The 46,459-nt window shown below is 67.3% G+C and carries 45 protein-coding genes and 4 tRNA genes; 27 read left to right on the top strand and 22 right to left on the bottom strand.

Annotation, left to right across the window (positions count from 1 at the left end; genetic code table 11):
• From ABE546_RS16335 to ahpC, 5 genes are all read right to left on the bottom strand, one after another.
• Positions 1-186, bottom strand: a 186-nt coding sequence (locus ABE546_RS16335) for a transaldolase family protein (protein ID WP_346464502.1), incomplete at its 3' end; no start/stop codon positions are given.
• Positions 187-238: 52 nt separating this feature from the next.
• Positions 239-646, bottom strand: coding sequence for a nucleoside diphosphate kinase regulator (gene rnk, locus ABE546_RS16340; RefSeq protein ID WP_313212183.1), 408 nt, complete (start codon positions 644-646; stop codon positions 239-241).
• Between the two features lie 137 nt (positions 647-783).
• On the bottom strand, positions 784-1,740 hold the full coding sequence (gene oxyR / locus ABE546_RS16345) for a DNA-binding transcriptional regulator OxyR (RefSeq protein ID WP_346464503.1): 957 nt from the start codon (positions 1,738-1,740) through the stop codon (positions 784-786).
• A gap of 91 nt (positions 1,741-1,831) precedes the next feature.
• The gene (ahpF, locus tag ABE546_RS16350; RefSeq protein WP_346464504.1) at positions 1,832-3,424 is read right to left on the bottom strand and encodes an alkyl hydroperoxide reductase subunit F; all 1,593 of its coding nucleotides are present in this window, start codon (positions 3,422-3,424) and stop codon (positions 1,832-1,834) included.
• Positions 3,425-3,575: 151 nt separating this feature from the next.
• Complete coding sequence (gene ahpC, locus ABE546_RS16355) at positions 3,576-4,139, bottom strand: alkyl hydroperoxide reductase subunit C (RefSeq protein WP_121044636.1); 564 nt, start codon at positions 4,137-4,139, stop codon at positions 3,576-3,578.
• 427 nt (positions 4,140-4,566) lie between these two features.
• On the opposite strand from ahpC, the gene prmC reads away from it, so the two are divergent.
• Positions 4,567-5,415 (top strand): peptide chain release factor N(5)-glutamine methyltransferase, encoded by an 849-nt coding sequence (gene prmC, locus ABE546_RS16360; protein WP_346464517.1) that lies wholly within the window; start codon positions 4,567-4,569, stop codon positions 5,413-5,415.
• 102 nt (positions 5,416-5,517) lie between these two features.
• Positions 5,518-6,462 carry a prolyl aminopeptidase gene (gene pip, locus ABE546_RS16365; RefSeq protein ID WP_313212186.1) on the top strand — a complete coding sequence of 315 codons (945 nt, stop codon included), beginning with the start codon at positions 5,518-5,520 and terminating at the stop codon, positions 6,460-6,462.
• Between the two features lie 89 nt (positions 6,463-6,551).
• Here pip and ABE546_RS16370 read toward each other — a convergent pair whose 3' ends face one another.
• Positions 6,552-7,439: a LysR family transcriptional regulator gene (locus tag ABE546_RS16370; RefSeq protein ID WP_346464505.1), complete on the bottom strand. Its 888-nt coding sequence runs from the start codon at positions 7,437-7,439 to the stop codon at positions 6,552-6,554.
• 110 nt (positions 7,440-7,549) lie between these two features.
• Here ABE546_RS16370 and ABE546_RS16375 point away from each other — a divergent pair, with 110 nt between their 5' ends.
• A complete protein-coding gene (locus ABE546_RS16375; protein WP_346464506.1) occupies positions 7,550-8,995 on the top strand; it encodes an MFS transporter in 1,446 nt (481 codons plus the stop codon).
• Positions 8,996-8,999: 4 nt separating this feature from the next.
• Entirely contained in the window at positions 9,000-9,665 is a 666-nt protein-coding gene (locus tag ABE546_RS16380; RefSeq protein ID WP_346464507.1) for a hypothetical protein, read from the top strand.
• Between the two features lie 53 nt (positions 9,666-9,718).
• Here ABE546_RS16380 and ABE546_RS16385 read toward each other — a convergent pair whose 3' ends face one another.
• Genes ABE546_RS16385 through ABE546_RS16400 form a run of 4 tightly spaced genes read right to left on the bottom strand, consistent with a single transcriptional unit; the run spans position 9,719 to position 12,611 of the window.
• Positions 9,719-10,528 (bottom strand): N-formylglutamate amidohydrolase, encoded by an 810-nt coding sequence (locus ABE546_RS16385; RefSeq protein WP_346464508.1) that lies wholly within the window; start codon positions 10,526-10,528, stop codon positions 9,719-9,721.
• Complete coding sequence (locus ABE546_RS16390; protein ID WP_313212192.1) at positions 10,521-11,072, bottom strand: NUDIX hydrolase; 552 nt, start codon at positions 11,070-11,072, stop codon at positions 10,521-10,523. Before ABE546_RS16390 ends, ABE546_RS16385 begins: the two co-directional genes overlap by 8 nt.
• Positions 11,069-12,034, bottom strand: coding sequence for a 5'-3' exonuclease H3TH domain-containing protein (locus ABE546_RS16395; protein ID WP_346464509.1), 966 nt, complete (start codon positions 12,032-12,034; stop codon positions 11,069-11,071). The genes ABE546_RS16390 and ABE546_RS16395 overlap by 4 nt, the downstream gene beginning before the upstream one ends.
• Before the next feature lies 1 nt (position 12,035).
• Entirely contained in the window at positions 12,036-12,611 is a 576-nt protein-coding gene (locus ABE546_RS16400) for a nitroreductase (protein WP_313212195.1), read from the bottom strand.
• Positions 12,612-12,942: 331 nt separating this feature from the next.
• Between ABE546_RS16400 and ABE546_RS16405 the strand changes: the two genes are divergently transcribed.
• Both ABE546_RS16405 and ABE546_RS16410 read left to right on the top strand, forming a co-directional pair.
• On the top strand, positions 12,943-15,261 hold the full coding sequence (locus tag ABE546_RS16405; protein WP_346464510.1) for a DUF1631 domain-containing protein: 2,319 nt from the start codon (positions 12,943-12,945) through the stop codon (positions 15,259-15,261).
• A gap of 71 nt (positions 15,262-15,332) precedes the next feature.
• A complete protein-coding gene (locus ABE546_RS16410; RefSeq protein ID WP_313212197.1) occupies positions 15,333-16,415 on the top strand; it encodes an NAD(P) transhydrogenase subunit alpha in 1,083 nt (360 codons plus the stop codon).
• Positions 16,416-16,466: 51 nt separating this feature from the next.
• On the opposite strand, the gene ABE546_RS16415 is transcribed toward ABE546_RS16410, so the two are convergent.
• The 3 genes from ABE546_RS16415 to ABE546_RS16425 are packed head-to-tail and all read right to left on the bottom strand — an operon-like array spanning position 16,467 to position 17,805.
• A complete protein-coding gene (locus ABE546_RS16415) occupies positions 16,467-16,898 on the bottom strand; it encodes a DUF3106 domain-containing protein (RefSeq protein ID WP_346464511.1) in 432 nt (143 codons plus the stop codon).
• Positions 16,898-17,209, bottom strand: a complete 312-nt coding sequence (locus ABE546_RS16420; protein ID WP_313219141.1) for a hypothetical protein — start codon at positions 17,207-17,209, stop codon at positions 16,898-16,900. The genes ABE546_RS16415 and ABE546_RS16420 overlap by 1 nt, the downstream gene beginning before the upstream one ends.
• A 20-nt stretch (positions 17,210-17,229) precedes the next feature.
• Entirely contained in the window at positions 17,230-17,805 is a 576-nt protein-coding gene (locus ABE546_RS16425; protein WP_313212200.1) for an RNA polymerase sigma factor, read from the bottom strand.
• A gap of 130 nt (positions 17,806-17,935) precedes the next feature.
• On the opposite strand from ABE546_RS16425, the gene ABE546_RS16430 reads away from it, so the two are divergent.
• Both ABE546_RS16430 and ABE546_RS16435 read left to right on the top strand, forming a co-directional pair.
• The gene (locus ABE546_RS16430) at positions 17,936-18,244 is read left to right on the top strand and encodes an NAD(P) transhydrogenase subunit alpha (RefSeq protein WP_136003750.1); all 309 of its coding nucleotides are present in this window, start codon (positions 17,936-17,938) and stop codon (positions 18,242-18,244) included.
• Positions 18,241-19,695 carry an NAD(P)(+) transhydrogenase (Re/Si-specific) subunit beta gene (locus ABE546_RS16435; protein ID WP_314404313.1) on the top strand — a complete coding sequence of 485 codons (1,455 nt, stop codon included), beginning with the start codon at positions 18,241-18,243 and terminating at the stop codon, positions 19,693-19,695. Before ABE546_RS16430 ends, ABE546_RS16435 begins: the two co-directional genes overlap by 4 nt.
• A gap of 321 nt (positions 19,696-20,016) precedes the next feature.
• Here the strand turns inward: ABE546_RS16435 and ABE546_RS16440 are convergent, their stop codons facing one another.
• Entirely contained in the window at positions 20,017-20,436 is a 420-nt protein-coding gene (locus ABE546_RS16440) for a hypothetical protein (protein WP_121044590.1), read from the bottom strand.
• A gap of 118 nt (positions 20,437-20,554) precedes the next feature.
• Between ABE546_RS16440 and sufT the strand changes: the two genes are divergently transcribed.
• The 3 genes from sufT to ABE546_RS16455 all read left to right on the top strand — a co-directional run bounded on the left by sufT (position 20,555) and on the right by ABE546_RS16455 (position 24,518).
• Positions 20,555-21,106: a putative Fe-S cluster assembly protein SufT gene (gene sufT / locus ABE546_RS16445; protein WP_313212203.1), complete on the top strand. Its 552-nt coding sequence runs from the start codon at positions 20,555-20,557 to the stop codon at positions 21,104-21,106.
• A gap of 57 nt (positions 21,107-21,163) precedes the next feature.
• Positions 21,164-22,261: a branched-chain amino acid aminotransferase gene (locus tag ABE546_RS16450; RefSeq protein ID WP_313212204.1), complete on the top strand. Its 1,098-nt coding sequence runs from the start codon at positions 21,164-21,166 to the stop codon at positions 22,259-22,261.
• Positions 22,262-22,772: 511 nt separating this feature from the next.
• Complete coding sequence (locus tag ABE546_RS16455) at positions 22,773-24,518, top strand: S8 family peptidase (RefSeq protein WP_346464512.1); 1,746 nt, start codon at positions 22,773-22,775, stop codon at positions 24,516-24,518.
• A gap of 66 nt (positions 24,519-24,584) precedes the next feature.
• On the opposite strand, the gene ABE546_RS16460 is transcribed toward ABE546_RS16455, so the two are convergent.
• The 3 genes from ABE546_RS16460 to wrbA all read right to left on the bottom strand — a co-directional run bounded on the left by ABE546_RS16460 (position 24,585) and on the right by wrbA (position 26,108).
• Positions 24,585-25,070, bottom strand: a complete 486-nt coding sequence (locus tag ABE546_RS16460; protein ID WP_121044584.1) for an asparaginase domain-containing protein — start codon at positions 25,068-25,070, stop codon at positions 24,585-24,587.
• Between the two features lie 103 nt (positions 25,071-25,173).
• Positions 25,174-25,521, bottom strand: coding sequence for a DUF2069 domain-containing protein (locus ABE546_RS16465; RefSeq protein WP_313217304.1), 348 nt, complete (start codon positions 25,519-25,521; stop codon positions 25,174-25,176).
• Positions 25,518-26,108 (bottom strand): NAD(P)H:quinone oxidoreductase, encoded by a 591-nt coding sequence (wrbA, locus tag ABE546_RS16470; RefSeq protein WP_313212208.1) that lies wholly within the window; start codon positions 26,106-26,108, stop codon positions 25,518-25,520. The genes ABE546_RS16465 and wrbA overlap by 4 nt, the downstream gene beginning before the upstream one ends.
• Positions 26,109-26,240: 132 nt before the next feature.
• On the opposite strand from wrbA, the gene ABE546_RS16475 reads away from it, so the two are divergent.
• Positions 26,241-27,515 carry a YihY family inner membrane protein gene (locus ABE546_RS16475; RefSeq protein WP_313212209.1) on the top strand — a complete coding sequence of 425 codons (1,275 nt, stop codon included), beginning with the start codon at positions 26,241-26,243 and terminating at the stop codon, positions 27,513-27,515.
• Positions 27,512-28,075 carry a TlpA disulfide reductase family protein gene (locus tag ABE546_RS16480; protein WP_313212210.1) on the top strand — a complete coding sequence of 188 codons (564 nt, stop codon included), beginning with the start codon at positions 27,512-27,514 and terminating at the stop codon, positions 28,073-28,075. The genes ABE546_RS16475 and ABE546_RS16480 overlap by 4 nt, the downstream gene beginning before the upstream one ends.
• A gap of 114 nt (positions 28,076-28,189) precedes the next feature.
• Here the strand turns inward: ABE546_RS16480 and ppk2 are convergent, their stop codons facing one another.
• From ppk2 to hemA, 4 genes are read right to left on the bottom strand one after another with little or no spacing between them, the layout of a single operon-like run.
• Positions 28,190-28,969, bottom strand: a complete 780-nt coding sequence (gene ppk2 / locus ABE546_RS16485; protein WP_121044572.1) for a polyphosphate kinase 2 — start codon at positions 28,967-28,969, stop codon at positions 28,190-28,192.
• A 51-nt stretch (positions 28,970-29,020) separates the two neighbouring features.
• On the bottom strand, positions 29,021-30,730 hold the full coding sequence (locus tag ABE546_RS16490; RefSeq protein ID WP_346464513.1) for a tetratricopeptide repeat protein: 1,710 nt from the start codon (positions 30,728-30,730) through the stop codon (positions 29,021-29,023).
• A gap of 25 nt (positions 30,731-30,755) precedes the next feature.
• A complete protein-coding gene (prfA, locus tag ABE546_RS16495; protein ID WP_313212213.1) occupies positions 30,756-31,841 on the bottom strand; it encodes a peptide chain release factor 1 in 1,086 nt (361 codons plus the stop codon).
• Positions 31,819-33,117, bottom strand: a complete 1,299-nt coding sequence (gene hemA, locus ABE546_RS16500; protein WP_313212214.1) for a glutamyl-tRNA reductase — start codon at positions 33,115-33,117, stop codon at positions 31,819-31,821. The genes prfA and hemA overlap by 23 nt, the downstream gene beginning before the upstream one ends.
• A 65-nt stretch (positions 33,118-33,182) precedes the next feature.
• Between hemA and ABE546_RS16505 the strand changes: the two genes are divergently transcribed.
• The 8 genes from ABE546_RS16505 to ychF all read left to right on the top strand — a co-directional run bounded on the left by ABE546_RS16505 (position 33,183) and on the right by ychF (position 40,105).
• On the top strand, positions 33,183-34,871 hold the full coding sequence (locus tag ABE546_RS16505; protein WP_346464514.1) for a tetratricopeptide repeat protein: 1,689 nt from the start codon (positions 33,183-33,185) through the stop codon (positions 34,869-34,871).
• A complete protein-coding gene (gene lolB, locus ABE546_RS16510) occupies positions 34,868-35,527 on the top strand; it encodes a lipoprotein insertase outer membrane protein LolB (RefSeq protein ID WP_313212216.1) in 660 nt (219 codons plus the stop codon). The genes ABE546_RS16505 and lolB overlap by 4 nt, the downstream gene beginning before the upstream one ends.
• Positions 35,524-36,393: a 4-(cytidine 5'-diphospho)-2-C-methyl-D-erythritol kinase gene (ispE, locus tag ABE546_RS16515; RefSeq protein WP_346464515.1), complete on the top strand. Its 870-nt coding sequence runs from the start codon at positions 35,524-35,526 to the stop codon at positions 36,391-36,393. Before lolB ends, ispE begins: the two co-directional genes overlap by 4 nt.
• Before the next feature lie 9 nt (positions 36,394-36,402).
• A tRNA-Gln gene (locus ABE546_RS16520) sits at positions 36,403-36,479 on the top strand.
• A 136-nt stretch (positions 36,480-36,615) separates the two neighbouring features.
• A complete protein-coding gene (locus ABE546_RS16525) occupies positions 36,616-37,575 on the top strand; it encodes a ribose-phosphate diphosphokinase (protein WP_026070235.1) in 960 nt (319 codons plus the stop codon).
• 111 nt (positions 37,576-37,686) lie between these two features.
• On the top strand, positions 37,687-38,301 hold the full coding sequence (locus ABE546_RS16530) for a 50S ribosomal protein L25/general stress protein Ctc (protein WP_102789571.1): 615 nt from the start codon (positions 37,687-37,689) through the stop codon (positions 38,299-38,301).
• Between the two features lie 81 nt (positions 38,302-38,382).
• On the top strand, positions 38,383-38,961 hold the full coding sequence (gene pth / locus ABE546_RS16535) for an aminoacyl-tRNA hydrolase (RefSeq protein WP_313217308.1): 579 nt from the start codon (positions 38,383-38,385) through the stop codon (positions 38,959-38,961).
• Between the two features lie 52 nt (positions 38,962-39,013).
• The gene (gene ychF, locus ABE546_RS16540; protein ID WP_088434937.1) at positions 39,014-40,105 is read left to right on the top strand and encodes a redox-regulated ATPase YchF; all 1,092 of its coding nucleotides are present in this window, start codon (positions 39,014-39,016) and stop codon (positions 40,103-40,105) included.
• A gap of 551 nt (positions 40,106-40,656) precedes the next feature.
• On the opposite strand, the gene ABE546_RS16545 is transcribed toward ychF, so the two are convergent.
• Complete coding sequence (locus ABE546_RS16545; RefSeq protein ID WP_313217309.1) at positions 40,657-43,404, bottom strand: TonB-dependent receptor; 2,748 nt, start codon at positions 43,402-43,404, stop codon at positions 40,657-40,659.
• Positions 43,405-43,572: 168 nt separating this feature from the next.
• On the opposite strand from ABE546_RS16545, the gene ABE546_RS16550 reads away from it, so the two are divergent.
• From ABE546_RS16550 to ABE546_RS16575, 6 genes are all read left to right on the top strand, one after another.
• Positions 43,573-44,589, top strand: coding sequence for a cyanophycinase (locus tag ABE546_RS16550; RefSeq protein WP_313209719.1), 1,017 nt, complete (start codon positions 43,573-43,575; stop codon positions 44,587-44,589).
• Positions 44,590-44,700: 111 nt separating this feature from the next.
• Complete coding sequence (locus tag ABE546_RS16555) at positions 44,701-45,714, top strand: isoaspartyl peptidase/L-asparaginase (protein ID WP_313209717.1); 1,014 nt, start codon at positions 44,701-44,703, stop codon at positions 45,712-45,714.
• Positions 45,715-45,852: 138 nt separating this feature from the next.
• A tRNA-Tyr gene (locus ABE546_RS16560) sits at positions 45,853-45,938 on the top strand.
• Between the two features lie 28 nt (positions 45,939-45,966).
• A tRNA-Gly gene (locus tag ABE546_RS16565) sits at positions 45,967-46,040 on the top strand.
• A 47-nt stretch (positions 46,041-46,087) separates the two neighbouring features.
• Positions 46,088-46,163, top strand: a tRNA-Thr gene (locus ABE546_RS16570).
• Between the two features lie 41 nt (positions 46,164-46,204).
• Positions 46,205-46,459, top strand: a 255-nt coding sequence (locus ABE546_RS16575) for a GTP-binding protein (protein ID WP_346464516.1), incomplete at its 3' end; no start/stop codon positions are given.

Below are 46,459 nucleotides of genomic sequence, written 5' to 3' on the forward strand. Positions count from 1 at the left end.
CCAGGCCAGCGCGCTCTCGATGAGATCGGCGTATACCGGCAGGTCCAGCGCTTTCTTCACCAGGGTGGGGTTGGTCGTGCAGTCGACCGGCTTCAAGCGCTTGATCGCCTCATAGTCGCCGGTATCGGCAACCACCACGGACAGATCACGCAGCTGGGAGAGTTTGGACAGCGAAACGGTGCTCATTGCAACTCCTGGGACGAAACGGTGGAACCTGCGCGGATCGCAGCAGGCAGGATCAGGCGTGGGTCTGGTGATGGACGGCGGTCACCCGCAGGCGCAGCTTGCGCCCGCCCGGTGCCACCCAATCCATGGTCTGGCCGATCGACAGGCCAAGCAGGGCGGTGCCCACCGGTGCCAGGATGGATACCTTGCCCTGTTCAACATCGGCTTCACGCGGATAGACCAGCGTCAGAACGTGCTTCTCGTTCTGCAGCTCATCTTCGCACTCCACGCGCGAATGCATCATGACGGTGCCCTCGGGAACCTGGTCCGGCGCCACAACGGTCGCCCGGTTGAGTTCTTCAGCCAGGGCGATCCCGGCGGGGGTCTGGCTGACGGCGGGAGACTCGAGCATGGCGTCCAGGCGGTCCATGTCGTGACTTGAAACGATGATCGAAGGGGGCAGTCCGCTGGAAGTGGACATGGTGTAGCTCCTTGCGTTTGTGGAAGACCCATGCAAAAGGCGGCGCCTGCTGGCACCGCCTCGTCCTATTGTGCTGACAATCGTAGACGGATGCGACCCGTCCGGGGGATCGGCCCCGCCGGACGGTTCAGTCCGGCTCAGCCTGCGCGGGCGCTGCGTGTCTCACCGTTGTCCGGGACATCGGTGGTCTCCAGCGCAAACAGGCCCTGGGGCAGTCGTTTGAACTGCTGGGCCAGCTGCTCCAGGAAGCCGGTCATCGCCGAACTGCGGCGCCAGGCCATCGCGATGCGGCGGCTGGGACGGTCATCGCCGCTGAAATCCAGCAGGCGGATGTTCTCCGAACGCGGCACCGGTGGTTTGACCGAGAGGGTTGGCAGCAGGGTGATGCCCACATCGGCGGCCACCATCTGCCGCAGCGTTTCCAGGCTGGTCGCGCGGAACTCCGACTTTTCGTTGGCGCCGAACAACCGGCAGACCGCCAACGCCTGGTCACGCAGGCAATGCCCGTCTTCGAGCAGCAGCAGCTTCTGCGAGGACAGCTCCTGCACATCCAGATGCTGGCGGCGCGCCAGCGGATGCTGCCCGGAGACTGCCAGCAGGAAGGGCTCCTCGAACAGGAACTCCGCGTGCAGCTGGTCATCGTCCAGCGGCAGCGCCAGCAACGCCGCATCCAGTTTGCCTTCGCGCAGGCGCGCCAGCAGCTCGTCGCTCTTTTCCTCCACCAACAGCAGCTCCAGCTGCGGGAAGCGTTCGCGGATGTTGGGGATCACATGCGGCAGCAGGTACGGGCCCAGCGTGGGGAAAATGCCCAGCCGCACCGTGCCGGCTTCCGGATCGCGGCTGCGCCGCGCGGCTTCCTTCATCTGCTCCACCTCGGCCACGATGATGCGGGCACGCGCGGCCGCTTCCACCCCGGCCGGGGTCAGCATGACCTTGCGCGGTGCGCGTTCCACCAGCGGCAGACCCAGCTCGTCCTCGAGCTTGCGGATCTGGGTGGACAGGGTGGGTTGGCTGACGAAGCAGGCGGCGGCCGCCTTGCCAAAATGGCGGTGGTCGGCCAGCGCCACCAGATACTTCAAATCACGTAGGTTCATTTCCTTGGACCTCTCACGGCAATGGACCGGGTGATGGCGTGGCTACCCAGCAGACAGACAAGGTTCCCGGCGAACCGGGAACCGAAACGTTTCAGGCAGCTTCGGCGACAGCGCCGCTGCTCTTGGGAACGGAGGTGCGGATCAGGTGATCAAAGGCGCTCAGTGCCGCAGTGGAACCGGCGCCCATCGCGATGACGATCTGCTTGTACGGAACGGTTGTGCAATCGCCTGCGGCGAAGACACCCGGCACGCTGGTCTGGCCGCGGTCATCGATCAGGATCTCGCCACGCGGTGACAGCGCCACCGTGTCCTTCAACCATTCGGTATTCGGCAGAAGACCGATCTGCACGAAGATGCCTTCCAGTTCCACCCGGTGCGAATCGCCACCGACGCGGTCCTGGTAGACCAGGCCCGTCACTTTCTGGCCATCGCCCAGCACTTCCTGGGTCAGGGCGCTGGTGATGATGGTGACGTTGCCCAGGCTGCGCAGCTTCTTCTGCAGTACTTCATCGGCCCGCAGTTTGTCATCAAATTCCAGAAGGGTCACATGCGTCACAAGACCCGCCAGATCGATCGCCGCTTCCACGCCGGAGTTGCCACCGCCGATCACCGCCACGCGCTTGCCCTTGAACAACGGACCATCGCAATGCGGGCAGTACGCCACGCCCTTGTTGCGGTACTGATCTTCGCCGGGCACGTTCATCTGGCGCCAGCGCGCACCGGTGGACAGGATCACCGAACGCGACTTCAGCGACGCGCCGTTCTCCAGTTTGATCTCGACCAGACCGTCATCGCCGGCGGGGACCAGCGCGGTGGCGCGCTGCAGGTTCATGATGTCCACCTCGTACTCGCGCACATGCTGTTCCAGCGCGGCGGCCAGCTTCGGACCTTCGGTCTCCTTGACGGAGATGAAGTTCTCGATCGCCATGGTGTCCAGCACCTGGCCACCGAAGCGTTCGGCCGCCACACCGGTGCGGATGCCCTTGCGTGCGGCATAGATCGCCGCGGCCGCGCCGGCCGGGCCACCGCCCACGACCAGCACATCGAAGGCCGCCTTGGCGCTGAGCTTCTCGGCATCGCGCTTGCTGCTGCCGGTGTCGAGCTTGGCCACGATCTGCTCCAGCGACATCCGACCCTGGTCGAACACCTCGCCGTTGAGGTACACGGTCGGCACCGACATGATCTGGCGCGCTTCGACCTCGGCCGGGAACAGGCCGCCGTCGATCGCGACGTGCTGGATGCGCGGGTTCAGCACCGCCGCCAGGTTCAGTGCCTGGACCACGTCCGGGCAGTTCTGGCAGGACAGCGAGAAATAGGTTTCGAAGCGGTATTCGCCCTCGAGATTGCGCACCTGCTCGATCAGCTCGGCGGTGGCCTTGGACGGGTGACCACCGACCTGCAGCAGGGCCAGCACCAGCGAGGTGAACTCATGGCCCATCGGCAGGCCGGCGAAGGCCAGGTGGATGTCCTGGCCCGGCGTGGTCAGCGCGAACGAGGGCGTGCGCTCGCTGCTGTCGCGACGCACGTCCAGGCGGACCTGCGTGGAGAGCGTGGTCAGCGTGTTCAGCAGCTCGAGCATTTCCTGCGACTTGGCGCCGTCATCCACGTGCGCCGTGATCTGGATCGGACGGGTGACACGTTCCAGATAGGTCTTCAGCTGGGACTGGAGGTTGGCATCCAACATCGAAAAACTCCTTGAATCAGGCAAGGGGGCAGCGTCGACGCACCCCGCGGGTGCATCTGCGCGACATGGGGGTGAACCGAAACCGGCGCGTGGGGCACCGGCTTGGGTTCACCCCCATCCCCGGCGGGCGGGGATGGGGGTGAGGAGCGGCTTAGATCTTGCCGACCAGGTCCAGCGACGGGGTCAGGGTCTTTTCGCCTTCCTTCCACTTCGCCGGGCACACCTGGTTCGGGTTGGCGGCGGTGAACTGGGCAGCCTTCAGCTTGCGCAGGGTCTCGGAGACGTCACGGGCGATCTCGTTGGAGTGGATCTCCAGCGTCTTGATCACGCCTTCCGGGTTGATGATGAAGGTGCCGCGCAGGGCCAGGCCTTCTTCCGGAATGTGCACGCCGAAGGCGTTGGTCAGCTGGTGGGTCGGATCGCCGACCAGCGGGAACTGGGCCTTGCCGACGGCCGGCGAGGTTTCGTGCCACACCTTGTGCGAGAAGTGCGTGTCGGTGGTGACGATGTAGACCTCGGCGCCAGCCTTCTGGAACTCGGCGTAATGATCGGCGGCGTCTTCAATCTCGGTCGGGCAGTTGAAGGTGAACGCGGCCGGCATGAAGATCAGCACGGACCAGTGACCCTTCAGGGTGCTGTCGGAGACCTTGATGAACTCGCCGTTCTGGTAGGCGTTGGCTTCGAACGGCTGGATCTGGGTGTTGATGAGCGACATCGTTGTTCCTCTTGGTGAAGGGGGTGGGTGAAGCGACCAACACAGGTTAGCGGCTCCATTCCCATAAGGACAATCCATTGATTGCATCTATACGATAGTCATAGACTATCAAATTGGTCTGATCCTGCGATGAAGGGTGAGGGCCAGATCCGTCAAAACCGTTGCAGCGCAATGACCAGCGCGCCGGGATGCGTGATCAGTGCAATAGCTTCTGCATATCCGTCGCGAGGGAAAGCTGAACGATCGCAGGCAACGCGGTGTCGATACGGCCCGATAGCAGCCAGAAATCGATAGTGCATTTGCATGCATATGTGATTTGCCATGCCTTGATTCAATCATGCTGCCGGTCGCGGACGGCCGTCGCGCGCACCCGGGGGGCAGGGGCCGGTGCACTACACTGCGCGCCCCGATGCTGCTCCGTCCCGCCATGACCGCCACCCCGCCACACGTCCGCCAGCTGCTCGCCGATGCCGCCACCCGACTGCCCGGCGCGGAAGGCCGGCACGAAGCGGAGCTGCTGTTGCTGCAGGTGCTGGAACGCGAGCGCAGCTGGCTGTTCGCGCATGCCACCGATCCGGTCGAGCCGGCGCAGGTGGCGGCGTTCGAGGCGCTGCTGGCCAAACGCCTGGCCGGTGAGCCGGTGGCGTACCTGCTGGGCCGCCGCGGCTTCTGGACCCTGGATCTGGAGGTCAGCCCCGCCACCCTGATCCCGCGCCCGGAGACCGAGCTGCTGGTCGAGCTGGCGCTGACACGGTTGCCCGAAGCTACCGCCTTGCGGGTCGCGGACCTTGGCACCGGCAGTGGCGCGATCGCGCTGGCGCTGGCCAGCGAACGCCCGCAGGCCCAGGTGGTCGCGACCGACCTCAGTGAGGCGGCCCTGGCGGTCGCGGCACGCAACGCGCAGCGCCACGCACTGGGCAACGTCAGCTTCCGGCAGGGCGCGTGGTACGCCCCGCTGACGGGTGAGCGCTTCGATCTGATCGCGACCAATCCACCGTACATCGCCAGCGACGACCCGCACCTGGCCCAGGGCGACCTGCGCTTTGAACCGGCCACCGCGCTGGCCTCCGGCCTTGATGGGCTGGACGACATCCGCCAGATCATCGACGGTGCGACAGCGCACCTGCTTCCCGGCGGCTGGCTGCTGATCGAACACGGCTGGGACCAGAGCGAGGCGATCTGCGCGCTGCTGCGGGACGCCGGTTTCCAGTCGGTCGCCACCGAGCACGATCTGGAACAGCGTGACCGGGTGAGCCTGGGCTGTCTGCCCGCCTGAGTGCGTGCCGGCCCTGATGCGACCCCGGGGCTAGAATGACCTGTCCACCGGGCCGCCGCGCAGCGTGATGCGGCGACTGTCATTCCACACGGAGTTCCTGTCATGCGTACGCTGTATCCCGCCATCACCCCTTACGACGTCGGCACCCTGAAGGTCGATGACCGCCACACGCTGTACTTCGAGCAGTGCGGCAATCCCGACGGCAAGCCGGTGGTGATGCTGCACGGTGGCCCGGGCGGCGGCTGCAGCGACAAAATGCGCCAGTTCCACGACCCGGCCAAGTACCGGATCATCCTGTTCGACCAGCGCGGTGCCGGCCGCTCCACGCCGCACGCGGACCTGGTCGACAACACTACCTGGGACCTGGTCGCCGATATCGAGAAACTGCGCGAGCACCTCAAGGTGGAGCGCTGGCAGGTGTTCGGCGGCAGCTGGGGCTCGACGCTGGCGCTGGCCTACGCGCAGACCCACCCGCAGCGCGTGACCGAGCTGGTGCTGCGCGGCATCTTCATGCTGCGCCGCTGGGAGCTGGAGTGGTTCTACCAGGAAGGCGCCAACCGTCTGTTCCCGGATGCGTGGGAACACTACCTCAAGCCGATCCCGGCCGTGGAGCGCCACGACCTGATCTCCGCCTTCCACCGCCGCCTGACCAGCGACGATGAAGCCACCCGCCTGGCCGCGGCCAAGGCGTGGAGCGTGTGGGAAGGGGCGACCAGCTTCCTGCACGTGGACGACGACTTCGTGAACAGCCACCAGGACCCGCAGTTCGCGCTGGCCTTTGCCCGCATCGAGAACCACTACTTCGTCAACGGCGGCTTCTTCGAGGTGGAAGAACAGCTGCTGCGCGACGCGCACCGCATCGCCGATATCCCGGGCGTGATCGTGCACGGCCGCTACGACGTGGTCTGCCCGCTGCAGAGCGCGTGGGAGCTGCACAAGGCGTGGCCGAACTCGACGCTGGAGATCAGCCCGGCCTCGGGCCACTCCGCCTTCGAAGCCGAGAACGTCGACGCGCTGGTGCGCGCGACGGATCGGTTCGCGGGTTGATGGAGGCGTGCCGACCAACGGTCGGCACCTACCGGCTCACCCCCTGACGTCGCGCGGTGGATCACGACCGTTGGTCGTGATGCGGCGGGTTACCAATCACCGCCCAACAACGCCTCCGCCAGCACCTGCAGCTTCGGCGAGGCCTGCCGTGAGGGTGGATAGACCAGCGACAGCACCCGGCTGCGGCCCTCGAAGGGCTGCAGCACCCGCTGCAGCCGCCCGTCGGCCAACGCATCGGCCACCGCGAAATCCATTACCTGCACGATGCCGATCCCGGCCAGCGCGCCTTCCACCAGCGGATCGCCGCTGTCGAACACCATCCGCGCCGGCGGCGTGAACTCGCGCAGCTGGCCCTCGGCCTCGCGGAACTGCCAATCCACCAGCCGCCCGCTGCGCAGATTGCGCACCGCCAGGCAGGCGTGATCGTGCAGCGCATCGACCGTGGCCGGTTCCCCGTGCTGCACGATGTAGGCGGGGGAGGCGACCGTGACCCAGTGCAACGGCCGCAGGGGCCGCGCCACCATGCGCACGTCGCTGATCGGCCCGGTGCGCAGTGCGGCATCGAAGCCTTCTTCGACCAGGTCGACCAGCCGGTCGTTGAGCACCAGCTCGAACTGCAGCTGCGGGTGCGCCGCCATCAACTGCCCGGCCAGCGGCACCAGTACCTTGCGCCCGAACATCGAGGGCGCCGTCAGTTTCAACACGCCCGAGGGCGTGGAGGGGCGATCGCCCAGCCGGCGCTCGGCATCCTCCAGCCCACTCAGCAGCGGCGCGCAGTGCTCGACGAACTGGCGGCCATCCGGGGTCAGGCTGACGTTGCGGGTGTTGCGGTGGAGCAGTCGCACCCCCAGCGCGCTCTCCAGCCGGCTGATCGCCCGCGACAGCCCGGACTGGCTGATGCCCAGCTGCCCGGCGGCGACGGTGAAGCTGCGTGCGTCGGCCACCTGCACCAGCATGTGCACGGCGTTGAGGTCCATGGATTTCTCCGATTCATGCGGATATGCATGACAGATATCGAAGTATCCGGGTTTATTTCTGCAGCGTCATCAATGAGACTGCCCACCTTCTTACGCAGTACCGAGTCGGCATGACCTCCCCCCTGTCCCCCGCTGGCGCGCCGGCGCCCGCATTTCCGCGCCTGGCCCTGACCTTGCTGGCCACCGCCCAGCTGATCATCGCGCTGGACTCCACGATCATCTTCGTGGCCCTGCACGAGATGGGCGCGCAGCTGCGCATCAATGCCCAGCAGCTGCAGTGGATCGTCAGCGGCTACACGGTGGCGTTCGGCGGGTGCCTGCTGCTTGGCGGCCGTGCGGCCGACCTGCTGGGTCGCCGCCGGGTCTATCGGCTGGGCATGGCGCTGTTCGCGCTGGCCTCGCTGGTCGGCGGGTTCAGCAACAGTGCGTGGTTGCTGATCGCGGCCCGCGCGGTGCAGGGCATCGGCGCGGCGTTGCTGTTCCCGGCCACGCTGGCGCTGATCAACACGATCTACGCCGAAGGTGCGCCGCGCAACCGCGCGCTGGCGATCTGGTCGATGGCCAGCGCCGGCGGCCTGGCCTTGGGCACGCTGCTCGGTGGCGTGCTGACCCAGAGCTTCGGCTGGGCCTCGGTCCTGCTGGTGATCGTGCCGTTCGCCGGCGGCTGCGCGCTGCTCGGCGGTTGGTGGCTGCCGCGCGATCCCGCGCCGCTGGCGGGCCGCTCGTTCGATCTGGCCGGCTGCCTCACCGTGACCCTCGGCGGCAGCCTGCTGGTGACCACCCTGGTGCAGGGTCCGGAGTGGGGCTGGCTGGCACCACGCACGCTGATCTGCCTGGTCGTGTCGGCAGTCATGCTGGCCGCCTTCGTGCAGATCGAACGCCGCAGCCGCGACCCGCTGATGCAGTTCGCGCTGCTGCGCCTGCGCAGTCTGCGTGCGGCGATGCTGCTGACGATGCTGTTCATGAGCAGCTACGGCGTGCAGTACTACTTCCTGGCGCTGTACTACCAGGATGGCTACGGCTGGAGCGCGCTGCAGGCGGGCCTGGCGTTCCTGCCACCGACCCTGGTGTGCACGTTTGGCATCCGTATCGCCGAGCGCATGCTCGCGCAGCGTTCGCCGCGCCAGGTGCTGACGGTGGGCATGCTGGCCGGCGCGATCGGCATCGCCGCGGTCGCCGTCGCGCTGCCGTATGGCGCGACCTATTGGGCGCTGCTGCCGGGCATCGTGGTGCTCAGCCTCGGCCAGGGCATCACCTGGACGGCGATGTGGATCGTGGCCGGGCAGGGCGTGCCGGCCGCGCAGCAGGGCGTGGCCTCGGGCATGGCTGCCACGGCGCAGCAGATTGGCGGCGCGCTGGGCCTGGCGTTGCTGGTGATGTTGGCCAATGCGGGTCGTGGCAGCACCGGCGCCAGCAGTGAGGCGGCGCTGCAGGGCATGATCCATGCGCAGTACGGTGCGGCGTTGTTCGCGCTGCTGGGTGTGGGCGTGGCGCTGTGGCTGCGGCCGCAGCACGATGCGGCGACGCCGGCACCGGTGTGCGCGAGTGAAGGATAAGGCGATGACCAATCTGCTCAGTCTGGGCCAGACGCTTGAGGCGATCGCGGGATGCAGCAACGATCGGGAGGTGTGGGACCGGTATGGCTGGGTCTATGCCACCGACGGCGACGAACGTGATGCCGTGTTCTGGTTGTCCGACCATGACGCTGAGCATGACGACGCCCGCGTGGAAGCATTCACCGCCCAGCATGCGCTGAGCACGTATCTGGAGGCCGCCACCTTCGCCGATGTGCTGGAGGTGCAGAAGCGCCAGCGTCCACTGTCCACACTGGATGACTACGCGCAGGCGCTGGCGTACTACAGCGAGTACGACGCGTTCGCGCAGGTGGCGGGCATCGATGAAGCCCTGGACCAGGCATCCGTGGAAGACCAGCAGGCCGCGCGTGTGCGCGGCGTCGGACCGGGGGTCTTCGCCACGTTCGATCTGGCGCTGGTGCAGTGCCCGGCATCGATGGTGAAGGACGCTGCCCGCATCGTTGCAGCGGTGCTGGATGTTCCGGTGGGCCAGGCGCTGGCATGGTGCCGCGCCTTGCCGATGGACCTCGGGCGTGACCTGGAACGCATGCGCGCCGCTGCCATTGCCGCGCCGTTCCAGGCCGCCGGCATCGCGCTGGAAATACGGGGATACCGCGCGTTTCCGTGGATGGATACGCCGACCTTGGCGTGACCTGCGGTTGCCGGCCAGCGGCCGGCACTACCAGTACCGGTTGACAGTACGCCCTACACAGGCGGCAAGGCGTCCAGCTGCGGCTGCAGTGCAGTAAAGATGCGGGCCAAGCGCTGCGCCCACGCCGACTGCCCGGCGGCATCGGCAATCAGGTCCTGGCGGATCTCCAGCTCCACGTGCACCAGCCCGCGGCCTTCGCCATGCACCGGCACGGCATAGTCGCTGGTGCTGCTGACCGCGTAGGGCTGGTTGTCGCCCACCACCAGGTCGCCTTCCTCGCGCAGCGCCTGCAGCAGCGCAAGCGCAAAACGCGTGTCCCGGTGGTAAAGCACGCCGGCATGCCAAGGCCGCACAGCGTCGTTCATCACCGGGGTGAAGCTGTGCATCATCACCAGCAACGTCGGCCGGGCCTGCGCCTGGCGCGTGTCCAGCTCGGCATCGATGCGTGCATGGTAGGGCGCATGGATCGCGTCGATGCGCTGCTGGCGCTGCAGCACGGACAGGCGCTGGTTGCCGGGAACCACGGTGAGATCGCTGACCGCCGGCATCAGCGTGGGCGAAGCCAGCGGCCGGTTGCAGTCGATCACCAGCCGCGAGTACGTCTGCGTGATCGCCCACGCATCGAGCAGGCGCGCCAGTTCCACGGTGACGCCGGCGATGCCGATGTCCCAACCGATGTGACGGTCCAGCTCGGCCTGCGGCAAGCCAAGGTCGGCCAGGGCCGCCGGCACCCGCTGGCCGGCGTGGTCGGCGATCAGCAGGTACGACGAGCGACCCTGCGCCTGATGCACGGTGAACGGTGCCGGGTCGGACGGCCCGAGCAGTGACGCACCCGTGTGCGGAGGGGCAAACGCATCAGCCACGCGGGGTGCCGTCCAGGTGGTGTTCGATCATCCACAGGCCAGCCCACAGCTTGGCGTCCAGCTCGTAACCCTGGCCCATTTTCTCGACCAGCCAGGCGGCGGCGCGGGCGCGCGGAATCTCGTGCACGGTGATGTCTTCGCTGGCATCGCCACCGCCCTCACCGACCTTGCGCAGGCCGGTGGCACGCACGAAGGCGATCTTTTCGCTGCTGGCCCCAGAGGAGGTCGGGCCGATCATCAGCACCTCGGCGTGGTCGGCGGTCCAGCCGGTTTCTTCCTCCAGCTCGCGCACGGCCGAGACCTCGATCGACTCGCCGGCATCGATGTCGCCAACCAGACCGGCCGGCATCTCGATGGTCCTGGCCTGCAGCGGGACGCGGAACTGTTCGACGAACAGCACCGTGTCGTCCGGGGTGACGGCGATGATGATCGCGGCCAGACCGCCGGCGTGGGTGCGCTCGCTGTACTCCCACGTGCCGCGCACGACCATGCGCTGGTACTTGCCTTCAAAAACGACCTTGGGGGCTTGCGTAGTGGGGCTCATGCGAACTCGCTGGCAATGGAAGAGGAATCGGACAGGCCGGCGGCGGTGAACAGGCGGCGCCGGGTCAACGGCCCGAACCGCAGTGCATCGCACAGGCCCTGCAGCATCTGTGCATCGGCCACGCCCCGGCTGAAATCGACGGCGGCACCGTCCAGCGGCGCATCCAGCGCGATGGTGGTCAGCTGGCGCCACAGCAGCGCATGCTCGCGCTGTTCGCGCAGCCGCACGGCCATCTGCGCCGCGCCGCGCAGGCGCAGGAAGGGCACTTCATCCAGACGCTCGTACAGCACGTCCAGGCTGCCGAAATGGGCCAGCAGCACCGCAGCGGATTTGGCGCCCACGCCGGTCACGCCGGGGATGTTGTCGACCGCATCACCGCACAGGGCCAGGTAATCGGCGATCTGGTGCGCATGCACGCCGTGGCGGGCTTTGACACCGGCCATGCCCCAGCGCTGATTGCGCGCGTAATCCCACTGTTCGTCATGCTCGAACAGCAGCTGCGAGAGGTCCTTGTCGGCGGAGATGATCACCCCGCGCATGCCGGCATCGCGGCGCGCGTGCAGGGCGCTGCCGATCAGGTCATCGGCCTCGTACTCGTGGTGGGCCAGCACCGCCAGGCCGAGCGCGGTGCACAGCGCCTTGCAGTGGGCGAACTGGCGGCGCAGCGCGTCCGGCGCGGGGTCGCGGTTGGCCTTGTAGGCCGCGTAGATCCGGTGCCGGAAGCAGCTGTCCAGGGCTTCATCGAAGGCGATGGCGATGTTGGCGGGGCGTTCGCGCTCGAGCAGGTCGAGCAGGAAGCGCGCGAAGCCGTGCACGGCATTGGTCGGCCAGCCCTGCTGATCCTGGAACTCATCGGGCATCGAATGCCACGCGCGGAACACGTACAGACTGGCGTCGACCAGGTACAGCGGCGCACGCAGCGGCGGGGGCCCCATGACGGGGCCGGCGGCAAGGGCGGACATCTCAGCCCTCCCAGTCCTGCAGCAGCGCGGCCGGATCCGGGCGCTCGCGTTCGGGAACCGCGGTCTTCGGCGTGCCGATATGGATGAAGCCGGCGATCTGCTCGCCCTCGGCCAGGCCCAGGTGGGCATGCACGGACGGGTCGAAGGCCATCCAGGCGGTCAGCCACTGGGCGCCGAAGCCGAGCGCCTGCGCGGCCTGCAGCAGGGCGAAGCAGACGCAGCCGGCGGTCATCAGCTGTTCGGCCTCGGGCACCTTGGGGTTCGGGCGCGGGCTGGCGATGACGGTGATGATCAGCGGGGCATGGGAGAAACGCTGGCGGTCCTTGTCCAGCTGGGCCGGCGACACCTGGGGATCGCGCTGGACGGCGCGCTCGGCGAGGAACGCACCCAGACTGTGACGCGCATCGCCGGTGATCCGCAGGAAGCGGTAGGGCACCAGCTTGCCGTGGTCGGGCACGCGTACGGCCGAGCTCAGCATCCGCATCAGGGTCGCCGGGTCGGGGCCGGGCTCGCCGAGTTGCTTGGCGGGGACCGAACGGCGGGCGTCCAGGGCATGCAGCGCGGGGGGGACGGACATGGGCTCTCGATCTGGCTTCACGGTGCCCCGATTATAGTCGCGACCGTTTGTGACACGGCCTTGGGCGATCTCGGTGCAATTTGCGACAAAACGTGATGAACATCACCTAATCAGCGGACTTCCTTCACGTGGCTGTACTCGCTTCCGGGGCCTGCTGCGCTTACGATACAAAGCCTGCCGGGCCACCGGTAACGAGGTTTAAAGTGTCGACTGTTTCACTGTCTCTGACCGGTCGGCCGGCCTACCATCCGAACGTGGGCGCATGGGGTGCGCCGGCGATCGTTGTTTCCATGTTGTACTCAGTGCCTGCGAGGGTGGGGAGCCTTTTCGCATGATTGCCACGCCCAATGTAGGGGGGCACCCGGGCCGTGACCCGGCGTTGTTGACGATGGCCCGTGAGGCCGTGCTGCCGGGGCTGGTCGAGTCGTTCTCGACGGTGCTGGCGCGCTTCGACGACGTGCTGTTCGACCGTGCCGGTACCGCCGGCGCGTCGCAGTTGCTGTTCCTGGATGGTATGCGCGAGCTGCGCCGCCGCCGGGACGACATCGTGGCCGGCTTCCGCGCCCACCTGGCCCAGGCCTGGGAGGCGCTGGAGCGGGGCGAGCCGCTGTCGGCCGAAGCCACCCTGGCCGGCCAGATCGAGGATGGCCTGAGCCTGGTGCCCGAACACGTGCTGGAGTCCCGGCTGGCGGTGCGCAATTTCGCCACCGTGCTGCTGCGTGACTTCAAGCCGGTACTGTCGCGTCTGGACCGCCGCCTGGGCATGATCGCCGGGGGGCTGGAACTGCAGGCCGATACCAATCCGATCAGCCCCGAGCACCTCGGTGTGGCGATCCACGAGGCCTTCGCCGATTGTGAACTGGCCCCGGAAGTGCGGCTGGTGCTCATCAAGTTGTGCGAGCGCGATCTGCAGCAGCCGATCGGCAAGCGTTACGAGTATCTGGATGAACAACTGGTCGCAGCGGGCGTGATGCCGCAGATGGCCGCGCGCCGGCCTGCCCCGCGCGCGCCATCGCCACCGCGCGAGGACCGCGATGCGTTCGAGGGTTTTGAGCCCGAGAGCAGCATGGGATCGGCGGGCGAAGAGGGCCAGGCACCGGCCTGGGCCCGCCGCTTCGCCGACCGCTGGGCCGAGAGCCGTGGCCGCCTCCAGGGCGGCGGGCATGCCGCGCACGAGGGACATGGCGAGGGCGGTGACAGCCCTGGGGGCAACCAGGGCATGCTGCTCGATGCCCTGCATGAACTGCTGCAGCAGACCCGCCATGTGCGCGAGGACGCCACCTCGGCGGCCAGCGTCGCGGTCGGCCAGCAGCGGCCGCTGAGCCAGCGCGAAATGATGTCGGTGCTGTCACTGCTGCAGGCCACGCCCAGCGCGACCCTGCGCGCGGCGATCGGTGAAGACGGTGAGTCGCTGGCGCAGCGCCTGAAGAGCGAAGTGCTGTCCGGCGCGACCCGGCTCGGGGTCGATCCCGCGCAGGCGCGGCTGGACCCGCAGGACGAGGATGCGATCGATCTGGTCGGCATGCTGTTCGACGTGATGCTCGATGAGCGGGACCTGGAGGGCCGCTCGCGCGAGCTGATCGGCCGGCTGGTGGTGCCCTTCGTCAAGGTCGCCATGCTCGACCGCCGCATGTTCGTGCAGAAGACCCACCCGGCGCGCAAGCTGCTCAATTCGCTGGCCGAGGCCTGCGAAGGCAACACCGGCGAGAGCCAGGCCGAGCGCGTGCTGATGGGCAAGGTCGAGGAGATCATCGAGCGCCTGGTGGCCGAGTTCAACGAGAACCTGGCCATCTTCCTGACCCTGGAAGAAGAATTCCGCGAGTTCCTGACCCAGCACCGGCGCCGGATCGAGATCGCCGAGCGCCGTGCCGCCGAGACCCAGCGCGGCCAGGAAAAGCTCGAAATGGCGCGCCAGCGGGCCAGCACCGAACTGGACCGGCGGATTGGCGACACCACCTTGCCGCAGGCGATCGGTGCATTCCTGCGCCAGCCGTGGCAGCACCACCTGACCCTGACCGTGCTGCGCGAAGGCGAAGACGGCGCCTCGGTCGGCGAGGCACTGAGCCTGGCCGATGGGATCCTGGATGAAGTGGCCGAGGCGCGCCGGCATATCGTCGGCAAGCCGTGGCTGCAGGCCTGGCACCCCGCGCTGCGCAAGGTATTCGCCAGCGTGGGTGTGCATGCCGACGCGGCGACCAGTGCCATCGATGCGCTGCACGACACCCTGCAGGGCATCGCCGAATCGCGCCCCGAACTCGAACGCGCGCTGCCCGAGCTGCCGCAGGTGGCGTTGCCTTCGCCGCCGGCGCAGGAATCGGCGGCGGTGGAGCTGGGCAGCAAGGTGGATGTCAGCGATTTCGACAATGCCGATGCCGACCGCTTCCGCGGCCTGGAGATCGGCAGCTGGCTGGATTTCGTCGACAAGGACGGCAAGGTGCAGGCGGGCAAGCTGTCCTGGGTCAGTCCGATTTCCCAGCGCCTGCTGTTCGTCAACCGGCGCGGCGTGCGGTTCTGCGTCGCCTCGCCGGAAGAACTGGCGGTGATGGTGCGCCTGGGTCGCCTGCGCGCGCATATCGACGATGGGGCCTTCGACAGTGCCATGCAGGGCGTGATCGATCGCCTGGATACCAAGAACGCCACCGTGCATTGACCCCGGGGGCCACCCTGGCCTGACGATCAGGTTACGATCAGCCCACAATCCGCTGATCGTCGGGGACAGGCATGGCTGTCGAGGTGTTGGTGGTAAAGGAACATGCGCCGGGAGAACGGCGCGTGGCGATGACGCCGGAAACGGCGCGCAAATTGATCGCGCTGGGGGCGAGCGTCGCATTCGAGCCCGGTGCCGGGGTGGCGGCGGGCTTCCCCGATGCGGTGTATCAGGACGTGGGCGCGCAGCCCGCCGATGACACCCGCCTGGCCCAGGCCGACCTCGTGCTGTGCGTGCAGCCCCCGTCCAATGACCGCCTTGCCCGGCTGAAAGCCGGTGCCAGCCTGATCGGCATGCTGCACCCGCAGGCCGACGCCGAGCGGGCGGGCCTGATCCAGTCGCGCGGCCTGCAGGCGTTTCCGCTGGAGCGCTTGCCGCGCACCACGCGGGCGCAATCGATGGACGTGCTCAGTTCGCAGGCCGGCATGGCCGGTTACAAAGCCACGTTGATCGCCGCCCAGCGTGCGCCGCGCTTCTTCCCGATGCTCACCACCGCCGCCGGCACGATCCGTCCGTCCAAGGTGCTGGTGGTCGGTGCGGGTGTGGCCGGCCTGCAGGCGATTGCTACCGCCCGCCGTCTCGGCGCGCAGGTGGAAGGCTTCGATGTGCGCCCGGAAACCCGCGAGCAGATCGAATCGCTGGGCGGCAAATTCCTGGATCTGGGCGTGAGCGCGGTCGGCGAAGGCGGCTATGCGCGGCCGTTGACCGATGAAGAGCGTGCCGAGCAGCAGCGCCGCCTTGGCGAGCACCTGCGCACGGTGGACGTCGTGATCTGTACCGCCGCGGTGCCCGGGCGGCCCGCGCCGAAAATCGTCAGTACCGCGATGGCGCGGGGGATGAAGCCGGGCAGCGTGATCGTCGATCTCGCCGCCGAAACCGGCGGCAACTGCGAAGCCACCCAGCCGGGCGAAGTAGTGGATCTGGACGGCGTGGTCATCGATGGCCCGCTCAACCTGGCCAGCCAGGGCGCGGTGCATGCCAGCGAGATGTACGCCCGCAACGTCTACAACTTCGTTGCGCTGTTCCTGAAAGACGGCGCGGTCAGCTTCGACTGGGACGACGAACTGCTCGCGAAAACCCGCTGGGTCGCCGCCTGAAACAACAGGGACGGAGGTAGTTAATCATCCCCTCCGTCCCCGTTAAGGCGCTTAGCGCTTCGGCGGCGGCGGCGGCGGCGGTGCGGGGTTGGCCTTGAGCCACGCCTTGCGTTCATCCGGGGTCATCCGTGCCCAGCGGTCGCGCAGCGCCTGCCGTTGCTCAGGGCTCATGCTACGCATCTGACCAAACAGTGCGCGCGCCTGTTCGCGTTGCTCCGGCGTCATGTTCTCGAAACGGTGGCGGCCCCGCTGCGCCTGCGCGCGTTGTTCCGGGGTCATGGTCAGCCAGCGCTGGCCGTGCTGGAGCATGCGCTCGCGTTGCGGCGCCGGCGCGTCGTTCCAGCGGTCACGCACGGGCGCGATCAACGCCTCACGCTGCTGCGGGCTGAGTGTGTCCCAGTCCGGCAGCGGGGCGGTCTGGGCCCAGCCGGCCGCACTCAGCGTCAGCAATACCAGCCCCAGGGACAGTCGCAGTTTCATCATCACTCCATTGCCAGGTCAGTACTGCCCAGCCACACATACAGATCGGGATTTTCGTCGAGAACGTCGCTGCCGTCATCGGCTGCACTCGCCACGACCGGTGCCGGCGGGGCGGTCGATTCGCCGAGGAGGAAACTGTAGCCCAACGCGAGCGCGACCACCGCCGAACAGGCGGTGGCCATCCACCAGGACGGCACATGCCGCTTGGCGGGCGAGGCGCCATGACGCGCGCTGCGCAACCGCGCCAGCGTGGCCGGCGAGAGCGTATCCAGCGCCTGCGCGTGCAGCTGCCGCAGGGCGGCATCGTCATGCATCGAAGGGGGCAGGGGGCGGTTCACAGGGCGATCTCCAAAGACTGCTGCAGCGCCTGGCGGGCGCGCGAAAGATGGGTTTTGACCGCGCCTTCGCTGCAGCCCATGGCCTTGGCCGTGGTGGCGCCGTCCAGGTCCTGCAGCACGCGCAGGGTGAAAGCCTCGCGCTGGCGCGCAGGCAACTCCCGCAGCGCCTGCACCAGTTGTGCGTACTGATCGCGCTGCTCATGGGCCTGGGCCGGGCCGGGCGCCTGGTCGGCCCAGTCGATGTCATGGTCGCCGCCGGCCTCGTCGCTGCTGCGCCAGAACTTCAGGCGGAAGCCACGGCGGCGCTGCAGATCCACGACGCGGCGGCGCAGGATGCTCCAGAACAGCGGGGCCCACTCGGCGGCAGGTTTGTCGCGGTAGCCGAGCATCTTCAACATGCTGTCCTGCACCGCATCCAGCGCGTCGTCGCGCTGGCGCAGGCCGGCCTCGGCGAAGCGGAACGCGCGCGGGCCGATGCCGGCCAGGAAGGCATCCAGCGACACCGGCAGCGCCACCTCGGCAGGCGCGGGCAGGTCGGCATCCGTCGACGGTAGGGGAGAGCTCACCAGCACAGGGTAGCGGTCCGGCAGGGGGATACCGTGAGAACGCCCCAGGGCGGCCGCGGTTGACCGGCCCGCCCGATTGGTTCAGCGCATGGTTATGATGCAGGGGACGGGATGACCGCCTGGGAGAGTGACTGCAATGAGCGACGGGTTCGTGGCGTTGTATATCTTCATGCTGGCCGCCATTGCCGGCCACGTGATCATTTCGCGGGTGCCGGTGATCCTGCATACCCCTTTGATGTCCGGCTCCAACTTCATCCACGGCATCGTGCTGATCGGCGCGATGGTGGTGCTGGGGCACGCGCAGACCCCACTGGAAAAGATCATCGGTTTCGTTGCCGTGGTGCTCGGCGCGGGCAACGCGGCCGGCGGCTACGTGGTGACCGAACGCATGCTCGACATGTTCAAGCCCAGCGCCAAGCGCGACGCCGGGGAGAAGGCGCCTTGAACGTGACCACCGCGCAACTGCTGCAGTGGCTGGTCCAGGTGAGCTATCTGGTGGCCGCGACCCTGTTCCTGCTCGGCCTGCAGCGCATGGCCTCGCCGATGACCGCGCGCAGCGGTATCCGCTGGGCCGGGCTGGGCATGTTGATCGCCACGGTGGCGACATTCTTCCTGCCTGAGCTGCACAACATCCCGCTGATCCTGGCGGCGGTGGCGATCGGCACCGGCGTGGCCTGGTGGTCGGCCAAGCGCGTGGCGATCACCGACATGCCGCAGATGGTGGCGCTCTACAACGGCATGGGCGGTGGCTCGGCGGCGGCGATCGGTGCGGTCGAACTGCTGCGCTTCTCGTTCCTGGCCAACCGCGATACCACCCATTGGAGCGAGCAGGCGCTGGCCGACCTCGCCGCGCGCCAGCCGTCGGCCACCGTGCTGGCGCTGGCGGTGATCGGTTCGGCGATCGGCGCGGTCTCGCTGTCCGGCTCGATCATCGCCTGGGCCAAGCTGGACGGCCGACTCGACCGGCGCGTTACTTTCCCCGGGCAGCAGGCGTTCAACCTGCTGGTTGCCCTGGCGATGGTGGTGCTGGGCGTCTGGGCCGCGGTCACCCTGAGCCCGGTGGCGATCATCAGCTTCTTCGTGGTCGCGCTGGCGCTGGGCGTGCTGATGACGCTGCCGATCGGCGGTGCCGACATGCCGGTGGTGATCTCGCTGTACAACGCGTTCACCGGTCTGGCGGTGGCCTTCGAGGGTTACGTGCTCGGCAACGAGGCCTTGATCATCGCCGGCATGATGGTCGGCGCGGCCGGCATCCTGCTCACACGCCTGATGGCCAAGGCGATGAACCGGCCGATCAGCGGTGTGCTGTTCTCCAACTTCGGCGGCGGCGGTGTCGCGCAGGAAATCAGCGGCGCGCAGAAGCCGATCGAGGCCAGCGACGTGGCCGCGATGCTGGCCTTCGCCGAGCGCGTGGTGATCGTGCCCGGCTACGGCATGGCCGTGGCCCAGGCGCAGCACAAGGTGTGGGAGTTGGCGCAGCGGTTGATCGATCGCGGCATCAAGGTGAAGTTCGCGATCCACCCGGTGGCCGGGCGCATGCCGGGGCACATGAACGTGCTGCTGGCCGAAGCGGGCGTGCCCTACGACCTGATCGCCGACATGGACGACATCAACCCGGAATTCCCGAACACCGACGTGGTGCTGGTGATCGGCGCCAACGACGTGGTCAATCCGGTGGCGCGCACCGACCCGGCCAGCCCGATCTACGGGATGCCGATCCTGGACGTGGTCAACGCCCGCAACGTGGTGGTGATCAAGCGCGGCAAGGGCACCGGCTTTGCCGGCATCGAAAATGCGCTGTTCTATGCCGACAACGCCCGGATGCTGTACGGCGATGGTGCCGGTGCGGCGAGCGCGCTGGTGAGCGAACTGAAGGCGCTCGACGGCGGGCATTGAGGCGCGGATGCAAGGGTCACGACCAACGGTCGTGACCTACCGGCGACCCCGGACCTACGGCGACCCCGGACCTGCGGCGACACCGGATCTACGGCGACTCCGGACCTGCGGCGACTCCGGACCTGCGGCGACACTGGACCTGCGGCGACACCGGACCTGCGGCGACACTGGACCTGCGGCGACACTGGACCTGCGGTAGTGCCGGCCGCTGGCCGGCTCAACGCGATGCCTGAATGCCAGCGCGTTGCCGTTCTGACGTCATGAGGAGCCGGCCAGCGGCCGGCACTACCGATGGCATGCGGCGGCGGGGTGCAGGGGGCGTTACCTCGCCACCCACCAGCCCACGACCAGCGCCACGCCCAGCCACAGCCATTCCACGGCGCCATTGGCCAGGCCGCTCAGGGTCCAGGCCAGATAGGGCCCCATGCGCAACGCTGATTCCCACGGGGTGAGCCCCATTGCGCCGCCGAGGTAGGCCGAGGCGATCCCCCAGTTGGCTGCCAGCGCCACCAGCACGGTGGCCAGCAGGGTCAGCACCACCCGGGCGGTACCGGCGCGCAGGGTCCCCAGACGCAGCATGAAGGCGATCTCCAACGCCGCCAGAACCGCCATCCAGCCGGCCTGGCGGCCGGTGAGCAGGGCGATGAACAACCAGGCCAGCACGGCCGTGACGACACCAAGCAGAAACAGCGGGGGCCAGAGCCAGTGGCGGCTCCGGACAGGCACGGACGTGGGCGACATGCAATCTTCCTGTAAGTCCCCACAGGATACCGGCTTGCGCGGTGACCGGCGCGTGGGCGGCCACTGGGCTAAAATGGTCGCCTTGCGGGAATTGGCCGCGACCCCCATATCGATCCACATGTATTCCCGTAGCAGTGAACCTGTCCACTTCGAACGCGACTGCGAGGCCGTCATGGTCCCGCAGGGCGAAACGGTCACGCTGCCCGCTGGCAGCTATGGCTATATCACCCAGGCCCTGGGTGGCAGCTATACCGTCTTTGTCGAAGGCAATCTGTTCCGCATCGCCGGCAAGGATGGCGATGCCATCGGCAAGGAGGCGCCCCCGGCGCTGGAGCTGCCCGCCGATGCCTCCGACGAGGAGGTCGAAAAACTGGTGTGGCAGCAGCTGCGCACCTGTTTCGATCCGGAAATCCCGTTCAACATCGTCGATCTGGGCCTGGTCTATGAAGTGGACCTCAAGCACCTGGACGACGGCCAGCGCGAGGTCGAGATCAAGATGACCCTGACCGCTCCCGGCTGCGGCATGGGCGAGATCCTCGTCGATGACGTGCGCAGCAAGCTGGAAATGATCCCGACGGTGGCCGAGGCCGACGTCGAGCTGGTGTTCGACCCGCCGTGGGGCCGCCACATGATGTCCGAGGCCGCCCGGCTCGAAACCGGCATGCTGTAACCGCCCATCGCCAGCCGGCGTCACGGCGTTCCCCGTAACCAGAACAGGAAATATCCGGTGTCCCAGTCTTCCGTGAGCTTCAACACCACCCGTTCCGCCCAGCCGCGCAGCAGCGAGGAGCGTGAGCGCATCCTGGCCGCCCCCGGTTTTGGTCTGCACTTCACCGATCACATGGTGGAAGTGCGTTGGGACAAGGACACCGGCTGGCACGATGCCGTGGTGCGCCCGTACGGCCCGCTGCAGCTGGACCCGGCCGCCGCGGTGCTGCATTACGGCCAGGAAATCTTCGAAGGCATCAAGGCCTACCGCCACGCCGACGGCTCGATCTGGACCTTCCGTCCGGAGGCCAACGGCCGCCGCCTGCAGCGTTCGGCCCAGCGCCTGGCGCTGCCGGAACTGCCGGTGGACATCTTCGTTGAATCGCTCAAGCAGATGATTGCGGTGGACGCGTCGTGGGTGCCGTCGGCCGACGAATCCAGCCTGTATTTCCGTCCCTTCATGATCGGCGATGAAGCCTTCCTCGGCGTGCGCGGCGCGCACAAGGCCGGCTACTACGTGATCGCCAGTCCGGCCGGCCCGTACTTCGCCAAGGGCGTGGCCCCGGTGTCGATCTGGCTGTCCACCGACTATGCACGCGCGGGCAAGGGCGGCACCGGCGCGGCCAAGTGCGGTGGCAACTACGCCGCCTCGCTGCTGCCGCAGCAGAAGGCGCAGGCACAGGGCTGCTCGCAGGTGCTGTTCCTGGATCCGGTCGAGGGCAAGTACCTGGAAGAACTGGGTGGCATGAACGTGTTCCTGGTCTACAAGGACGGCACCCTGGTGACCCCGTCGCTGTCGGGCAGCATCCTGGAAGGCATCACCCGCGAAAGCATCCTGCAGCTGGCGCGCGACCGCGGCATGAAGGTCGAAGAGCGCAAGGTCACCCTTGATGAGTGGAAGGACGGCGTGAGCTCCGGCGAGATCGTGGAAGCGTTCGCCTGCGGCACCGCTGCGGTGGTCACCCCGATCGGCCAGCTCAAGGGCGAAGGCTTCTCGGTGGGCGACATCAACGCCCCGGCCGGCGAAGTGACGATGTCGCTGCGCAAGGAGCTGACCGACATCCAGTACGGCCGCCTGCCGGACCGTCATGGCTGGCTGGTCCGCCTGGACGCCTGAGTCCTCCGGGTCTGAGCTGGAGCATTGAAACCCGCCTGGCGACAGGCGGGTTTTTTGTTGCCGGTTCGGCACCGCGCCGGTGGTGCTCCCCACGACCGGCGGCGCAGCGTTCGCAATCGGTACTGCCGGCCGCCGGCCATCAGCCGGCATGACTGTCCTGCGGTGGCACTGGCGTAAGCCATTGATGCGCAAGTGGTGTCCCGAATTTGTCGACGATGACAGCCATTTCAGACAATCCGTGGCGTAATCGGACCCCTCGAACGGGCGTCCGTTCCTTCACTTTCACAAACCCTCGACCCGGAAAGTCTCAGATCCGACATTTCATGTCACTGAAGTGCAGCTGAAACATTGTTGATCGGCCAGTCAGCCACTAGCGTCGTGATGGGCGGTTTGATTCAGGGGAACCGATCCACTCACCGGGCCGATCCGCGCCATCGATTGCAGCAGCCCCCGGATCGGACCTGGATTCTCAGCCGCGACGACGGCATTCACTGTCTGAAAGGGAAATCCGATGTCTCATGTCTCGCAACACCGTTTGCGTCAGCGTGCATTGGTTGTACTGGGCGCGTCCGTTCTGTCGACCCTGCTGCTGGCTACCCCGGCGTTCGCCGGCGATGTGCAGTTGAGCGGCCTGTCCTCGGCGCCGACCCATCAGCGCTTCATCGTGAAGTACAAGGACGGCAGCACCGGGGTCGCCACCCCGACCGCGCTGGCCAGCTCGCTCAAGGCCGCCGCCGCGGCGGTGCCGGCCGCACAGGGCCGCGCGCTGGGACTGCAGAAGCTGCGTCAGCTGGCGATCGGGCCGACCGTGGTCAAGGCCGACCGGCCGCTGGACCGCGCCGAGGCCGAGCTGCTGATGCGCCGCCTGGCCGCCGACCCGAGCGTGGAATACGTCGAGGTCGACCAGCTGATGCAGGCCACCCTGGTGCCCAACGACACGCGTTTCTCCGAGCAGTGGGGCTTCGGCACCAGTAATGCGTCGATCAACGTTCGCCCGGCCTGGGACAAGGCCACCGGCACCGGCGTGGTGGTCGCGGTGATCGATACCGGCATCACCAACCATCCCGATCTCAATGCGAACATCCTGCCCGGCTATGACTTCATCAGCGACGCGGCGATGGCGCGCGACGGCGGTGGCCGCGACAACAACCCCAACGACGAAGGCGACTGGTACGCCGCCAACGAATGCGGTTCGGGCATTCCGGCCTCCAACTCGAGCTGGCACGGCACCCACGTGGCCGGCACCGTCGCGGCGGTGACCAACAACAGCACCGGCGTGGCAGGCACGGCCTTCAATGCCAAGGTCGTCCCGGTACGCGTGCTCGGCAAGTGCGGTGGCTACACCTCCGACATCGCCGACGCGATCGTCTGGGCGTCCGGCGGCACTGTCAGCGGCGTCCCGGCCAATGCCAACCCCGCCGAAGTGATCAACATGTCGCTTGGCGGCGGTGGCAGCTGCTCCACCACCTACCAGACCGCGATCAATGGCGCCGTCTCGCGCGGCACCACCGTGGTGGTCGCCGCGGGCAACAGCAATACCAACGTCTCGTCCTCCGTGCCAGCCAACTGCGCCAACGTCATCGCCGTTGCGGCGACCACCTCGGCCGGTGCCCGCGCCAGCTTCTCCAACTACGGCACCGGCATCGACATCTCGGCGCCGGGGCAGGGCATCCTCTCCACCCTCAACAGCGGCACCACGGTTCCGGGCAGCGCATCGTATGCCTCCTACAACGGCACCTCGATGGCGGCCCCGCACGTGGCCGGCGTGGTCGCGCTGATCCAGTCCGTTGCCCCCACCGCGCTGAGCCCGGCCGCCATCGAAAGCCTGCTCAAGAGCACCGCACGGCCGTTGCCGGGCACCTGCTCCGGCGGCTGCGGCGCGGGCATCGTCGATGCCGATGCGGCGGTGACGGCGGCCCTGGGCGGGACCAACCCCAACCCGGGTACCGGCAACGTGCTGCAGAACAACGTTCCGGTCACGGGCCTTGGCGCCGCCAGCGGTGCTTCGCTGGCCTACACCGTGACCGTGCCGTCCGGCCGTAGCCAGCTGAAGGTCACCCTCGCCGGCGGCAGTGGCGATGCCGATCTCTACGTCCGCTCCGGCAGCGCGCCGACCGACACCGTCTACACCTGCCGCCCCTACCTCAGCGGCAACAATGAGACCTGCACGATCACCTCACCGGCGGCCGGCACCTGGCACGTGCGGGTGAAGGCCTACTCGACCTTCTCCGGGGTCACCCTCACCGCGCAGTACTGATCGCCTTCCCATCGCCCCAACGCAGAACGCCCCGGCATGCCGGGGCGTTCGTTCAATCAACACCGATTACGCAGCTTCGAACCGGTTGGCGGCCACGTTCTTGCGCACCTGTTCCGGATTCCAGATCCGGCCGTTCATCGCAATGTACACACCGCTCGGCAACGACTGCACCGCACCGATCGCACACCCGATGTTGAACTCCGCATCCGAGCCGCGGAAGCGCGCCGGGCTCAGCGCACCGGTCATCACGATCGTCTTGTCGGTGATCGACTTCAACACCTGGCCCGTCTGCACCATCGAATCGGTGCCGTGGGTGACCAGCACATGGCGCGTCGGCTGCGCGGCGATCGTCGCCCGGATCAACTCACGGTCATCGTCGGTGATGTGCAGCGAATCCTTGCGCAGGATCGGGATCACATTGAAACGGAAGGTCACGCCGAGCTCGCGCAGGATCATCCCGATCTGCGGATCACCGATCTGATAGTCCGACTTGTCGTCGAAGTAGATCTTGTCGATCGTGCCACCGGTGGTGATGATCAGTAGTTCTTCCATTGCAAGCATCCTGGGTACCAGACAGAAGGGCACGGAACCGCCGCGCCGACCCGTAGATGATACGGCCGCCGCCGGCCCGATGCAGGGCCGCGCCGCAACGACCTCAGTCGGCCGGCGTCCTGCGCCCGAAGCGGCGCCGCAGCCCTGGCGTGCTGGCCACCCCGATCACGGCCAGGGCCAGCCCCAGCTCGAGCCAGGCCCACAGCGCCACCTCTGGATGGCTCCAGGCGCTCATCACCCCGTGGCTGAACCAGAACAGCGCCAGCACCCCCGCCCAGAACGTCGCCTTGCCACGCCGCACCAGCACGCCCAGCGCCAGCAGCAGCGGCGGCAGCGTGAACACCAGCTGGGTGGCCAGCCAATGCTTGTCCTGCGCGAACCAGACCGCGAACAGCACCGCCAGCGCCACCAGCAGCAGGGCCAGCACGATCTCCTGGGCGCGCGTACTCACGCCAGCCGCCGTGCGATATCGGCGACCCGCCGCCCCAGCGCCCGCGCCAGGATGCTCTCGTCCTCGCTCGGCACCGGGTTGTCGTCCGCCCCGGCCACATGGCTGGCGCCATACGGCGTGCCGCCGGTGGTGGTGTGGCTCAGCGCCGGCTCCGTGAAGGGAATACCCACGATCAGGCAGCCGTGGTGCAGCAACGGCACCTGCATCGACAGCAGCGTCGATTCCTGCCCGCCGTGCAGCGAGGCCGTCGAGGTGAACACGCCCGCCGGCTTGCCGGCCAATGTCCCGTTGACCCATTCCGCGCCCAGGCTGTCCAGGAAGTGCTTCACCGGCGCGGCCATGTTGCCGAAGCGGGTCGGGCTGCCCAGCAGCAGCCCGGTGCATTCGGCCAGGTCGGCCACGCTCACATACGGTGCGCCATCCTCGGGCACCGGCGGCAGCGCGGTCTGCGTCACCGCCGCCACCGGGGGCACCGTGCGCAGCCGCGCGCTCATGCCGGGCACCTCGCCGATGCCGCGCGCAATCTGGCGGGCAAGCCGTGCCACTGAACCGCCACGGCTGTAGTACAGCACCAGGATCTCCGCCATTTCGCTTTCATCTCATTGCGTCCGATGCAGGCAGTATGGCAACGCAGCCCGCTCAGGGCGAGGTCCGTGCCCGGGCTGGGCACCGTGGCGGGCGTGCATGCCCCACACCCGTCATCGGGTACCCTTGCGCCGATGGAACCTCTCGATACGATCAACCTGTGGATCGAACGCGTCCGGGACCGTGCGCGCGCGATCAGCTTCGGCCGCTTCCTGTGGCGCCGTTTCCTGGATGACCGCCTGTTCCAGGCGGCCGCCTCGCTGGCCTACACCACCGTGTTCGCGCTGGTGCCGCTGGCCATCGTGGTGTTCGGGGTGCTCTCGGCGTTCCCGGTGTTCGACCGCTGGAGCGACACCCTCAGCGACTACGTGTTCTCCAACTTCGTGCCCAACGCCGCGCGCGCCGCCGAAGGCTACCTGCGACAGTTCTCGGCCAGCGCCGGGCAGCTGACCGCCGCCGGCTTCATCGCCCTGGTGGTGTCGCTGCTGATCACGCTCAACAGCGTGGAGGAAACCTTCAACCAGATCTGGCGGGTGAGTTCGACCCGGCCGAAGCTGACCCGCTTCCTGGTGTATTGGACGGTGCTCACCCTCGGCGCGATGCTGGCCGCCGCCTCGCTGGCGGTCTCGGCGCGGGTGTTCGCGCTGCCGCTGTTCGGTACCAGCGAAGGCCGCTGGCTGGCCAACGTCTCATTGACGGTCGCGCCGATCCTGATCGAGTTCGTCTGCATCATGCTGGTGTACCGCGTGGTGCCGCACCACACGGTCAAATGGCGGCATGCCGTCCCCGGCGCGATCCTGGCCGCGATCATGCTGGAGCTGGTGAAGTGGGGCATGGGCGCCTACCTGGGCAGCTTCCAGTCCTACCAGAAGCTCTACGGCACGGTCGCTTTCGTACCGATCCTGCTGCTGTGGATCTACCTGTGCTGGGTCTCGGTGCTGCTCGGCGCATCGCTTGCCTCCTCGATCGCCGCGTTCCGCTACCAGCCGGCCGACCTGCGCCTGCCGGTGGGGTATGAGATCTATGGCCTGCTGCGCCTGATCGGTCGCTTCCACCAGGCCCGCGCCGACGGCCGCAGCCTGGATGACGACGAGATCCTGCGGCTCGAGCCGATGCTGACCGATTCGCTGCTGCAGACGCTGCTCTGCGATCTGGAAGCAATCCGCGTGGTGCGCCGCGACGAGCAGGGCGAATGGCTGCTCGCGCGCGACCTGGACAAACTCACCCTGGCCGACCTGTACGAGACCACGCAGATGCGGATCCCGATCAAGGAAGCCTACCTGCCCTACCGCGACGACAGCCTGGGCACGGCCTCGGTGGCCGCGCTGGACACCTTGCGCCTGCCGCTGCGCGAACTGCTCAAACGCCGCGTCAGCGACATCTACTCGACCCCCGGAGACAAACCATGACCGCCAAGCCCCTGCTGCTGGCCCTGGGCCTGCTGACGCTGGCCGCCTGCAACAAGCCCGCCGCACAGAGCGAGGCCACTGCGCCCGCCGTCCCGGCCCCGATCAGCGAGCCCGCCGCGCCGCCGACCGAAGCCGTGCCGGCGACCGAACGCAGGACCGTCGAACAGCCGACGCTGAAAGCCAAGGCGCTGGACGGCACCGACTACGATCTGGCCGCTCACCGCGGCAAGTGGGTGGTGGTGAACTTCTGGGCGACCTGGTGCGCCCCATGCCGCAAGGAAATGCCCGAGCTCTCCGCGCTGCACGCGATGCGCAATGAAATCGAGGTGGTCGGGCTGGCCTTCGAGGACATCGAACCGGCCGAGATGAAGGCCTTCCTGGAGAAGCGTCCGGTCACCTATCCGATCGTGATCGTGGATACCTACAACCCGCCGGAAGACTTCGCGATCCCGCGCGGCCTGCCGATGACCTACCTGATCGCGCCGGATGGCAAGGTCGCCAAGGAGTTCCTCGGCCCGGTCACCGCGCATGACATTGAAGCGCGGATCAAGGAAGGCTGATCCTCACGGGCATGCCGGCGGATACCCGGCATGCCTGTGCCTCGCAGTGCCGGTAGATCCACGCCATGCGTGGATACAGCACGCAGCGCCGGTAGATCCACGCCATGCGTGGATCTACCCGACGACGAAGGGTTCAATCGGCTTCAAGACCCCGAAGTGCTCCTTGTGCAGCTTGCCCTTCAACGGCGGCAGCGCCAGCACCGGTTCGTCCACGCGGGTATCGGGCAGGCGATCGAGCAGGTTGCGGATCAGGCCCAGCCGCCCGCGTTTCTGGTCGTTGAAGTCCACCAGCGTCCACGGGGCATCATCGTTATGCGTCGCGCGCAGCATCGCTTCGCGGCTCTCGGTATAGGCGCTGTACTTGCTGCGTGATTTCAGGTCCACCGGCGACAGCTTCCAGCCCTTGAGCGGATCGAGGTGGCGCTCGGCAAAACGCTTTTCCTGTTGTGCCTGGTCCACGCTGAGCCAGTACTTGAACAGCACGATGCCATCATCGATCAGCAGCTTCTCGAACACCGGCGTCTGCGCCAGGAAGCTGCGGTACTGCGCCTCGGTGCAATAGCCCATCACATGCTCGACGCCGGCGCGGTTGTACCAGCTGCGGTCCATCAGCACGATCTCGCCCGCCGCCGGCAGGTGCGAGACATAGCGCTGGAAATACCACTGCGTGCTTTCGCGATCGGTCGGCTTGGGCAGCGCGACCACCTTGCACTGGCGCGGATTGAGATGCTCGGCGATCGCCTGGATCGCACCGCCCTTGCCCGCGGTGTCGCGGCCTTCGAACAGCACCAGCACGCGCTGCCCGGTGTGCTGCACCCAGCGCGCCATCGCCGCCAGTTCCAGTTGCATCGGTTCCAGCAGGGCCTGGTAGTCCTTGCGCTTGAGCTTGCCCATCGGCGTGCCTCGGTGATTCACAGGGAAGCCCGAGCCTAGCGCAGCCGATGCTCAGGCGATGTGTGGGCCCTGCCAGCCGCGTTCGCGTGCGAGCGTTTCGATCACCTCGGTGAGGTCGCGCGCGAAACCGGCCATGTCGAACAGGCCGCTGTCCTCGCGGCGTTGCGCCAGCGTGGCGCGCGCGGCCTGTATTGCAGCCGGGTCGTTGCCGAGCTGGATGGCGGTAGCCACGAACGCCGCGTCGTCGGCCACGTTGAACGCGTGCATGCCCAGGTGGTGGTTGAGGCTGCCGGCCACGCGTGAGGCGAACGTCGCGCCGGGGCTGGTCAGCACCGGGCAGCCGGCCCACAGCGCATCGGAGGCGGTGGTGTGGGCGTTGTACGGGTGCGTGTCCAGGAACAGGTCGGCGTGCTGGTAACGCGCCAGGTACTGCGGGTGCGGCAGGCGTGGCATGAACACCAGCCGCGCCGGATCCAGCTTCGCCTGGCGTGCCGCGCTGCGCAGCCGTGCATCGGCAGTGCCCGGCCCGGACAGCAGCCACAGCACGCTGCCGGGCACGCCGTGCAGCACCGCGAACAGCCGTTGCATGCTGCGCGGATTGAGCTTGTAGCTGTTGTTGAAACAGCACAGCACCACGCCCTGCGCGGGCAGGCCGCAGTCCTCGCGCGAGGGCACCGGTTCCAGCACGCGGGTGTTGTCCGAGGGCTGGAACGCGCGCGGCAGGTGCCGCACGTTCTCACTGAACGCCGGTGCCAGCACCTCGGGCAACACGAAGGCATCGGCCAGCACATGATCGATCCACGGCGCGCCGGAGGTGCCCGGGTAGGCCAGCCAGTTGACCTGTACCGGGGCCGGGCGCATTGCCAGCACCTGCGGGGTGCCGCCGCCGCCCCAGCCGCGCAGATCGAACAGCACATCGATCCCGGCCTCGCGGATGCGCCGGGCGATCACCTGATGCGGCTGCGCGCTGACATCGTGCAACGTGTGGGCGGCCTGCTGCAGACGCTGGCGGATGCTGCTGCCGTCGTCCGCGCTGAGCGCGAACAGATGCAGGTCCAGCATGTCCAGCGCGCGCAGCTGTTCGAACAGGGCGACGGTCAACAGGCCGGTGGGATGCGCGCCGAAGCCGTTGGAGAGGAAGCCGACCCGCAGCGTGCCGTGCGGGCACACCGTGGCCGGCGGCAACTGCGGGATGCCCTCGGCCAGCGCCGCCGCGCGCTGACGGGCGCAGGCCAGCTGCTCGGCGGCGCTGCCGTCTTCGCTGAGGAAGGCGAACGGCTCGACCACCGCCTGGCCCTGCGCGACGGCCTGGCGCACGAGCGACGACAATCGCTCCAGATCCCGCCAATCGCACAGCCGGCGCTGCCAGTTGAGCAGCTGCGCAGTGATGTAGGGCTCGCCCGGCAGCAGACGGTGCGCATGGCGATACGCATCCGCCGCCGCCTCCGGTTGCCCCGCGTCTTCCAGGGCGTGGCCGAGCCACAGGGTGATGCCGGGGTGCTGGGGCGCGCGATCCGCCGCCTGCCTCAGCAGTGTGGCGGCCTCGCCATGGCGGCCTTGCATCCAGCGTGCGCGGCCCAGCCGGGCCAGGGCCTCGGGATGGTCGCCGCGCAGCTGCAGCGCACGGGTGGCGGCCTGTTCGCCGGCGCGCACATCGCCGGCTTCCAGCTCCGCGTCGGCCAGCATCACCCACGCAATGAAATCGGCCGGTTGCCGCTGCACCGCCTGGCGCAGCTGCAGGCGCTGCGGATCGGCACTCATCGCGGCCGCGCCCGGGCGGACATGCTCAGTTGCCTTCCGCGAGCCGGGCCAGCTCGTCGGCCTGGTGTTCGTGGGTCAGCCGGCTCACCAGTGCATCAAGATCGCCGGTCAGGATGTTGGGCAGGTCGTACAGGGTCAGCCCTTCCACGCGGTGGTCGGTGATCCGTCCCTGCGGGAAGCTGTAGGTGCGGATGCGCTGGCTGCGGTCGCCGCTGCCGACCTGCAGCCGGCGGCTTTCGGCCTGCGCGGCGGCCTGCTTGCTGCGTTCGGCATCCAGCAGCTGCGCCTTGAGGCGCTTCATCGCCTTGTCGCGGTTGGCGTGCTGGCTGCGCTCGGTCTGGCATTCCACCACCACGCCGGTGGGCAGGTGGGTGATGCGGATCGCCGATTCGGTCTTGTTGACGTGCTGGCCACCGGCGCCGGAGGAGCGGTAGGTGTCCACGCGCAGGTCGGCCGGGTTGATCACCACGTCCTCGACGTCATCCGCCTCGGGAATGATCGCCACCGTCGCGGCCGAGGTATGGATGCGGCCCTGCGACTCGGTCGCCGGCACGCGCTGCACGCGGTGCGTGCCCGATTCGAACTTCAGCCGCGAGAACGCGCCACGGCCGACCACGCGCGCCACCACTTCCTTGTAGCCGCCATGTTCGCCCGGGTTGTCCGATTCGATCTCGACCTTCCAGCCCTGGCGCTCGGCATAGCGGGCGTACATGCGGAACAGATCGCCGGCGAAGATCGCCGCCTCGTCACCGCCGGTGCCCGCGCGGACTTCCAGGAACAGGTTGCCGTCATCGCGCGGATCGCGCGGCACCAGCAACAAGGCCAGTGCTTCGTCCAGCTGCTGCAGGCGCTGCTGCGCGGCGGTGATTTCCTCGTCGGCCAGCTCGCGCAGGTCAGGGTCCTCGCGCATCGCTTCGGCGGCGGCGAGATCGGCCTTGGCACGGGCTTCGTCGGCCAGCGCGTTGGCGACCGGCTCCAGCTGCGAAAACTCGCGCGAGAGCGCGCGGAAACGGTCGTTGTCGCCGACCACGGCCGGGTCGGACAACAGGCGTTCCAGTTCTTCGCGGCGCTCGGCCAGCGCTTCCAGCTTACGGCGCAGGGTCGGCGTCATCGTTCCTCGCTACATCGGTGCGCACGGCAGGGTGCTGGTAACCCGGCTTGGCCGGGAACAGGCGCTCGGCGGCGCGGGTGAGTTCAGTATCGCCGCTGAGCGCGGCCGCGCGCAGGGCGGCGGTCGGCGGGTGCAGCAGGCGGTTGGTCAGGCCATGCGCGAGCAGCTCGAGCACTTCCTCGGGTGGTTTGCCATGGGCCAGCTGCTGGCGGGCTTTCTCCAGCATCTCCACGCGGGTCGCTTCGCCATAGGCGCGCAGCTGCCGCAGCGGGGCCTGGTGCACGCTGGCCTGCAGGGTCTCCACGAAACGGGCGACCTGCAGCTCGATGATCGCTTCGGCCTCGGCCGCCGCTTCCCGGCGGCTGCGACGGTTGTCTTCGACCGCGCGCTCCAGATCATCCACGGTGTACAGGAAGGCGTCGGCCAGTTCGCCCACGCCGGCCTCGATATCACGCGGCACGGCCAGATCGAACAGCAGCATCGGCTTGTGCTTGCGGGTTTTCAGTGCGGCGGCCACGTGCGCGCGGGTGATCACCGGCTCACGCGCGGCGGTGGCCGAGAACACCACGTCGGCCTCGCCCAGATGACGGTCCAGCTCACTCAGGGGCAGGGCGACGCCGCCATGACGGCTGGCCAGCTCCTGCGCATGGGCGAGGGTGCGGTTGGCGATCAGCAGCCGACGCACGCGCCCTTCGCTGAGATGGCGCGCGGCCAGCTCGATGGTCTCGCCGGCGCCCACCAGCAGCACGGTGGAATCTTCCAGCCGCGCGAACGAGTTCTGCGCCAGGCGCACCGCGGTGGAGGCCACCGAGACCGGATTGGCGCCCACGCGCGTATCGGTGCGGGCGCGCTTGGCCACCGAGAAGGTCTGCTGGAACAACCGGTCCAGACGCTGGCCGAGCAGGCCGTGATCACGCGCCAGGGCCCAGGCATCCTTCACCTGGCCCAGGATCTGCGGCTCGCCCAGCACCATGGAATCCAGCCCGGTGGCCACCCGGAACAGGTGGCGCACCGCATCGGCGTCGGCGTGCTGGTAGAGGTACCCATGCAAGGTGCCGGCATGTGACTCCAGCCACTGCGCCAGCGCGTCACCGGATTCGGCCACCGCGTACAGCTCGGTGCGGTTGCACGTGGAGAGCAGGACCGCCTCGGCCACCTGTGGCGTATCGCGCAGCGACGCCAATGCCTGGGGCAGGGCGTCGCCGCCAAAGGAGGCGCGTTCGCGCAGTTCCACTGGCGCGGTCTGGTGATTCAGTCCGAGCACCCACAGGGTCATTGTTCAGTTGCTTGCGATAAGCTGCTGGCCATTCAAGTCGTCATTTTAAGGCTCAGATGCCCCCGATGCCCGCATTGATTCGCATCTCCAGCGTTCTGCTGCTGTCTTTGTTCACCGCCAACGCCCTGGCCGCCCCCCCGGCAGCCCCGGCCAAAGGCAAGAACAGCACGGCCGAGGCGGTCCCCCTGGCCCCGGTCATGGCGGGCGAATTCGCCCTGCAGGCAGGCAAACTGGGCGACGCCGCGCGCTGGTACCTGGAGGCGGCCGAGGCCAGTGAAGGCGATGCCGGCCTGGCCGAGCGCGCCTCCCGGATCGCCATGCTGGCCAACGATGACAAGCGCGCCGCCCGCGCGCTGGCCCTGTGGGAGCAGCGTGCGCCGCGCTCACTGGCCATGCGCAGCAGCACCGCCGCGCTGGACATGCGCCAGAACAAGGTGAAGGCCGCCCGCACCGAACTGCAGGCGCTGCTCAAGGACCCGGACCCCACCGCCTGGAAGTTCGCGATCGGCGCCCTGATCAGCGGCGGCAGCGACCCCAAGGTCCCGGCCCAGGTGCTGGGCGAGCTGGTGGATGCCAATGCCATCCCCGACCGCCTGGAGGTCTGGCAGGAGTTCGGCCGTCTGGCCATGCGCATGGAGCAGCCCGAGCTGGCCCGGCGCATGGTCGATGAGGTGGTCAAGCGCTTCCCGGACGAGCCGCGCGTGGCCCTGCTGCACGCCAGTCAGCTCAACCAGGCCGGCAAGTCTGAAGAGGCGCTGGCCCTGTTGAAGGGCGTGGAGCCCAAGACCACGCAGGACCCCGAGCTGCGCAATGCGGTGGCGATCTCCTACGACCTGATGGGCCAGCCTGCTGCGGCCGAGCGCGTGCTGGCGGTCGGCCCGCAGGATGTGCAGACCTACGGAATGCGCGCCTCGCTGCTGGCCAAGCAGAAGGACGACCCGGGCCTGCTGGCCCTGTATACCGAACTCTCCGGGCAGGCGACCAAGCCGGATCCGGCCCAGCGCCTGCTGCTGGGCAAGATCGCCGAGTACCTCAAGCGCTACGAGGAAGCGGTCAACTGGTATCACAGCGTGCCCGGTGGCCCGGAGCGCGATGAGTCGCGCCTGCGCGCGGCCAACGCGCAGAACGAACTGGGCCGCACCGACAAGGCGCTGGCCGAAGTACACGCGATCCAGTCCGACGCGACCGTCGATGACGATGCCCGCCGCGATGCCTATCTGCTCGAGGCCGAGCTGCGCCAGCGCGGCAACGACGATGCCGGCGAACTGGACGCGCTGGCCCGTGGCCTGGCCGCGTATCCGGACGAGAACGCGCTGCTGTATGCCCGCGCCCTGGCCTGGGAGCGTCGCGACGACATCCCGCGCGCCGAGGCCGACCTGCGCAAGGTGCTGGTCACCGATCCGGAGAACATCGCCGCGCTCAACGCGCTCGGCTATACCTTGGCCGACCGCACGCAGCGTTATCAGGAAGCCTTGGAACTGATCGACCGCGCGCGCGTGGCCGAGCCGGACAACGCCGCCATCGTCGACAGTTACGGCTGGGTGCTGTATCGCCTGGGCCGCAACGAGGAAGCACTGGTGCAGCTGCGCCGCGCCTGGACGCTGGCCAAGGATGCGGAGATCGCCGCGCATGTCGGCGAGGTGCTGTGGGTGTTGAACAGGAAGGACGAGGCGCGCCACTTCTTTGAGGAGGCTCGCAAGCTGGACCCGGACAACCGCGCCCTGCAGCGCGTGATCGAGAAATACGGCGTATGAATCTGCTGTCCCTGAAGGCCGCGTTTGCCGCGGCCGTGGCGTTGTCGCTCTCCGCCTGCGTGTCCCTGGATGAGCGCAAGGCGCCCTCCGCCCCGACCGTGGTCACCACCGTCTCTCCCGCTGCGCAGCAGGCCGAGGCCGAGCGTGTCACTGCGGTGCGCGCGCAGCCGGCCTGGTCGTTCCAGGGCCGGGTGGCGATCAGCAAGGGCCGCAACGGTGGCAACGGCCGCATCGACTGGCAGCAGCAGGGCCAGGGATATGTGGTGGAACTCAGCGCCCCGGTCACCCGGCAGAGCTGGAAGCTGACCGGCGACAGCCATCACGAGGGTGGCCGACTGGAAGGTCTGGAAGGCGGCACGCGCCAGGGCGACGATGCCCAGCAGGTCCTGCTGGACGCCACCGGCTGGGATATCCCGGTCAACCAGCTGCCCGATTGGGTGCGCGGCCTGATCGCCGATGCGGCCCCGGCCGAGCGCATCGAGCGCGACGGCGAAGGCCGCCCGCGTCGCGTGCAGCAGCTGGGCTGGGAGATCCAATACCTGGATTGGTACCCGGCCGAGGCTGGTCGCCCGGTGCTGCCGCGCCGGATCGAAGCGGTCAATGGCGACGCCAAGGTCCGCCTGGTGGTCGACAGCTGGGTGCTGGCCACGCCATGAGCAGGCTGGATGCAGTCGACGGCGGGTCGACCTGGCCGGCCCCGGCCAAGCTGAATCTGTTCCTCCACATCACCGGGCGGCGCCCGGACGGTTACCACCAGTTGCAGACCGTGTTCCGGCTGCTGGATTGGGGCGATCGGATCCATCTGCGTGTCCGCGACGATGGTCGGATCCGCCGTGAGGGCCCCTCCGTGGCCGGCGTTACCGAGGCCGATGATCTGGCGATCCGCGCCGCGCACCTGTTGAAGGCTGCAGCGAACATCGTCCAAGGTGCCGATATCGGCGTCGAAAAGCGCGTTCCCGCTGGCGGCGGCTTCGGCGGCGGGTCCTCCGATGCCGCCACCGTCCTGGTCGCACTGAACCGCCTGTGGGGCGCCGGTCTGGAGGTCGATGCGCTGGCCGCGCTGGGTCTGCAGCTGGGCGCGGATGTGCCGGTTTTCGTGCGCGGGCACAACGCCTGGGCCGAGGGCGTGGGCGAACTGCTGACCCCGATCGCCCTGCCGCCGGCCTGGTTTGTGCTGGTCCACCCCGGCGTTCACGTACCGACCCCCGCACTTTTCGCATCACCGGATTTGACGCGGGATGCCCCAGTGGCGAAAATAGCGGACTTCGCTTCCGGGTCTTTGCTCGGGAATGCGTTCGAGCCGGTCCTGCGCCGCCGCGAACCTGCCGTAGAGGCAGCGCTCGCAGCGTTGAGCAGTATCGGCCGGGCACGACTCACCGGGTCGGGAAGCGGTTGTTTCGTCGAGTTCGCCACGCGCGCTGCTGCAGAGCAGGGCCTGGCGCAATTGCCGAAGGAACTGCGGGCATGGGTGGCTGCGGGCGTGGAGCGCTCGCCACTGCTTGATGTACTCGAGCGTTACTGATTTTGATGCAGGGGCGTCGCCAAGAGGCCCAAGGCACCAGGTTTTGATCCTGGCATTCGGAGGTTCGAATCCTCCCGCCCCTGCCACTAGCGGATATCTGCCGCGACTCCATGCGCATGTCTGCGCGGGCGCGGTGCATACGCCGCGGTGTTGTCACCGCAGACACCTCCGGGTGCCGGCGGCCCAGTTCTCCGCCAATCGCTCCCGCCCGAGACCGTCATGATGCAAGAACACCCCAACCTGCTGGTATTTTCCGGCAACGCCAACAAGCGCCTTGCGCAGAGCATCTGCAAGGAACTGGGGGTGCGGCCTGGCAAGGCATTGGTGTCGCGCTTCTCCGATGGTGAAGTGCAGGTCGAGATCGAGGAAAACGTCCGTAAGCAGGACGTGTTCGTGATCCAGCCGACCTGTGCACCCAGCGCAGAGAACCTGATGGAACTGCTGGTCCTGATCGATGCGCTCAAGCGCGCTTCGGTCAACAGTGTCACCGCCGTGGTGCCGTATTTCGGCTACTCGCGCCAGGATCGCCGCATGCGGTCCTCGCGCGTGCCGATCACCGCCAAGGTGGCTGCAAAGATGTTCAGCGCTGTCGGGGCTGACCGGGTACTGACGGTGGATCTGCATGCCGATCAGATCCAGGGTTTCTTCGACATGCCGGTGGACAACGTATACGCCTCGCCGCTGCTGCTCGCCGATATCTGGCGCGCCTACGGCACGGAAAACCTGATCGTGGTGTCCCCGGACGTGGGCGGTGTGGTGCGCGCGCGCGCCGTCGCCAAGCGCCTGGACGATGCCGATCTGGCGATCATCGACAAGCGCCGCCCGCGCGCCAACGTCTCCACCGTGATGAACATCATCGGTGACGTCGAAGGCAAGACCTGCGTGATGGTCGATGACATCGTCGATACCGCCGGCACCCTGTGTGCGGCCGCTGCAGCCCTGAAGGCGCGTGGCGCCCTCAAGGTCGCCGCGTACTGCACCCACGCCGTGCTCTCGGGCCCGGCGGTGGACAACATCAACAACTCCCAGCTCGATGAGCTGGTGGTGACCGACACCATCCCGCTGCGTGAAGAGGCGCGGGTGTGCAGCAAGATCCGCCAGCTCAGCGTGGCGGAAATGCTGGCCGAGACGATGCGCCGCATCGCCTTCGGTGAGTCGGTCAGCTCGCTGTACGTGGATTGATTTTTCCGCCCACCGGCAACGGTGGGTGGTTTCCCGGGGAGATCTGGTCGCGGATCTCCCCTCATCGCCTCGCCCTCATGGCGCGGCAAACAACGAAGGTAGTAAATCAGCATGGCCAAGAATCATGAAATCAAGGTCGTCCAGCGCGAACTGCAAGGCAAGGGTGCGAGCCGCCGCCTGCGTGGCGCTGGCCAGATCCCGGCGATCATCTACGGCGGCGACGTCGAGCCGAGCGTCATCCAGCTCAACCACAACGAAATCTGGCTGGCCCAGCAGAACGAGTGGTTCTACTCGTCCATCCTGGACCTGAATCTGGATGGCAAGGTCACCAAGGTGCTGCTGCGTGACATGCAGCGCCACCCGTTCAAGCAGCTGATCCTGCATCTGGATTTCCTGCGCGTGAACGAGAACGAAGCGCTGACCGCCAACGTCCCGCTGCACTTCATCAACGAAGACACCTCGCCGGCCGGCAAGGCTGCCGACGTCGTGGTCACCCACGAACTGAAGGAAGTGAGCATCACCTGCCTGCCGAAGGACCTGCCGGAATCGATCGACGTCGACCTGGCCGACCTGAAGGCTGGTGACGTGATCTACCTGTCGGACATCAAGCTGCCGAAGGGCGTCGAGATCCCGGCCCTGGCCCAGGGCAAGGACCATGACGACGCGATCGTCACCGCCAAGCTCGGCAAGGAAGAAGCTGCCGACGAAGCGCCGGCTGCAGAGTAAGTGATTGCGGCGCCTGTCCTTCGGGGCAGGCGCCGTTTCTGTATGTACCGGCACAGGGCCGGTACCGACGAAAGAAGAGTAATGACAGGATTGCGATTGATCGTTGGTCTGGGCAACCCCGGACCCGAGCACGCCCAGACCCGGCACAATGCCGGGTTTCGTTTCATTGACGCCCTGGTCGAACAGGCCGGCGCGCGCTGGAGCGTGGACAGCAAGTTGTTCGGCGAGACCGCCAAGGTCGATATCGCCGGCCAGTCGGTATGGCTGCTCAAGCCCGCCACCTTCATGAACCTCAGTGGCAAATCGGTCACCGCGGCGCAGCGCTTCTGGAAGATCGAACCGGAAGAAACGCTGCTGGCGCACGACGAGCTGGACCTGCCGCCGGGCGTGGCACGGCTCAAGTTCGACGGTGGCCACGGCGGCCAGAATGGCCTGCGCGACACCATCCGCCTGCTCGGCCATGGCAGATTCCACCGCCTGCGCATCGGCATCGGCCATCCCGGCCACAAGGACCGCGTGGTCCCGTGGGTGCTGGGGCGCGCCAGCAAAGACGATGATGTGCTGATTGGTCATGCCATCGAAGATGCGATCGACGTGCTGCCGCTGGCGGTATCCGGCGATTACAGTGAGGCGATGAAGCGCCTCCACACCCCGAAATAACCACGGTGTACCGACCAACGGCCGGTACCTACCACCCCAGAGGTTGTCAAAGATGGGTATCAAATGCGGCATCGTCGGTCTGCCCAACGTCGGCAAATCGACCCTGTTCAATGCGCTGACCAAGGCGGGCATCGCGGCGGCCAACTTCCCGTTCTGCACGATTGAACCGAACGTCGGCATCGTGCCGGTGCCGGATCCGCGCCTGAACGAGCTGGCAGCCATCATCAACCCGCAGAAGGTCATCCCGACCGCGGTGGAGTTCGTGGACATCGCCGGCCTCGTCGCCGGCGCGGCCAGTGGTGAAGGCCTGGGCAACAAGTTCCTGGCCCACATCCGTGAAGTGGATGCGATCACCCACGTGGTGCGCTGCTTCGAGAATGCCGACGTCATCCACGTCAACAACAAGGTCGACCCGCTCTCGGATATCGACACCATCGATACCGAACTGGCCCTGGCCGATCTGGACAGCGTCGAGAAGGCGCTGAACCGCGCCGAGCGCGCTGCCAAGGGGGGCGACAAGGAAGCCGCGGCCCGCAAGCCGGTGCTGGCCAAGCTGCAGGCTGCGCTGGCCGACGGCAAGGCCGGTCGTACCGCTGGCCTGGACGAGGAAGAGAAGGCGCTGGTCCGTGACCTGTTCCTGCTCACCCTCAAGCCGGTGATGTACATCGCCAACGTGCTGGAAGACGGCTTCGAGAACAACCCGCATCTGGATGCCGTGCGCGCCCGTGCCGCCGAGGAAGGCGCGCAGGTGGTGCCGGTGTCGGCCGCGATCGAAGAAGAGCTGTCCCAGCTCGACGACGAAGACCGCGACACCTTCCTGGCCGACCTGGGCCTGTCCGAGCCGGGCTTGAACCGCGTGATCTACGCCGCGTACCAGCTGCTGGGTCTGCAGACCTACTTCACCGCAGGCGTGAAGGAAGTCCGCGCATGGACCGTGCGCAAGGGCGCCACCGCTCCGCAGGCCGCCGCCGTGATCCATACCGACTTCGAGAAGGGCTTCATCCGCGCCGAAACCATCGCGTATGACGACTTCATCAAGTACAAGGGCGAGGCCGGTGCCAAGGAAGCGGGTCGTCTGCGCCTGGAAGGCAAGGAATACCGCGTCCAGGAAGGCGACATCCTGCACTTCCGCTTCAACGTCTGAGTTCCTCGCACGTTGATGCCCGCAACGCCCCGCCCTGAGCGGGGCGTTTGCGTTTTTGGGAGCGCATTCCACACCCGACATGGACTGGATAAAAAATGACCAGGCACCGAAACCCTTGCCTGGTATGCCTCCGCCTCACTTGTCCACAACAAACCCCCACGCCTCTCCACGCACCATGTGGAAAACCCGCGCGCGGTAGTGCCGGCCGCTGGCCGGCAACCCATCTGACCCGCCCGCCAGCGACGTGGACAATTTCTGACCACCACTGAAAACCGTTGCAGTGCATCGCTCACCCGGGGTTGTCCACAGCAAACCCCCATCGCTTTCCACGGTGTGTGTGGAAAACCGCGATCCGCGGCTGGACAAAAAATAGCCGCGCCCTGAAAGCATTGTGCCGCATGGCTTGCATGCACTTGTCCACACCAAACCCCCATGGCTTTCCACGTGGCGTGTGGAAAACACGGTGGCCGCGCCGCATCGCGGGCTACGCGCAAAAAAAAGACGGAGGCAATGCCTCCGTCCTTGATCCCCTATCGGCAGTGAAACGGCGCTTACAACGCCGTACCGCCAAACTTGTGGGTGTACTGCAGGTTGATCGTCCGGCCCACGGTGTCGAACCACGAGACGTCGTAGTACGGATACGGCGTGTACGTCACATCCTTCGGCGGCAGCTTGTTGGCGATGTTGACCACCGACAGCGACAGGCGCGAATGATCATCGAAGCGGTACTGCAACGACACGTTGTAGCGGTACGTCGCCCCGATCCACGGGCTGTCGCCGCTGTCCGGATCGAAACTCTGGTCATAGCTGTCGTAGGTTGGCAGTTTGCCCAGGCGCGAGCCGTACAGCGTGGCCGACCACGCCGCGTTCTCCCAGGTCACGCTCGCACTGGTCTTGGTGCGCGGAATGTCGAAACCGCTGTTGATCGCGAACTGGTCCTCGACCACATCGCCCTCGAACTGCTGGAAATCGTGCGTCTTCACCCAGGTGTGGTTGCCACTGAGGATGAAATCGCCGATCCCGGTGCTCAGGCGGTAGCGCAGGCCCACATCGATGCCACGGGTCGTTTCGCGCGCGATGTTGATCGGGCTCACGTGCACGCCATACAGGCGGCCATCACTGGTGCGGGTAACCCGGCTGATCGCATCCACGCAGGTCGGCGACGCCGCGTCCGCGTCGCCCAGGCGGCAGGCCGCCTCGTCGCGCAGAATCGTGCTCACATCCATGTCCTGCACCTGGTCGCGCATGTCGATATCGAACCAGTCCACGGACAGATCCAGGCCCGCTGCCGGCGACCACACAAAACCAGCACTCCACGACGTGCTGGTTTCCGGGTCCAGCTGGCGGTTGCCTTCGCGCGTGCGGATCAGGTTCTCTTCGTAATCCGAACAGTCATCGCCGCCGTCCACCGCGCAGGTGTAATAGTCGTTGGCACTGGTTTCATCGTTGCCCGGGCCGGCATACACGTAGTGCAGGTCGGGCGCGCGGAACGCGGTGCCGTAGGAGCCGCGCACCAGCAGCGTGTCGATCGGGCGCCACTCCAGGCCACCGCTCCAGGTCGCCTTGCCGATCGTGTTGCCGGAGTAACGGTACTGGTCGAAGCGGCCGGCCAGGCTGACGTTGAACGTGTCATGCAGCGGCAGGCGCAGCTCGGCCGCGGTCGCCCAGCGGTTGCGGCTGCCGTGCCCGTCCGAATCCTTCCAGCTGTAGTAGTAGTACTGCGTGGCCAGCGGGTCCGGGTTCAGTGCGTAGGACTGATTGCCGAACTCGGCGGTCGCCGCGAAGCCGGCCTTGCCACCCGGCAGCTCGAACAGCTCGCCATTGGTCAGGGTCAGCGCGGCAGTCTCGGTGCGCGACTTCGGGGTATAGGTGGTGCGTGCGGCGATCGAATCGTACTCGCTGCGGCTCAGCGGCCGGTACAGGCGCGCCGGGTCGGCGTTGAACACCGGGAACACGTTGTCGTCGTCATCGGTGTACTCGCCCAGCTGCTCGCCCAGGAACAGTGCATTGGCCTTGGCGGCGATGATCTGCGGCCAGCGGATGCTGGACTGGTACTGCGAATGGCTCAGCGACGCCTCGTATTCCCAGTCCGCACCGAGCGCGCCCTTGAAGCCGGTGGTCACGCTGAAGGTCTTCTGGGTGCTGCGCACCATGCCGTTGTCGAGTCCGCCCATTTCCTCGGGGGAGAACTGGCGCTGCCAGAACTCGACCTGGTCGGTGGCCTGGTTGTAGAAGTAGCCGTCCTCGTTGCCGTCGGCGGCCATGCGGCCCCACTGTGTGACATCGCGCATCAGCGCCAGGTCGTGGTAACCCATCTGCACATCGGCGAACCATTCCGCACCGTTGTCGAAGGCGTAGCGCAGCGAGGCATAGCCGTTGGCACCGCGGCGTTTGCTCAGGATCGTGCCGTAGCCGATCGAGCGGTCGCTGCCGCAGTAGAAGCCATATCGCGCACGCTCGGCGTACTGGGTGCTGCCGTTGTTCTGGCCGGCCAGCGCATCGCAGGTGGCCTGGCCCGGGTCCAGGTAGTCGTCGTTGTAGTCGGTGCGCAGGTAGGCGCGGCGCAGGGCGCGGGCGCTCTCGGTCGGCGCGTCCAGCGTGGAATCCTGCTGCCCACGCTCATAGGCCCACAGCGGGGTCTGCGACTGCAGTTCCAGGCTGTAGACCGCGCTGAAACGGCCGGCGTCGAAGCCACTGGCGATGCTCATGTCGAAGGACTCACCACCGCCTTCGCTGGTGGTGCCCATGCGCATGTCGACCGTGGTGCCATCCACCTGCTTCTTCAGGATGAAGTTGACCACGCCGGCGATCGCGTCAGAACCATAGATCGCCGAGGCGCTGCCGGTCAGCACTTCGATGCGCTCGATCATCCCGATCGGGATGTTGGAGACGTCGGTGAAGTTGCTGCGGCCCTGGAAGGGCATCGGGAAATCGGCGATGCGGCGGCCGTTGACCAGCACCAGGGTGTGGTTGGGGCCAAGGCCGCGCAGGTCGACCTGCTGCGCACCGGGGGAGAAGTCCGCGCCGCTGGAGGACTGTTGGCTCTGGGTCTCACCCCCGTTCTGGGTCATCGAGCGCAGCACGTCCGGCACGCTGGTGAAGCCGCTGGCCTGGATCTGCTCGGCAGTGATGACGGTGACCGGGGCCGGCCCCTCCACCTGCGCACGCGGAATGCGCGAGCCGGTGACCTGCACCGTATCCAGTTGCTGCACCCCGGGGGCGGGCGTCTGGGCGCCCGCAGTTGCGGCCACACCCATCAACGCCAGCTGGATCGACCACGCCATCGCCTGTTTACGCATGAGAATTCTCGAGAAGAAAGTGTCGGCCTCGAGGGAGGCCTGTCCCCCATTCACATTTCGTGAACGGACGGCGCGCATTTAACGCCTTTTTTACGGGGTTGACCACTGCCAATTTCTCTGGCAAAGAGTGAAAGCGCTTACACGCCCGTTTTATTCAGGGAGGTCAACGTGCACAAGGGTTTCCGGCCGATCCATTCCCTTCTGTGGTTGCTGCTTGCAGCGCTCTCGCTCCCCCTCCACGCCCAGAATCCGCGCAGTCTGCAGGATCGGGGCTACCGCTATTACGAGGTCGGCGCCCTGCAGGCCCCGCGGGCGCCCCACACCGAGCCGGCGATGATGCTGATGGGCGGCGGCGAGTGGGTGCCGGCAGCCTTCCAATGGTGGGTGGCGCGCGCCGGCCATGGCCGGGTGGTGATCCTGCGCGCGTCCGGTGCCGATGAGCTGCAGAACCGGCTCTATCGGGAGATCGGCGGCGTGGCATCGGTACAGACCCTGGTGTTCAACAGTCGGCGCGCGGCCGACGACCCGGCCGTGCTGGGGGTGATCGCCGCCGCCGATGCGATCTTCATCGCCGGCGGCGACCAGGCGCGCTATATCCGTTTCTGGAAGGGCACGGCGGTGAACGCGGCGCTCAATGCACACGTCCGCGCCGGCCGGCCGATCGCCGGCACCAGTGCCGGGTTGGCCATCCTGGGGGGCTACAGCTACGGCGCCCTGGATGGCGGCAGCGTGACGTCCCGCCGCGCGCTGCGCGATCCGATGGGCAGGGCCGTGACCCTGGACAGTGATTTCCTGGCGATGCCGTACCTGTCCAACGTGGTCACCGATACCCACTTCGGCAAGCGCGACCGGCTCGGCCGCCTGATCGTCTTCGTGGCCCGTGCCGCCCAGCGCAGTGGGCAGCAGAACATGGTCGGCCTCGGCGTGGATGAAGACACCGCGCTGTGTGTCGAGGCCGACGGCACCGGCCAGGTGTTCAGCCGCGACGGCGGTTTTGCGTGGCTGGTGATGCCGCAGCGCGCGGCCGATCGCCTGCGCGGCGGTAAACCGCTGGATTTTCTCGCCATTCCGGTGACCGGGGTGGGCGAAGGAAGTCGCCTGCATCTGGATGGCTTCCAGGTGGACGACGCGGCGTTCGAGATGACGGCCGATATCCGCGAGGGGCGCCTGCAGCTGCGCCGGTAGATCCACGCCATGCGTGGATGCTGTCGCGCGCGTTGTGAGGTCGCGGCCACGCGCGTGGGTGGCCCGTCGCGCGTGCCATGATGCGGCCTCGTCCCTTGAGAGTGCCTGTCCATGTCGCGTTCTGCTGTGGTGGTGTTGTCGCTGTGCCTGTCGCTCCCGCTGGCCGCCGCCGCCGCCGAGCCTGTACTGGTCATACACGGCGGGGCGGGGGTGGAGCGCAAGGATCTCTCGCCCGCCGAAGAAACCGCCGCGCGCGCGGCCCTGCAGCAGGCGCTGTTGAAAGGCCATGCCGCGCTGGCGGCGGGCAAGCCGGCACTGGAAGCCGTTACCGCGGCGATCACCGTGCTCGAGGACGATCCCACCTTCAATGCCGGCAAAGGGGCGGTGTTCACCCACGATGGCCGCAACGAACTGGATGCCTCGCTGATGGACGGCGCCACGCTCAAGGCGGGCGCGGTGGCCGGCGTGCAGCGCGTGCGCAACCCGATCCTGCTCGCTGAAGCGGTGATGCAGCATTCTCCGCACGTGATGATGGTCGGGCAGGGCGCCGAGGCGTTCGCCAGCAGCCAGGGCATTGCCCTGGTGGATCCGTCCTACTTCCGCACCGACAAGCGCTGGCAGCAGCTGCAGAAGGCGCTGAAGGAAGAGGCCAGCGGCCAGGCCCATGCGGATCTGGAAACGGCGCGGCACTTTGGCACCGTCGGGGCGGTCGCGCTGGACAAGGACGGCAAGCTTGCCGCCGGCACCTCCACCGGAGGGATGACCAACAAGCGCTATGGCCGCGTGGGCGACTCACCGATCATCGGCGCGGGCACCTATGCCGATGCAGGATGCGCGGTATCGGGCACGGGCTGGGGCGAGTACTACATCCGCACGGCGGCCGCGCACGATATCTGTGCCCGCATGCAGTACCTCAAGCAGGGGCCGGTGGATGCGGGACGCGCGGTGATCAACGAGCGCATTCCCGCCCTCGGTGGCGATGGCGGCGCGATCGTGCTCGCCGCCGACGGCCGCGCGGCGACCCCGTTCAACACCCAGGGCATGTATCGCGGCTGGATCGGTGCCGATGGCGTACCGCATGTGGCGATCTTCGCCACCGAAACCCTGCCGTTGCCGGGCCAATAGCCCGTCCCGGCAAGGCAATTCGACATTCATGTGAAAAAGTTCAAAAAGGTTGTTGACAGAACCCCCGTTTATCCCCAAAATTCACGGCTCTTCCACCCCACACCGAAAACGCTTCGGCGCCACGGGACAGGGTGGTAAGGAGGGATACCCAAGCGGCCAACGGGGGCAGACTGTAAATCTGCTGGCTTACGCCTTCGGTGGTTCGAATCCACCTCCCTCCACCAGTTTCATGTTGTGGCAAGAGCTTCCGATGCGGGAGTAGTTCAATGGTAGAACCTCAGCCTTCCAAGCTGATGGTGCGGGTTCGATCCCCGTCTCCCGCTCCATTGAATGAGTTTGAATATATTCAAATTCGTGCCATAATACAAAACTCGCTCACGTAGCTCAGTCGGTAGAGCACCTCCTTGGTAAGGAGGAGGTCGAAGGTTCGATTCCTTTCGTGAGCACCATCTAAGTGCTACCAATTCAGACGATTTCGAGATAAGCAGCCATGGCCAAGGGTAAGTTCGAGCGCACCAAGCCGCACGTCAATGTCGGCACCATCGGTCACGTTGACCACGGCAAGACCACGCTGACCGCCGCACTGACCAAGATCGGTGCCGAGCGCTTTGGCGGTGAGTTCAAGGACTACTCGTCGATCGACGCCGCGCCGGAAGAAAAGGCACGTGGCATCACGATCTCGACCGCACACGTCGAATACGAATCCACCGAACGTCATTACGCCCACGTCGATTGCCCGGGCCAT

The sequence above is a fragment of the Stenotrophomonas sp. TWI377 genome, from assembly GCF_039674525.1.
Classification (GTDB): domain Bacteria; phylum Pseudomonadota; class Gammaproteobacteria; order Xanthomonadales; family Xanthomonadaceae; genus Stenotrophomonas.

What these genes read in the sequence shown, in the direction of transcription:
- rnk (WP_313212183.1), bottom strand. Translation starts at nt 646, where the DNA reads ATGTCCACTTCCAGCGGACTGCCCCCTTCGATCATCGTTTCAAGTCAC.
- oxyR (WP_346464503.1), bottom strand. Translation starts at nt 1,740, where the DNA reads ATGAACCTACGTGATTTGAAGTATCTGGTGGCGCTGGCCGACCACCGC.
- ahpF (WP_346464504.1), bottom strand. Translation starts at nt 3,424, where the DNA reads ATGTTGGATGCCAACCTCCAGTCCCAGCTGAAGACCTATCTGGAACGT.
- ahpC (WP_121044636.1), bottom strand. Translation starts at nt 4,139, where the DNA reads ATGTCGCTCATCAACACCCAGATCCAGCCGTTCGAAGCCAACGCCTAC.
- prmC (WP_346464517.1), top strand. Translation starts at nt 4,567, where the DNA reads ATGACCGCCACCCCGCCACACGTCCGCCAGCTGCTCGCCGATGCCGCC.
- pip (WP_313212186.1), top strand. Translation starts at nt 5,518, where the DNA reads ATGCGTACGCTGTATCCCGCCATCACCCCTTACGACGTCGGCACCCTG.
- ABE546_RS16370 (WP_346464505.1), bottom strand. Translation starts at nt 7,439, where the DNA reads ATGGACCTCAACGCCGTGCACATGCTGGTGCAGGTGGCCGACGCACGC.
- ABE546_RS16375 (WP_346464506.1), top strand. Translation starts at nt 7,550, where the DNA reads ATGACCTCCCCCCTGTCCCCCGCTGGCGCGCCGGCGCCCGCATTTCCG.
- ABE546_RS16380 (WP_346464507.1), top strand. Translation starts at nt 9,000, where the DNA reads ATGACCAATCTGCTCAGTCTGGGCCAGACGCTTGAGGCGATCGCGGGA.
- ABE546_RS16390 (WP_313212192.1), bottom strand. Translation starts at nt 11,072, where the DNA reads ATGAGCCCCACTACGCAAGCCCCCAAGGTCGTTTTTGAAGGCAAGTAC.
- ABE546_RS16395 (WP_346464509.1), bottom strand. Translation starts at nt 12,034, where the DNA reads ATGTCCGCCCTTGCCGCCGGCCCCGTCATGGGGCCCCCGCCGCTGCGT.
- ABE546_RS16400 (WP_313212195.1), bottom strand. Translation starts at nt 12,611, where the DNA reads ATGTCCGTCCCCCCCGCGCTGCATGCCCTGGACGCCCGCCGTTCGGTC.
- ABE546_RS16405 (WP_346464510.1), top strand. Translation starts at nt 12,943, where the DNA reads ATGATTGCCACGCCCAATGTAGGGGGGCACCCGGGCCGTGACCCGGCG.
- ABE546_RS16410 (WP_313212197.1), top strand. Translation starts at nt 15,333, where the DNA reads ATGGCTGTCGAGGTGTTGGTGGTAAAGGAACATGCGCCGGGAGAACGG.
- ABE546_RS16415 (WP_346464511.1), bottom strand. Translation starts at nt 16,898, where the DNA reads ATGATGAAACTGCGACTGTCCCTGGGGCTGGTATTGCTGACGCTGAGT.
- ABE546_RS16420 (WP_313219141.1), bottom strand. Translation starts at nt 17,209, where the DNA reads ATGCATGACGATGCCGCCCTGCGGCAGCTGCACGCGCAGGCGCTGGAT.
- ABE546_RS16430 (WP_136003750.1), top strand. Translation starts at nt 17,936, where the DNA reads ATGAGCGACGGGTTCGTGGCGTTGTATATCTTCATGCTGGCCGCCATT.
- ABE546_RS16440 (WP_121044590.1), bottom strand. Translation starts at nt 20,436, where the DNA reads ATGTCGCCCACGTCCGTGCCTGTCCGGAGCCGCCACTGGCTCTGGCCC.
- sufT (WP_313212203.1), top strand. Translation starts at nt 20,555, where the DNA reads ATGTATTCCCGTAGCAGTGAACCTGTCCACTTCGAACGCGACTGCGAG.
- ABE546_RS16455 (WP_346464512.1), top strand. Translation starts at nt 22,773, where the DNA reads ATGTCTCATGTCTCGCAACACCGTTTGCGTCAGCGTGCATTGGTTGTA.
- ABE546_RS16460 (WP_121044584.1), bottom strand. Translation starts at nt 25,070, where the DNA reads ATGGAAGAACTACTGATCATCACCACCGGTGGCACGATCGACAAGATC.
- wrbA (WP_313212208.1), bottom strand. Translation starts at nt 26,108, where the DNA reads ATGGCGGAGATCCTGGTGCTGTACTACAGCCGTGGCGGTTCAGTGGCA.
- ABE546_RS16475 (WP_313212209.1), top strand. Translation starts at nt 26,241, where the DNA reads ATGGAACCTCTCGATACGATCAACCTGTGGATCGAACGCGTCCGGGAC.
- ABE546_RS16480 (WP_313212210.1), top strand. Translation starts at nt 27,512, where the DNA reads ATGACCGCCAAGCCCCTGCTGCTGGCCCTGGGCCTGCTGACGCTGGCC.
- ppk2 (WP_121044572.1), bottom strand. Translation starts at nt 28,969, where the DNA reads ATGGGCAAGCTCAAGCGCAAGGACTACCAGGCCCTGCTGGAACCGATG.
- ABE546_RS16490 (WP_346464513.1), bottom strand. Translation starts at nt 30,730, where the DNA reads ATGAGTGCCGATCCGCAGCGCCTGCAGCTGCGCCAGGCGGTGCAGCGG.
- prfA (WP_313212213.1), bottom strand. Translation starts at nt 31,841, where the DNA reads ATGACGCCGACCCTGCGCCGTAAGCTGGAAGCGCTGGCCGAGCGCCGC.
- hemA (WP_313212214.1), bottom strand. Translation starts at nt 33,117, where the DNA reads ATGACCCTGTGGGTGCTCGGACTGAATCACCAGACCGCGCCAGTGGAA.
- ABE546_RS16505 (WP_346464514.1), top strand. Translation starts at nt 33,183, where the DNA reads ATGCCCGCATTGATTCGCATCTCCAGCGTTCTGCTGCTGTCTTTGTTC.
- lolB (WP_313212216.1), top strand. Translation starts at nt 34,868, where the DNA reads ATGAATCTGCTGTCCCTGAAGGCCGCGTTTGCCGCGGCCGTGGCGTTG.
- ispE (WP_346464515.1), top strand. Translation starts at nt 35,524, where the DNA reads ATGAGCAGGCTGGATGCAGTCGACGGCGGGTCGACCTGGCCGGCCCCG.
- ABE546_RS16525 (WP_026070235.1), top strand. Translation starts at nt 36,616, where the DNA reads ATGCAAGAACACCCCAACCTGCTGGTATTTTCCGGCAACGCCAACAAG.
- ABE546_RS16530 (WP_102789571.1), top strand. Translation starts at nt 37,687, where the DNA reads ATGGCCAAGAATCATGAAATCAAGGTCGTCCAGCGCGAACTGCAAGGC.
- pth (WP_313217308.1), top strand. Translation starts at nt 38,383, where the DNA reads ATGACAGGATTGCGATTGATCGTTGGTCTGGGCAACCCCGGACCCGAG.
- ychF (WP_088434937.1), top strand. Translation starts at nt 39,014, where the DNA reads ATGGGTATCAAATGCGGCATCGTCGGTCTGCCCAACGTCGGCAAATCG.
- ABE546_RS16545 (WP_313217309.1), bottom strand. Translation starts at nt 43,404, where the DNA reads ATGCGTAAACAGGCGATGGCGTGGTCGATCCAGCTGGCGTTGATGGGT.
- ABE546_RS16555 (WP_313209717.1), top strand. Translation starts at nt 44,701, where the DNA reads ATGTCGCGTTCTGCTGTGGTGGTGTTGTCGCTGTGCCTGTCGCTCCCG.